This is a genomic window from Bacillus sp. HNG, from assembly GCF_003400205.1.
Taxonomy (GTDB): domain Bacteria; phylum Bacillota; class Bacilli; order Bacillales; family Bacillaceae_L; genus Ferdinandcohnia.
The window spans coordinates 519,042-576,712 of sequence record NZ_QUQV01000002.1 but is presented as its reverse complement, the minus strand read 5'-3'; the positions used below and the strand labels follow the sequence as shown (position 1 = coordinate 576,712).

Here is a 57,671-nt window from a genome sequence, read left to right as displayed (position 1 = left end):
AAACAATTGAAACAAAGCAAGTCATCAACACACGTGAAATTTCCATCATCGATCCACGTGATAATAGTGTCGTTGAAGTACTGAACAAAGATGAGTTCCAAACTGAAGAAGATTTAAAAGCGAAAGCAGTACAACTCGCTAGTGATCTAGCTGCCACGATTGACCGCCCTATGAAACCAGTTAAACTTAGTGCTGGTGGGGAATTGCAGGGTGGGCAAAGCCAAATGATTTTAAAAGAAGCCGAGCTTGTCACTAGAATACTAGATAATTCTATTTTTAATAAACAAGTCGTTCTTCCGATTGAAGAAACCAATCCAAATGTTACACAGGACCAGGTACAAGGCATTAATGAAGTTGTCCTTGGAAGCTTTACAACGTATTTCGATCCATCTGTAACTGGAAGAAACTTCAATATTAAAAAGTCAGCAGACGAAGTGAACGATGTTGTGTTAGGACCTGGCGATCGTTTTTCTTTTAACTATGTGGTCGGAAATGGATCAAAGGAAAATGGATATGCGCTTGCCACTGTCATTATCAATAAGGAATTTGTCCCGGGGTATGGGGGAGGTATATGCCAAACATCAAGTACTCTTTATAATGCCGTTGCAAAATCGGGTCTTGAAATCATTGAACTTCACCACCACTCAAAACCTGTAGGCTATGTTCCACTTGGGCATGACGCAACCGTTGCTTATCCATATTTAGACTTTAAGTTTGCCAATAATCGTCCATATCCAGTTGTTTTGAAAACAACTGTAAACGCTAGTTCAATAACTGTTGAAGTTCGCTCTGCAGCAAATTATGTATCCAACTAAAAAGTAGTGAAGGAGGTCAGCGTTGCTGGCCTTTTTTCTGTTATAATATTGATAGTTTCATATTGAAAGGGGTTGCAGGTTTTGAGAATACTAGTTGTAGGAGCAGGGGCAATTGGCGGTTATTTCGGAGGGAGACTACTTGAAAAAGGGGAAGACGTAACCTTCTTAGTTCGTGAAAAAAGACAAAAACAATTACAAGATCATGGACTACAAATTGAGAGCATCCATGGAAATGTGACACTTCAACCGAAGACAATCCAGTCAGGTGATGAAGCGAGCTCATTCGATGTGATCATTCTATCAACAAAACAATATCACCTTGAAGGTGCATTACATAGTATCGAACCATATGTGGGAGAAAACACGATGATTCTACCACTATTAAATGGCTACAGCCATGTGGATGTTTTGAAGTCTACGTTTAATTCAGAAAATGTAATAGGTGGATTATGTTTTATCGAGTCAACATTGGATTCTGAAGGAAAAATCGTTCAAACAAGCCCGAACCATCGCGCGTTATTTGGAGAATTTTCTGGGGAACGAACTGAGCGTATTTCAAAATTAGCGGATGTTATGTCTGGAACAAAAACAAATATTGAATTAAGTGACAATATCATTCGGGAAATCTGGCATAAATACATGTTTATCACTGGATTTTCAGGTGTTACAACTTTAATGAGATCACCGATCGGTCCGATCCGTGAAGAGCAAAATGGTCAAAAACTGATTTTAAACCTATTTAACGAAATTGGTTCTGTGATGCGAGCAATCGGTGCACCAATCGATGCTGATATAGAGGAAAAACATGTAAAAACAACGAATCAAATGACATTCGAAATGAAGTCGTCGATGCAGCGAGATATGGAAAAAGGTTTGGATATTGAGGGGGATCAATTACAAGGCTATTTATATAAAATTGCCCAGGAAAAAGGCATTGAAACGCCTTTATTAGAGGTTATTTATTCTAACCTAAAGGTATATCAAGCACAAAGAGGATAAAGTGAGACGAAGGCAGTGTATGGATGCACTGCCTTTTTATATGGTCATTAACCGGGTGTTTATGGTCGTTATTTGGAGTCTATGGTCATTAGCGAAATTCTGGAAAAAGAACAACTCCACTAGAGGTGAAAAAAAATATTACCCAACCACTTTCACAACAGGTTCAACAATAACTTCAACATTCCCTTTTAGTGTTTGTGAGATGAAACAAGCTTTTTCTGCACGATGAGCAAGTTGAATCAATTTTACTTGTAGTTCATCATCGGCTTGTTTTACAGAAATAAGTAGTTTATGAACAATTTTTTCAAAGACTAAGCGCTTTCCATCCTTGCCAACTATTCCTTCTGTTTCAACCTCAAGATGAGTGTATTCGATATCACGATTTGACAGGATAGCAGCAAGGGTAAGCATATAGCAATTTGTAGCGGCGGCAATTAGTAATTCCTCAGGATTTGCGCCAATTCCAGGTCCATCAAGCTGTTTTGGCGCAGAGACGGCAGTTTGAAAGCCATCTGTCGTAATCGTGCCTTCGCCATTTCGATCTCCGTTCCAAATACCTTTTACTATAAAAGAACTCATTATGTTCATTCCCCTCATCTTTTTTCTAGCAACCTACCTTTATTATATGCACAAAAAATGGAAACACGAAAGGGATTTATCTGAAAATAAAGAATACCTACCTTATATCTGTCATCTAATTTCCAGAATATAATAGACGTAAAAGGAGGATATAGCGATGACGTATACAGATTTTACCTTTTTAACTGATGATGGTGTCACGATTTACTGTAAAAAGTGGGAAAGCACCGAAGAAACTCCAAAAGGAATCGTTCAAATTGCACATGGGATGGCAGAGCACATTGAACGCTATGATTTATTTGCAAATACACTTGCTAAAGAAGGTTATATTGTATATGGAAATGATCATCGCGGACATGGAAAAACCGGTACAAAGGCAGAACTAATTGGTTTTTTTGCAGACGAAAATGGGTTTGATCGTGTGGTCGAGGACATGATTCAGCTAACTGAAATCATTAAAAAGAATCATCCCAACATCCCCACTTTTCTATTCGGACATAGCATGGGTTCCTTTTTATCACGGAGATACATACAAACACATGGTGACGAAATAGCAGGTGTTATTCTTTCAGGAACAGGAGGAGACCCAGGTCTTATTGGTAAAGTTGGACTTGGAATAGCCAAGTTTGAGATGAAGAGAAAAGGAATGAAAACCAAGAGTCTGCTTATGAACAAGCTTACGTTCGGAAGCTACAACATGCATTTTCGTCCGAATCGAACAGAATTTGATTGGCTTTCAAGGGATGAGAAAGAAGTAGATAAGTATATCGCTGATCCTCTTTGTGGTGGAATTTTCACGGCAGGCTTCTTCTATGATCTTGTTAGTGGTGTAGCAAAAGTAAATAGCCATAGCGCAAGTCAACATATACCGAAAGGATTACCGATGTACTTTATAGCTGGAGATAAGGACCCTGTGGGAAACTATTCAAAAGGAGTTCTCCAAGCTGCAGATATGTATAAAAACTTAGAAATGAAGGATGTAACGGTCCAACTATATGAGAATAGCCGACATGAAATCTTAAATGAAATTAACAAAGAGGAAGTTTACAAAGATGTGATCAATTGGTTAAATATGCACATCTAAAAAAAGGTGCCCCAAAGGACTGCCTCTGGAACACCTAAATGAGGAGATATTATGGGATACGTGGTGGATACGCTTAAAACCCCTAGACTAGTAGCTCATAAAAGAAGCTCCTACAATAACTAATAGGATAAATAGAACTACGATTAACACAAAGCTGTTGTTATATCCTCCGCCATAGCTCATATACAGCACCTCCTTTTCTCAGAGTCACTATATATTATGAGGGAGCTGCAAATGTGAAATGGACAGACATGGAGAATATGAAAAAGAGGTTTCAACCTATATAAATAGGGAAGAACCTCTTTTTATAGTCATAAATTTCCTAAACGATAGATTGCGTGTGCGTAAATAGCGGTTGCTTTTAACAAGTCTTCGATTTCGATGTATTCGTTCTTTTGGTGAGCGGTCATTGGTTTACCTGGGAATACAGCCCCAAAGGCAACTCCATTTTTCATAAAACGTGCATATGTAGCGCCACCAGTTGTTAAAAGGGTAGGCTCTTCACCTGTTTCAGCTTCATACACCTCTTGAAGGACTTTGATCAATGGTGAATCCTTAGGAACATGATGGGGTTCCTTTGAAGCAAGAGCTGTGATTTTAAACTCATAAGATTCTACCGTTTTTGTTAATTTTTCGATTGTGTCTTCATAATTCGTCTCTACCGGACATCGAATATTTAAGTGTATTTCAGCAATTTCGTCTTTCTCGAATTTAAAAATACCTGCATTCACAGTCAGTGGACCGGTAACCTCATCTGAAAAATCAATTCCTAAACCTTCACCTTTGAATTGGTAATAGAGCGTTTCGTTTATGAATTGTATGTATGTATTGGCGCTTTCTTCAAATGAATACTGCTGTAGGAATGAAGCTAAAAGCAGTGCAGCATTAACCCCTTTATGAGGTTCCATCCCATGAGCTGAAGTTCCAACTAACTTAAGCATTGTTTGGTCTCCATCCTGTGAATAGGAATATACGACCGCTTTTTCCTTACAATACTTCAAAAAGTTCGGAACGAGTGTATCGTCATGTCCGATCATTTTGGCTTCTGCTACATCTGGCACCATATTCCCTTTTTCACCAGCAATAAAGGAGAGGAGAGATAAATCTCCCTTTTCACTACTTGATACATTTTGAAGTCCTAGCTTAACATTGATTTGTCCTTTTTCAGCATGGATAATAGGAAAGTCAGCATCAGGTGCAAAGCCAGCTAATGGCGCTTTTTCAACTTCAACATATTTTTTCATGCAGCTCATTCCGCTTTCTTCATCGGTTCCAAAGATCAAGCGAATATTATGTTTTAAAGGAAGTCCAAGTTCTTTTACGATTTTCAGTCCATAATATGCAGCAATCGTTGGACCTTTATCATCGATGGCACCTCTTGCATATAATTTTCCATCCCGAATCGTAGGCTCAAATGGTGGGGATACCCAATCGCCAGTTGCAGGGACAACATCTAAGTGACAAAGAATTCCGATGTAATCTTCAGCTTGAGCAGGACTATATTCGGAAAAACCCACCATTCCCACAATATTGGTTGTTTTGAATCCAGCAAACTCTGTAATGGAAAGCATGGTTTCTAGCGCCTCACCAATTTTATCACCCATTGGTCGATTTTTAGTTGCGCTTTCAAAATCCTTTACACTTTTAATCCGTAAAATCGTTTCTAAATCCCTAAGCAGATCGTCTTTTCTCTTCAATACTTCATCATAAAAGTTCATCTTGTCACCTCAAACAGATTTTCATTAGTTTAATTATATACTAAAAAACACCATCCTTTACATAGTAGGGATGGTGTTGTTATCCAACTTCTTTTTCCTTAAGACGAAGTTTAAGAGTATGAAGTACAAAATGTATAAGCATATATAGGCAGTAGATCAATAGAAAGAGCAAACCAATAAAGTCTAAATGAAACAGTTTAAATACGAGACTCAATCCGGTCGCGATATATAGACCTGCGAGGAAATAGCGTACCTGTTTATCTTCATATACATTTGTAACCATTGCGCCAAGCTGACCACCAATAAGTGCACCTATAATAAGGCTTACGATTACCCCGTAATCAAGCTCGACAGTCGACGCATAGGTTGTAAAACCTGCGACAACAATCATGAATACACTAAGCAGGCTTGTACCAACTGCATATTTTGGTTGGAACGCGAGCACGCTCATTAATAATGGAACGATAATAAAGCCACCGCCTACCCCTAATGCTGTCGAAATAAAGCCAGCGAATAGTCCAATTAACACAATTTTTCCATAAGCATATTTTGTTTTCCTAGTTGATTGTTCCTTGCTAGGAGATTTACTAACAAGTATGGATATTGAAAAATATAAGGTGAGTGCTAAATACATCAATGGAATAACAGTATTTTCTAATTGGTACTTTCCAAGAAATAGAACAAATGGGTGCGCGAACTGAGTGGCGATAACTCCACTAATTCCAATAATAATGGAGGTCTCCCATTTAATATGTTTAAGTCGAAAATGTGCTACGACACCGGAAAGGGAGGTAGCAACGGTATATAATAAGCTTGTAGCGATTGCGATCACTGGAGAAAATCCCATAAGGATTAGCGTGGGTGTAAGAATAAAGCCACCGCCAATTCCAAAAAAGCCGGACATTACTCCAATACAAAGACCTAATATGACGTAAATAAGTAAGTCCTGCAATGGCAAACTCCTTTCCTTATTCACTTCTACTTTTTAAGTATATAGGAAGAATGCATTTTCCGCATGTGTACAGACCCAGTATTTGTAAAATTAGACTACTATCTTTTCGAAGATAGGTGGGCTATCTAAAAATGGTGCCTCACACATGATTTTTTCATTGGTAAACGGATGTTCTAAACGTATCCGAGCTGCATGTAGTGCCTGCCTTTGAACAATTAGTTGTCCACCATATAATGAATCTCCCACAAGCGGGTGACCAAAATGGCTCATATGTACACGAATTTGATGAGTACGACCTGTTAATAGCTCAAGCTCTACTAAGGTCATTTTTTTATTTGGCAATGTTTGAAGGACTTTAAATGTCGTAATCGCCTTTTGTCCTGTTGGAGACACTCTTCTACGTGTAGGGTGATGACGGTCCCGACCAATGGCAGCCTCGATTGTTCCCATTTTTTGTTTGATTATTCCATGTACCAAAGCGAGATAGGTTCGTTTTATTTCACGTTTTTCAAGTCGACGGTCTAAAATGGCTGAAGCAAGTTTATGCTTAGCAAAAATAACGGCCCCGGTTGTATCATGATCTAGGCGGTGAATATGGCGTACCTTTGTTTGAACACCGTTCATTTGAAAATGATAGGCAACCGCATTAGCAAGTGTACCGAGCTGTCCCTCCTCGTTGGGATGTGTATCCATACCAGGAGGTTTGTTGACAATTAAAAGATGATCATCCTCGAATAAAATATGGAGGTCTGGAACATATTCTGGTTGAACGCCGAAATCTTCATCTCTAAAAAGATGAACCTGTAGTTTGTCGTTATGTGTAAGAGTTGTGCTCCAGGGCTTGGCTTCACCTTTAAGCTTCACGCCCTGTTCCATACGTAGTTGATGAAGCATTTGTTTTGGCACCGACCAAATATTTTTTAACACATCCTCGATTGTCTTGCCTGCCCAGTCTTTCGGAACCTGGATTTCAAACCATTCTCCTACTCTTTTTGTTAACATATGATAACCTCTTTTACTAGAAATATTGTATGGAGTATCTCGATGAAAAGGACTTTGAATGAAAATCGTACGTGAAATCCTCTTCATTGCGCGAATGAAGGGGAAATTGGTTGGGAAATTCAAGTGTATACCTCTTCATAGCGTGAATGAAAGGTACTCTGAATGAAAATCGTGCGTGAAATCCTCTTCGTACCGATTATGAAGATCACTTTGAGCAAGAACAGAGCACGAAATCCCCTTCATAAATGTTCATGTTAAAAAGTATATCCAATCCGCGAAATGAATGAAAGAGAAAGTGGATATGGAGGAAAGACTTACCGTACCAAAAACAAAGAATCCTATGGTATTCTAATCTTATTACTATGGAGATATAAGGGTGGGTTTTACATTGAAAATTGTAGTAGCATCAACTCAGGAGCAGGAACATCACATTACGGAGCTAATCGATTACATTTATTCTTCCATCTTTCCAATCTATTTCGAAGATGAGTATATTGGAAAGTTTGAAAAATGGAATGTGTTAGAGCCGAAAGAGGAAGACGTCTACTATAACCGAACATTGGATAAGGCTTTTAGAGTCATATCAAGCCTTCAAGCAATTATCGCAGTACTGGAAACGATTCAAGAAGAGGGCTACCAGGAATACTATGGGGAACTATTTGCAAAGAATGTGCGAATATTAAATGAGTACGGTTATTTATTTCCGTTTACAATTGAAGAATTTCAAAGTGTGAACAATCCGCAAGGTATAAGTAAATATTCAAAGCCAGCAAATAAATATTTGGCTTAATACATAAGGCATTATCAGCCTTAACGTACAAAAAATCCCTGCTCAATTTAATGAGCAGGGATTTCCTTTTATTTTGAACTTGCCGATGCACTTTCGAACCACGTTTTATAGTCATTATGATCCTCATGGTATCCGACTAGACGTGAAACTTCCTCACCATTTTCAAAGTGAATTAAGGTTGGGGTATACTCGATTCCGTATTTATTCCAGCCTTCTTCAAATTCTAGGAGGTTGAATTTCTTTAAATCAAGTCCCATTTCATCAACCATTGGCATAATTACCGGAGTGGTGTTTTGACAGTGTACACATGTTGGACTGTAAAAATAAACAGTCATCGTTTCGCCATTTTCTAATTTTGTCTCTAACTCGTCAGGCAGAATTTGGTTTTGGTAGTTTGGATCATCGAGCTGTTTAACTGTCGCAGGATCAAGTTTTTCTTTTCCGTAAGGATTTCCTTCGGATTTTTGCTTGTTTTGAGTAGTTGTTATAAATGCAAGTCCACCAAATAGAACTACGATAACAGCTGTAAAAATGATAATTTTTTTCAAATCTATTTCCCTTCTTTCAACGTTTTTAATGTGATAAAGCTAGTAATTGCAATGATTGTAAAACCTATTAAAGCTAAAAAAGGAATTGTTACAAAACCAAACCAGTTTATATACTGGCCTGTACAAGGTACAACTCCACAAGCAAGTGAGTTTTCACCAACAGCAGGAACCTTTTGAACTAGGTAATGGTAGATCGAGATGGAGCCACCAATAAGAGAAAGAATAAATGTATAGAGTGCGATGGAGTAGTTCTTTTTACCAATAGCAATTCCCAAAATGATAACAAGAGGGTACATAAAAATTCGCTGGTACCAGCATAATTCACATGGGACGAATTTTTGGATTTCCGAAAAATAGAGACTACCAAGCGTGGATATTAATGCGGCGGCAAAGGCAATAAATAAATACGTCTCCAGCATCTTTTCGTTCATTTTAGAGTTCATCGAATCCCTCATTCCACATAAGTATACTCAAAATTATAGTATTACAGCTAGTGATTGTAAAATGTAAAATCTTGAAGTTAAGATGTTATTGTGAACAATATGTGACAAAGTTGACTAAGGAGAAAATGGACTTTACTCTATCTTTCCTTATAATAGAAGATGGATTATAAGGACAGGAGATGATTTTTTTGATAAAAGCAGTTATTTTTGATTTCGATGGACTGATATATGATACAGAAACAAATGAATACAATGTGTTAAATGAAATCTTTCAAGAGCATGGTTCAGAGCTTCCAATGTCCGTATGGGGGAAGGTTATTGGAACTCAAGCTGGATTCAATGCCCTTACATATTTAGAAGAACAAATTGGGAAGAAGATTGACCATGAGGAATTAACCAAGCTAAGGCGGGACCGGTTTGATGAACGAATGAAGAACGAAGGCCCCTTGCCGGGTGTCGAGGAGTATCTATCAGCTGCTAAGAAAGCAGGCTTAAAAATCGGTCTAGCGTCAAGTTCTGATTATGAGTGGGTTTCCACTCATTTAAAAAATCTTTGCTTGTTTGATTACTTTGAGTGTATTCGAACCTCTGATGACGTTGAAAAGGTAAAGCCAGACCCAACTTTATATTTAGAAGCAGCTAAATGCTTGGGTGTAAAACCAGAGGAGTGTCTAGTCTTCGAAGACTCCGCAAATGGAGCATTAGCAGCGAAACGTGCCGGAATGTACTGTGTGATTGTACCGAACGAAGTTACGAAGGATTTGGACTTCTGTGAAGTTGATCATCGATTGGAGTCGATGGCTGCGGTTCAATTACATGAACTTATCGAAAAAATAATAAAGTAAAAATAAAAAAACCACGATTATATCAACAACTGATAACGATCGTGGTTTTTCTATTAGTGTTAGATGAATGTCTCAATCCATTCAAACGCTTCCTCTTCATCCGGGCCGTCAACGCGAACCGTTATGACCTGCCCTTCTCGGATAGCAGCTCCCATTAGCCCTAACAGACTTTTAGCATTATAGGATCTATTTTTCAAAAGAAATTCTACATCACTTGTGAATCTGCTTAAATTCTGTACCAATTCTCCGGCTGGCTTCGCATGTAGTCCTTCCTTAATGGTTACGGTAACTTCTTTTTCAATCAAAGCAACTCCACTCCTTACAAGAGTAATTTTGAAACGACCATTACTACATTTATTCTGGGAAACTATTTTTAGACCTAAAAAATCCTGCTTACCGAGGTAGCCAAATGTATGTAAGCGTGTTAATTTTATCTTAGGAAAAGTTTTAGGGAGGCGAATCAGTTGGAACAATACATACTTTCATTAGACCAAGGTACCACAAGTTCACGGGCCATTTTGTTTAATCAAAAAGGAGAAATCGTGCATGTGGCACAAAAAGAGTTTACACAGATTTTCCCAAAGCCAGGCTGGGTGGAGCATAATGCGAATGAAATTTGGGGATCGATTTTAGCAGTTGTGGCCTCTGTTCTATCAGAAGCAAATGTAAAACCAGAGCAAATAGCTGGAATTGGGATAACAAACCAACGTGAAACCACGGTAGTTTGGGATAAAGAAACAGGTCAGCCTGTTTACAATGCGATCGTTTGGCAATCCCGTCAAACAGCTGATATTTGTGAAGAGCTAAAAACAAAAGGATTAAGTGATACATTTCAAAATAAGACAGGTCTATTAATTGATGCGTATTTTTCAGGTACAAAAGTAAAATGGATATTAGATAACGTAGAAGGTGCACGAGAAAACGCTGAAGCAGGCAAGTTGTTATTTGGAACGATCGACACATGGTTAATTTGGAAGCTCTCCGGCGGAAAAGCTCATGTTACGGACTATTCAAATGCTTCCAGGACATTGATGTACAACATTTATGAATTAAGATGGGACGATGAGCTATTGGAGCACTTAAATGTTCCAAAGTCGATGCTACCTGAAGTTCGTCCATCATCGGAAGTGTATGCGTCGACAGCGCCTTTCCATTTCTTTGGTCAAGAGGTACCGATTGCAGGCGCAGCGGGAGACCAGCAGGCAGCTCTTTTCGGGCAAGCGTGCTATGAAAAAGGCATGGTAAAAAACACATATGGTACAGGCTGCTTTATGCTGATGAATACGGGTGAAAAAGCAGTTCCTTCTAAACATGGATTATTGACAACAATCGCATGGGGAATTAACGGTAAAGTTGAATACGCTTTAGAAGGAAGTATATTTGTCGCAGGTTCAGCGATTCAGTGGCTTCGTGATGGACTCCGAATGTTTAAAGATGCAAAAGAAAGTGAACGCTATGCCCAGAAGGTCGAATCAACCGATGGGGTCTATGTCGTTCCCGCATTTGTAGGACTTGGGGCACCTTACTGGGATAGTGATGTTCGCGGAGCTGTTTTTGGTCTCACCCGTGGGACCTCAAAGGAACATTTTATTCGTGCCACCTTGGAATCATTGGCATACCAAACAAAGGATGTCTTGACAGCAATGGAAGCCGATTCCGGCATTTCTTTGAAGAAACTACGTGTCGATGGTGGGGCCGTAAAAAACAACTTCCTTATGGAATTTCAATGTGGCATTCTAGGAGTGCCTGTGGAGCGACCCGTCATTAATGAAACAACTGCATTGGGTGCTGCTTATTTAGCTGGCCTAGCAGTCGGCTATTGGAAGGATCAATCTGAAATTTCAAGTCAATGGGCAATTGACCAAACCTTCGAACCAAAAATGGGTGAAAATAAGCGTGAAGAATTATATGGCGGCTGGAAAAAAGCAGTACATGCAGCTATGGTATTTAAATAAAGATATGCTATAATAAAGATAAGTTAATCATTCGGTAGGAGATTGGGAGAGACCGCAGAAGCATTGTCACGATTGTGCAATGTCTTTTGTGGTCTCTTTTTTTCTACCTCTTTTAAGGAGTGGAGATTATGACGAAGTTCTCAGGGTTAGATAGAAGTTCTATTTTAGCGGGGATGGAACAAGAGGTTCAGGATTTATTCATTATTGGTGGAGGAATCACGGGTGCTGGAATTGCACTTGATGCTTCAACTCGCGGACTTAAAACGGCTCTAGTTGAAATGCAGGACTTTGCAGCCGGGACATCCAGCCGTTCTACAAAGCTTGTACATGGCGGTCTTCGCTATTTAAAACAATTTGAAGTCGGTTTAGTAGCCGAGGTAGGAAAAGAAAGAGCGATTGTATATGAGAATGGTCCACATGTAACAACACCTGAGTGGATGCTCCTGCCACTCCATAAGGGAGGTACATTTGGAAAATTTTCAACATCCATCGGGCTTCGTGTTTACGATTTTTTAGCAGGAGTAAAGAGGTCAGAAAGAAGATCGATGTTAAATGCAGAGGAAACACTAGTTAAGGAACCACTCATTAAGAAGGAAGGACTGAAAGGCGGCGGATACTATGTTGAGTATCGTACAGATGATGCACGCCTGACAATCGAGGTCATGAAAAAGGCCATTGAAGAAGGGGCAAAAGCGGTCAATTATGCCAAGGTAGAATCCTTTATATATGAAAATGAAAAAGTAAAAGGTGTACACGTAGTTGACCAATTGACTGGTAAAGAATATAAAATTTTTGCAAAGAAAATTGTAAATGCAACAGGGCCATGGGTTGATAAAATGCGTGAAGCGGATAATTCAAAAAAAGGCAAAGTATTAAGGCTCACCAAAGGTGTCCATATAGTAATCGACCAATCCAAGTTCCCATTAAAACAAGCCGTTTACTATGACACTCCAGACGGCCGGATGGTATTTGCGATCCCGCGTGACGGAAAGACATACGTTGGAACTACAGATACATTTTATGACAAAGATACGGCTCATCCCACAGTAACCGCTGAGGACCGTACCTATTTGATTAATACTATTAACTACATGTTTCCAACTGTAAAAGTAAAGGATTCTGATATCGAATCAAGTTGGGCTGGAGTACGTCCACTGATTTATGAAGAAGGAAAGGATCCTTCTGAAATCTCGCGTAAGGATGAAATCTGGGTTTCTGATTCTGGTTTAATTACGATCGCAGGTGGAAAATTAACCGGCTACCGAAAAATGGCTGAAACCGTGGTAGATAAAGTAGGCAAGCTTTTAGCGGAAGAAGGTTTTACGGCTGATTTAAAACTTTGTCAAACAAAGGATATTGCGATATCTGGTGGAAATGTTGGCGGCTCAAAAAAATATCCAGGGTTTGTCTCTGAGAAAGTAGAGCTGTTAGTAAAAGAGTTCCAGTTCACTCACGAGGAAGCCGAAAAACTAACACGATTATATGGTTCAAACATTGATATTATGAAAGAGATCATGGCCGAATCTAAGGAAAAAGCAAATGAAACAGGTCTTCCACTTTCAATCCTTGCATCCCTTGAATATGGACTGCAGTATGAAATGGTTACTAAACCAATTGATTTCCTCATTCGTCGAACCGGTGCCATGTTCTTCAATATCGAGTGGGTGAACCACTGGAAAAAACAGATTGTGGCATACATGGCGGAACGTTTTAACTGGACTGAAAATGAAAAAGAAGGATACGAAGCTGAGGTCGAGTCCTATATTAAAGACGCAACCGAGCCAAGTGGCGAAGATATGTAACAGACGGAGAAATCCGTCTGTTTTTTTCTGGGATGTGCTAGTGAATCGGATTCTTAAATGAGTGAAAATCAATTGGTGGTAGACCGCAACTTATTGTAAATATCTCGTTAAAAGCTAGTCTTTTTCTTCATTTTTAATCGAAATTGTACATTCTATGGTAAAATAAATTGGAAATGAACAGGATTTTATATAGAATAGGTAGAAGATAAAATCAACATTAAGTTTACAACTGAAAACGGGAGGTTCATTGTATATGAGCTGGATGGAAAAATATAACCAATGGCTGAACATGCCGGGGTTAGATCAAGAAATCAAGAATGCATTACTTGAAAAGAAGGACAATCAAAAAGAACTTGAAGATTGCTTTTATAAAAATCTCGAGTTTGGAACTGGTGGAATGCGTGGAGAAATCGGACCAGGAACAAACCGTATGAACATATATACAGTAAGGAAAGCTTCTGCAGGGCTAGCTGCTTTTATCGAATCTTACGGAGAAGAAGCAAAGCGTCGTGGGGTTGCAATTGCATTTGACTCTCGTCATAAATCACCTGAATTTGCAATGGAGGCAGCGAAAACTCTAGCTTCACAAGGAATTCAAACGTATGTCTTTGATGAACTTAGACCAACACCGGAACTTTCATATGCTGTTCGTCATCTAAATGCATTTTCAGGAATCGTAGTGACAGCGAGCCATAATCCACCGGAATATAATGGCTATAAGGTCTACGGTTCAGATGGTGGACAACTACCACCTGAAGCAGCAGATATGGTGATTGAAAAAGTAAATGCCATTAAAAATGAGCTTGAGTTAAAGGTCGGCAGTGAGGAAGAATTAAAGGCTTCTGGACTGATTCAAATCATTGGTACAGAAATCGATAATGCCTATACTGAAAAACTAAAAACAATTTCGCTTCACCCTGAGCTTTCACAAGTAGGCGTAAAAGTTGTGTTTACACCACTTCATGGAACGGCTAACAAACCAGTTCGAAACGGTCTAAAAGCATTTGGCTACGAGAACGTAACAGTTGTGAAAGAACAAGAACTTCCAGATCCAAATTTCTCGACAGTTAAATCACCTAATCCTGAAGAACATGCAGCATTCGAACTTGCGATTAAAGAAGGGAAAAAAATTGATGCTGACATTTTGATCGGAACGGACCCAGATGCGGATCGTTTAGGTGTTGCTGTGAAAGATGACAAAGGTGAATATGTCGTTTTAACGGGGAACCAAACAGGCGCCATTTTACTTCACTACGTTTTGTCTGAAAAGAAAAAGCAAGGAATCCTTCCTGAAAATGGAGTTGTTCTTAAAACAATCGTAACGTCTGAAATTGGACGTGAAATCGCTAAATCATTTGGTCTAAATACAATTGATACTCTTACAGGCTTTAAATTTATCGGTGAAAAAATCAAGGAATATGAAAAAACAGGGGAATACAAATTCCAATTTGGCTATGAAGAAAGCTATGGCTACTTAATTGGGGACTTTGTTCGTGATAAGGACGCTGTCCAAGCTGCTTTATTAGCGATTGAAGTTTGTGCGTATTATAAAAACAAAGGCATGACGATGTATGAAGGCTTAATGGAAATTTTTGAGAAATACGGCTATTATCGTGAAGGCCTTGAATCCTTAACATTGAAAGGAAAAGAAGGTGCCGAACAAATCAATAGTCTCCTTGCTAGTTTCCGTAATCAGCCACCAACCGTTGTTGCTGGTCGTACGGTCATTCGCATTGAGGACTATAAGGAAAGTGTACGCACAAATGTGGAAGAAGGTCAAAAAGAGGAAATTAAGCTTCCTAAATCAAATGTGTTAAAATACTTCCTCGAAGATGGTTCTTGGTTCTGCTTACGCCCATCTGGTACTGAGCCAAAAGTGAAATTTTACTTTGGTGTTAAAGGAAATTCATTAACAGATAGCCAAAATGTGTTAAAAGACATTTCTTCTGATGTCATGGAACAAGTTCATAACACTTTAAAATAAAAACAAGGCCCCATGGGTCTTGTTTTTTTGTAATAAGTGGGGAAAAATACATCCCCACTTACATATGTGCAGCTAATTCTTCCATGCTTTCTGAAGATGCATGGTCGATATAGCGGAGTAAAGAATATAACTGTCGTTCGATGATCGAATAGTCTTTTTCAAAATTATAAGCATGTAAAAAGTGTTCGATTTTTTTTGAAAGGAAATCATCCTTTGTACGAACCATTAAGATAAGAAGGTTGTCCCACTGAGAACGATGCGTGTAGTAAAGTGCTTTGTCGTAGTCTACGGTATTCACTGCTTTTCCCTCCTCTTTAGGAGTTGATTATAGTTTGTGGAGAAAACAAGATTTTTCTCGGTGTAAATCTTGGACAAGCAGCCAAAACAATTATGAATACATAAATGAGAAACCTTTTTATCATGGATAAAAATAAAATGATTAATTTCTTCTAGAAAAGCGCAAAATACAACTGATTTTTACATAGGAGGTAATGTCAGTGATAAAAAAAGTATGGATACCTATTTTTTGTAGTATGTTCCTTTTTGTAGGTGGCGGTTTCGTAAGTGCGCAACAGAAACCACCTCAAAAACCACCACAACAAGAACAACCAATGCCAACAGACTATGAAAAATGGGGTAAGATTGCAGTTGAATTGGCAAAATTAAATTATCCGGACAGTAGAATTAGTGATTATCAATATAAAGGACGAGAAGAAATCACGGATAGGCAATCAAAGGATACGTTTGAATTAAGAATCCAAACAAAAGATCGTACGTTTACTGCGAAAGTCATGATCTTGTTTAATCCGCAAACAGAATCCCTTTTATCCTTAAGTATTGAGGAAGTGAAATAGGAGAAATGGCCACGGGTTTCGTGGCCATTTTACGTTAAAAACATATGACATTGAAATCCCCCATTCATCATTTTGACAGATTCCTCATAAATTGTGATAAGGACGAAAAGGGGGAGATCAACTGTGAGAGATTCGGACCGTCAGGCGCTCGAGTATGCAATTGATGAAATTACAGAGATTGCAGAAGGATTTGGGCTTGATTTTTATCCAATGAGATACGAAATTTGTCCTGCTGATATCATTTACACATTTGGGGCTTACGGAATGCCAACGCGTTTTTCCCATTGGAGTTTTGGAAAGCAATTTTATCGAATGAAGCTACAGTATGATTTAGGTTTAAGTAAAATTTACGAGCTCGTCATCAATTCTGACCCTTGTTATGCGTTTTTACTTGACTCTAATTCCCTCATCCAAAACAAATTAATAGTCGCTCACGTACTAGCTCACTGTGATTTCTTTAAAAATAATTTTCGTTTTAGCAATACAAAACGAGATATGGTCGAAAGCATGGCTGCAACAGCTGAGCGGGTAAAACATTATGAGCATCTATACGGTAAACTTGAGGTGGAGAACTTTTTAGATGCTGTATTGGCGATCCAAGAGCATATCGACCCATCTCTTATGAGACCAAAGCTTGCATGGAGTCTCGAGGATAAGGAAGAGGAAGAAGTAAAACGAAAGTCGTCTCCTTATGATGATTTATGGAACTTGGATAAAAAACCAACAGATGAGAAGCAGATTACTCGAAAGAAAAAGAAATTCCCACCCCACCCTGAAAAGGATCTTCTTTTATTCATTGAACAGTACAGCCGAGAGCTTGAGGATTGGCAACGCGATATCTTAACGATGATGCGTGAGGAAATGCTTTATTTCTGGCCACAACTCGAAACGAAGATCATGAACGAAGGCTGGGCTTCGTATTGGCACCAACGGATTATTCGAGAAATGGATTTAAAGTCCGATGAAGCGATTGAGTTTGCTAAGCTTAATGCAGGTGTTGTGCAGCCATCAAAAACTAGTATTAATCCATATTATTTAGGTTTGAAAATATTTGAGGATATTGAAGAACGCTATGATAATCCAACAAAAGAGATGTTGGAGCGCGGTGTCAAACCAGGATCAGGGCGTGATAAAATCTTCGAAGTCCGCGAAGTTGAGTCCGATATTTCATTCATACGAAATTATTTAACGAAGGATTTAGTGTTTCGTGAAGATATGTATCTGTTCCAAAAACAAGGTCGTGATTATAAAATTATTGATAAGCAGTGGGAGCAGGTTCGCGATCAGCTTGTAAATATGAGGGTAAATGGTGGATTCCCGTATATTACTGTCAATGATGGCGATTATTTAAAAAGTGGGGAGCTCTACCTAAAACACTGGTATGAAGACATTGAGTTGGACTTAAAATATCTAGAAAAAGTACTGCCTTACATTCACCAGCTTTGGGGCAGACCCGTCCACATGGAAACCGTTTTGGAGAATAAAACAGTGGTGTTTACGTATGATGGAAAATCGGTTCATAGGAAATATATCTAAATCAAAAAAGCTACCTTTAGGTGGCTTTTTTGTATGTGAAAATTTTGCAAAAGTGACCTTCTTCACAGATTTAAAGGAAAAATTAAACTACAATAGAATGAAAATCAGGAGGGAATAAAATTGGATAGAAAAAATTCACCTTTAGTGTACTCATGCTCAGGTTGTTCATCGGCTGCACAAACCGCAAATACAATTGCGATAAAAATGGACCGCGACAATGTTGCTGAAATGTCATGCATTGCAGGTGTTGGTGGTGATGTCAAACCCCTTGTTAAAACGGCAAAATCCGGGCGTGATATCATAGCCATTGACGGTTGTCCACTCGCATGCTGTAAGCATATTTTAGCAAGACATGATATTGATGCAAAACATCATTTTGTACTGACAGATTTTGATGTCCCAAAAAGACAACACGTAGATCCAGACCCTCAGCTTACTTTACGTACATATAATCAGATTTTAGAACTAACACTATAATTTATAGCCAATAAGGCAGTTAGACTTTTCACGGAAAAGGACTAACTGCCTTTTGTTTTGGGCAGGAATCTAAAAACTTCCATAAAGGTTTTACGTTAATCATCATGCTATGGTGAAAATAAAAGAAACAAAGAGAATTGAGAAGATAATATAACTTGTTCGCGTTTACACCAATGTTTCACAGAACGGCACCAATCAGTTATACTATGATTTGTTCACAACGGACCCGACTTTCATGAGAGTTGAAAGTCAACAAAAACATAGAAAGAGGTGCTGATTTGAATAAATCAACATTTAAAACTGAATGGTTTGGAAATATACGAGGAGATATTCTTGCAGGGATCGTCGTTGCGCTTGCACTTATCCCAGAGGCAATTGCCTTTTCACTGATTGCAGGAGTTGACCCTATGATTGGGTTATATGCGTCGTTCTGTATTGCAGTAACAATTGCGTTCGTTGGGGGAAGACCTGGTATGATTTCTGCTGCAACCGGCGCAACTGCGTTGTTAATGGTAACATTGGTTGCCGATTACGGTCTCCAATATTTACTGGCTGCAACGATTTTAACGGGGATTATCCAAATAATCATGGGTGTGCTAAAGCTGGGAAGACTCATGAAGTTTGTTCCACGTTCCGTTATGACAGGTTTCGTGAATTCACTTGCGATCCTTATTTTTGCTGCTCAATTGCCGCATTTTGCAGGTGAATCATGGCAAATGTATGCCATGGTAGCAGGAGCATTAGCGATTATTTATATCTTCCCGCGCTTTACAAAAGCTGTTCCATCACCTTTGGTTGCGATTGTAGTTATGACGATTGTTGCAGTCATGACAAATAGTGGAGTACGTACGATTGGGGATATGGGTGAACTCCCATCAACATTACCAATTTTTCTATTGCCTGATATTCCACTGAATTTTGAAACATTAAAAATCATTTTTCCATATTCTCTATCCATCGCCATTGTTGGATTAGTTGAATCTTTATTAACGGCTTCCATTGTTGACGATATGACTGATACGGAAAGCGATAAAAATAAAGAAGCACGTGGGCAAGGGATTGCGAATATTGTCTCTGGTTTCTTTGGAGGAATGGCTGGCTGCGCGATGATTGGACAATCCGTAATCAACGTAAAATCAGGTGGCCGTGGAAGACTTTCTGCGTTTGTTGCCGGTACGTTCTTGATGGTCTTAATCTTAGTATTAAAGGACTTCTTAGTCCAAATTCCAATGGCTGCTCTTGTAGGGGTTATGTTCATGGTTTGTATTGGAACATTTGATTGGTCTTCATTACGGACCATTCACAAAGTTCCTGTTACGGATACAATCGTAATGATTGTAACAGTTATAACAGTGTTACAAACTCACGACCTTTCAAAGGGTGTTTTAGCTGGAGTCATTTTAAGTGCTATTTTCTTTGCTTCTAAAATTTCAAAAGTAAGAGTTACAAGTCTATCTGCAAAGGATTCACATAAAAAGGTGTACCATGTTTCAGGACAATTGTTCTTTGCATCCGTTACGGATTTTGTAAATAGCTTTGATTATAAAGAAGATGTGAAAGAAATTGAATTAGACCTATCAAATGCCCATCTTTGGGATGATTCAGCGGTAGGCGCAATTGATAAGATCGTTATTAAATACCACCAAAATGGTGTAAAAGTAAACATTAAAGGCTTAAATACAGAAAGTAATAAATTAGTTGAGAAACTAGCTGTTTATAAGACGCCAGGCGCTCTTGATAAAGTGGTCAATCAATAAGGTTGAGGACACGTAAAACTAGGTTTTATTAAAAGTTACTGCGGGATAAATGATAAAGGTTGCTTTTTACATAAAGCAACCTTTGTTTATGTATTTACGCCAAAGCGTCTTCTTTACCTAAGGTTAGGATAATCTTTCTTATGAGTAATCCAAGCACAATCCCCGGTATAACACAAATCATTGGAAAAAAGACTGGCCCAAATGTGATTCCGAAAAAGACTGCTTTCGGTGCTACCATTAAACCGACTGTCACACAATAGGCACAGAAGGCAAAGGGTAAGAAGGAATAGGGTGCTTTTCCACCACCAGCTTCCTTAAAAGCATCCCACATGGCGAAGAAGTAAAGACAGGGGTAAAACATGAGCCACCCATAATCAATAGATCCTAGTGCTTGTTGGGTTTCACCTAAGAAGCTAAGCATGATAGCTTCATTAAAATTTGCACAGGAATTGACCAAGAACTCTAAGAAAATAAAGGTAAGTCCTTTCACATATTGTTTATTTAATAATTGTCCGAACCCCGGTAATGCGATACTCCAAAAAATACGTTCTACTGCCTTCACATTCGTTTTATCCACCACACTTCAGTTTCTATATACATATTTTCTTATAATTCCCAGTTAATTATTCATCGAATTTTCCTCAAGAAAAAGCACCTGTAAAATGCAGGTGCTTTTTTGCTCTTTACATATGTTCATTTGGAGGTGCTGGCATACCATGAATATTGGTTCTATCAAAGGAATTGTTTTCAGGTGATTGCTCTTGAAATGATGGTTCTGCCTGTTGATTAACTGGTGCATTCACTTCAGGTTGAACCTGTGTTGGTTCGAATTCTTGTGAATAGGTGTCAACGTTTTGATTGGAATAGTTTTGCTGGTCAATCGGCTGATCCTGGTAATCTTGATACTCATTTTGTTCTATATTTGCTGGGTACGAGTCATTTAGTTGTCCATTTTGATATTGTTGTGGTTGGTTGACGCTCATTTGTTGCTGAGGGTATCCTTGTGATTGCTGAACATGACCTGGATAATGATTTTGTTGTGGTATATTTTGTTGGCTTGAAGATGGCTCATTTTGATTTTGTAGTTGTTCCGCAACTTGTGTAAGGGCTTCTGTTGGTGAATCAGGAATCTTATCGAAAAATCCTCTCCCTTTATCAGGGTTAGAAATAATCCCTAGTGCGGCAAGAAATCCGATAATAGCTGTCACATACGTTTCCCACGTCGTTAAATCGATTTGCATACCTAAATCTTTTAACACCATATATAAAATTGATGCAAGAGAGACCCATAATCCGTAATTTTTCCATTTCATAAGCTGATAACTCCTTTTAGTAGTCTCCTTACATCTTATTCGGATTTTTTTAAAAATGTGCACACTAAGGATAAGGTTGTACTAAAAAGACGCCCTATAAATGGGGCGCCACAGTTGCAGCATCGTTTTGTAATCTCTCTAGGATTCTTCGTTTGCGGTATAACATATTACCAGTCTCGGTTAAATCCTGGATCATTGACCGATTAGAGATAGCTCCGAAAATAATCCCTGCGATGGGTATCATTTGAAGAAGTTTCTTCCAACCAAATTGATCGCGATACGTATACACAACTTCACGCCATCCTTGTAGTTGCGACATCATTTCATTTGAAGAACTTCTGCCGTGATAAAAAGTGGAAAGTTCCTTTAAGATTGCCTGCTTTCCAACAACATCTGCAGAAGAAAATTGTAAACATTTTATAATAAAGATCCGTTCATTTTTTTCGTTAGGATCATATCCGTGAATAATGGCTATTTCTTGAAGTGTTTTTAATGACATCCCAAGCAAGGCGGGGATATCGACTGCAAGTGTAAAAATACCTCCGATTCCTGTCGTTGCTCCTTGAAGTGTTGCCACCTTTGTCCATTTTTCGGCATGCTCTTGACTCGCTTCGATTATGGCTTGAAGCGGAAGTTTCTCAATATCTAAGATACTTTCAACCTGAGAATTGGCTTTCTTTTCAACAAGATTTAAAATCGCTTTTTCTTGAATGAGATATTTACCACCGGTTTGAATATAGCTGCCAATTTCGTCGAGGAGTAGACCTATTTTTTCGTGTATAAACTTTGGGGTTAGTTTATCAAGTATTTTAAAAGGAATTCGACCGATTCGTTCCCAAAACCATAATCCACTTTGGCTTTTTTCCCAAGCTTCTATCTTCGTTAATTCATCTTCAAGTAGTTGTTTGGATTCCATTTACATACCTCTTTCTTATTTAATCCCTATTGTCTATTACGTATTTATGTAAAAATAGTTTCAAATTATCAAGGAACACATTTAAAATGATATAATATTGTAACCATAAACTAAGGGCTGTGATTGGATGAATGTGCTTATTGTCATGATCGGTGGATTTCTTGGGGCGATTTGCCGTTATTTACTTGGTGAATTGGTACCTGTTCCAAATGGTTTTCCGATGGGTACCTTAACCGTCAATTTAATTGGTTGTTTCTTTTTAGGATGGTTATTAACGTTTGTTGCTACTCGTAAAAATGTAAATCCGAAAATATCCCTGTTGTTCGGGACAGGCTTTATTGGATCATTCACCACCTTTTCTACTTTTTCAGTTGAAGTGGTTCACTTATTGGAGAAAGGAAATATCGCGATAGCCTTATTATATGTTATATTAAGCCTGTTTGTAGGACTATTCCTTTCATTTGTTGGCTATCAATTGGCTAAATTACGAAAAATGGGTGAGGAATCTTGATAATACTAGTAGGCATCGGAGGGGCAGTGGGGGCTGCAAGTAGATATTTGGCGGGAATATGGATTGGAAAAAAGACCGGAAACGCGTTCCCATATCCTACCTTATACATAAATATCATGGGATCATTTTTATTAGGAATACTAACAGGGATGAACCAAATCCAAATCCTTCCTAAGTGGTGTTGGTTATTGTTGGGAGTAGGTTTTTGTGGGGCTTTTACGACGTTTTCGACATTTGGATATGAGGCCATTCAATTATTTCTAAGTAAACAATTAAAGAAAGCTTACCTATACATAGTAGCATCAACGATTATATGTACCATTTCTGCCTTTATAGGTATTCTACTATTAACGTAAGAAAGCCAGGTTTCACTCACGAAACCTGGCTATTTTATATGCTTTTATTTTTTTAATACGTCATGGTCAACATAACGTTCGCCATTCATTTCACTGATAATATTAATTGCTACCTTTGCACCGTCACCAGCTGTAATAATGGTATGAACACTTACACCTGCACAAGTACCCGCAGCCCAAATGCCATCGATATTTGTTTTACCGGATGCATCCACATCAAGAACGGTTTTAATACGAGGCTCAGTACCTTCTTTAGTCGCAACGCCAGCTGCTGCAGCAACATCAGTTAAAGCGCCTGTCGCAAAAATAACGTATTTTCCTTCGTGCTCACCATTTTCAGTAACGACCTTAAAACCGTTTTCAGTTTTTTCGACAGAAGTAACGGCTTGTTGAACAACTTCAGCACCAAATTTTGCTGCTTGTTTTTGTCCAGTTTCCACTAAATCTGGACCTTCAATTTCCATCACGCCATAATGGTTTTCAACCCATGCACGTTTAGTCATGCCTTTATCACTATCTAAAAGTAATGTTTTCTTTCCAGCTTTTGCAGTAAATAAAGCTGCACTCGCACCAGCAGGGCCAGCTCCGACAATCACAACATCAAACATTGTACAATCACTCCTTTATGTAAAATAGTATTCAATGATAATTATACCCTTTAGCTGCATGCCAATCTAATTTTTTGCTTAAAAAAGGGATAAAAAGGAATCCCTTTTTATCCTACATTGTTTCTGATGTTTGGTTATAAGTTTGTTTTGTTTGTACAACTGCCTTTGTGTTTCGATCATGAAGAAAATAATAAAGCACAATACCTAATAGCACATAGAAGCCGCTAAAGAAATAAAACGTCCCAAGCCCAATTTTCGCACTTAGAAGGCCGACAACGGATGATCCTAAACCGATACCTGTGTCATAAATGGATAAGAAAGTAGCTGTCGCTGTACCTCTTCGTCTTGGAGCCGCAGCTTGAACTGCAATTGTTTGGAAGCTTGGAAATAACGTTCCCCAGCCTAAGCCGATTAAGGCAGCTGCTACTAAAAACGTAAAGGAAGTTGATGAAGTTCCAAGGAATAGCATTCCAATTGCAAATACCACAATCGAAGGATAGACTATTTTATTTGCGCCATATTGGTCAAACCATTTTCCAGTGAATGGTCTAGAGAGGATAAGTACAACCGCATACACCATGAAAAAGAAACTTGAAACTTCTAACAATCCAATTTCCTGTGCATATACAGAAACGAAAGATAATAGGGAGGAATACACAATCCCTAATAATCCACCGACAATTGAGATTTTTATGGCAGGAACCTCAAAAAGATCTCCGAAAGATAATTTTGTTTTCACTGCTTTTTCTTGTGTTGCTTTTTCTTGCACTCTTGCAGGTACTTTAACAAAATAACCTGTCACTAATGCAAGGATGGCACAAATCGCACCAACGATAAATACGCTATCCATTCCTGATTGGTTCATAAGTGTTAACCCTAAAAATGGACCAATGACCATAGCTAGGTTGTTTGACATGATAAAGTATCCCATACCTTCACCTTTACGTGTATCCGGGATAATGTCTGCGATGATTCCACCAGCAGCTGTTGTTGCCATTCCAAATCCAATTCCATGAAACAAACGTAAGAGTAAAACGGAATAAATGGATGGAGTGAAAAAGTAAAAAAGTGATGAAATCATGAAAATAAGTAAGGAAAGAGAAAGGACTTTCTTTCTTCCGATGGTATTAAGCCATTGTCCCGCAAATGGACGGATGATGATGGCGGAGAATAAAAAGACTGTAATCATGAGGCCGGCCTCTAACTCATTTCCACCTAGATCATTTAATGTGTAAACCGGTAATGTAACCAATAAATAATAAAACGTCAAAAAAACAAAGAAATTACTTAAAGAAAGATTAAGAAAATCTTTCGTCCAAAGCTTTTGTTTCCCCATACTGTCTCCTCCTGTTGTTATTTGGTAATCTGATGGAACCATTGGTTTAAAAGCTCCTGAAGCTGGTCCTGTAATTCTTTTGGGAAGTTTTTAACTAACCTTTCATTCATTTCAATCATGGCTTGCTCCCAATCTGGAAACTCAGTTAATGCCTTTTCAGTTAGTTCAATTTGTTTTGTGCGTTTGTCTATTCCTTGGATTTGCCTTACATATCCAAGCTTAACAAGCTTTTGAATGTTTCTTGTCATTGGTGGTGCTTCAACAGTTAAATAATCACATAGCTCAGATTGTGTTGAGGTCCCTATTGTTTTTAAAACAAATAAAACGGACCATTGTGCGCTAAATAGTCCGAAAGGTTCCAACGTTTCATTCACATGTTTTGTAAGCTGACGTGACAACTGATGCACTGCGTGAAACAGCTCATGACCTGTCTGCATAAAATCACCTCAATGCATATACTTTCACAAATTAGTTACCTAGGTAACTATATCACCTTTTTCATTAAAAAAGCAAGTGGATAGCTTAAAACAATTTTATTGAATAGGATATTTCCCATATAAAAATCAAAAACTAACCGTAACGAATTGAAGTAGGGGGACTATTACGTGATATCTAAAGAAATTGTTTCCATTTTACAAGAGAAAATACAGCTTATTGAAAGAGAAGATAAAGCCATATATTTAGTTGGACCCATCAAGCTTCCTGTAAATTTAGATGGGGAGACTGTCCTTTTCAACTGGTATTGTTGGCTGCTATGTGATGAAGTGACACTTGATGCAAATCGAATCATTGAAAAGCTTTCGTCTACCAACCTTGCTGAGAGGCAGCAATCCAGTGTTTTAATATATGGAGATTTCGAAAATGCAGATGAGGCTTTAATTCGGATGCATAGTATATGCCACACAGGTGATATTTTTGGTAGTAAACGCTGTGATTGTGGATATCAATTAAAACAATCGATGAGAATCATAGTTGATCACGGGGCAGGGGCTTTGTTTTACCTAGCAAATCATGAGGGGCGTGGGATTGGGTTATTTAGTAAGGCGATGGCCTATATTCTTCAGGAGAATGGCTTGGATACAGTTGAAGCCAATATTCAACTAGGGTTCAAGGACGATGCCAGAAATTATGATGATGCCATTCGCGTGCTGAAAACATTAAGGAGCAAACCCGTTTCATTAATAACCAATAATCCGAAAAAAATGAACGCCTTAAAAGATGCCGGAATGAATGTTTCTGAGCGAATGCCAATCTGGGGAGATGTCTCTGATTTTAATCGAAAATATTTGAGGACGAAAATAGAAAAAGCCGGACACCTAGTTGAAATGGCTCAAGATGAACAACCATTCTAAAGTAAAATGAGCTAACCTAAAATAGGCTAGCTCATTTTTAATCATACGGAAAATTTTCCCCTTCCGTATTTCGGAATGGAGGGAGAAATTGAATGACAATGACTACAGGTAACAAATATCCGATCAGTGCCTCAACAATGGCAACAGCCCGTGAAATTCCAAATGGGGTGACATCGCCATATCCAACCGATAAAAGGGTTATGGCACTAAAATACAAGGATCGAGTTACGACATCAAGTGATTGCTCCTGATGAGAATCAGATGCGTAATGGTCATGCACCGCACCAAGATCAAGTAAGTCCAACAAAATATATAGAATGGCGAATGTTAATAACGTATTAAGATACACAACGATAAAAATCAACGCTCGATACAAGGTCTTCCGCCGATGAATAAACGACTTCATCCTACTCACATCCTTAAAGAAAGCCTTTCTACATGTATATTAAAAAAACAGAAGAATAGACTAGCCTCCAGGATACGTCTTCTATCAAAAAATAAAACCCGACAAAATAAGCCTAGTCGGGTTTTAGGTGTTTCTATTCATGGTCAGTTTTGGTGTCTTCAAGATTGCGATTAATAGCCTGTAAAAATGCTTCTTTATCATCAACCGTTACATAAAGTTTCGTCATTTCTTTTTTTAATCCAAAAGGGAGGTTTGCTAAAGCTGGTTCTGTTAATTCAATTTCGAATTGTGGATCCTCTTCAAAAAAGTTTGGCAATGTAATGGAAAAGCTTTGTTTTTCTCGAGTTCTTTCCTTTTTACCCGTAATGGTTGGTTGTATCGATTTAATGGTTTTTAAATCAACGATTATTTCACGTCTAATTCCAACCTGGGCAAAAAGTTTGTGATCGTTGATGACAATTGGTGAAAGGCGCACAGCCTGATAGTCGGCAATAATCCAAAGTAACGCATATAAATCTAACGCGGTAAATATCCAAGCAGCAGTTGGACTCCAGAAATGTGCAATTAAAAAGTGAACCCCAATCACCTCTATTACCATCGCATGGACGAGCATGATAAACAGACCAAAGTAACCTGAATTGGTGTGGATTGTAAATGAATGAAGATGTTTTCTATCTTCCCATTTTTTCTTCCAGGAAAAGAAGCCATAATAGAAGATTGAAAAATCATATACGAGAATATCGATTAATTTTCTCGTTCCAAACGTTTTGTTCATCGCCATACGCATTGCAGGAGGATAATAATAATTGATTTCTTTTTGCGTTTTATAATTTTTATATAATGTAGGAATTTTACGTAATAAAATTGCTGCAAGAAAAAGCTCAATGGCAATAAAGAGACCTTCAAGTGCAAATATTCCGTATTTCACATATTCAAAGATGACTAAATCATGATGGGGAACAATGAAGAATGCAAACCAAAAACCAGCAATTACAACCGGGAGAAGTGTAATGATAGAGAGACGGTTTCGAACGACAAACAAATAAAAAAAGAGCGGTAATAAAATTGTTAAATCAAATAGGGATGCGAGTATCAATGTATCCGTAACAGGCTCAAAAGGCTGAATGACCATTACTGTATAGTTTGAACCAAGAACTAAAAGAGCAAGGATTAGAAAAATATAAATGGACCTGTTCTTTTTTTGTGAATACGCCATATAAAGTCCCCCTTAATCCTGTAAATCGTCATTCGAATTTGTAATAATCGTATGAAGTTTTTTTACGATTGCTTTGAATTGTATCATTTCTTCTTCTGTAAGCTTTGAGTAATATTTCTCCATAATTTTCTGATCAATCTTTTCGCTTTCCTCATATAATTCAATTCCCTTAGAACCGAGAGAAATGAGAATTTCACGACGATTGTTTGGGTTAATCTCCCTTTTAATGTAATGTTCATTTTCTAATTTGTTAAGCAATTGACTGACCGCACTTGCTGATATATTCATAAGCTGTGCTAATTCATTTACTGTAATGGTTCCAGTTTGATGAACATGATGAAGAACGATGGATTGTTTGGTGGTGATGTCATAATGAAAAATCGATTCAAATTCCTTAAGTAAGAGGGAATTAACCTCATCCAGTAGGTTAAACGTTTCCTTCATATATGCTTTAATATCCATGATTAATCATCCTTTAAAGTTAATATATATAAATAGTTAAGTAATCTTAAATATATTATAAACTTAATCATTTATTTTGACAATAAAAAAAGGCAGCTTTTGCCACCTTTTAAAAAAACAAGTTAATAATTTGATAAATAAGGGCCGCCAAAGCTGCTGAAATGGGTAGTGTAATAATCCATGTAAGGACAATTTTTCGAGCTACTCCCCATTTCACTCCTTTTACACGTTGGGCCGAACCAACACCCATAATCGCAGATGAAATAACGTGGGTCGTACTAACTGGTAAATGAATATACGTTGCGCCAAAAATAATCAAGGCAGAAGATAAATCTGCTGCAGCACCATTGATTGGGCGGATTTTCATAATTTTTCCGCCAACGGTTTTAATGATTTTCCAGCCACCAATCGATGTACCAATCCCCATTGCTGTCGCTGCTGCAATTCTTACCCATAATGGAATATCAGTTGAGGTCGTAAAGCCTCCAGCAATCAATGCCATCGTTATAATACCCATTGCCTTTTGGGCATCATTCGTTCCATGGGTAAAGGATTGAAGGGCGGCTGTAAAAATTTGAAAGGTTCGAAAACCTTTATTGGTTTTATAAAGATTCGAATTTCGAAAAAGGACTTTAAATAGGCTCATCATTAAAAAACCAACCGCTAATGCAATAAACGGTGAAAGAATGAGTGCTTCTAGTATTTTTATAAAACCACTGTAGTTTAAAATTCCAAAACCAGCAGCAGAAATGGCTGCACCTGCAATCGAACCAATTAACGCATGTGATGAGCTACTTGGAATTCCGTAATACCAAGTAATTAAATTCCATGCAATTGCTGAGAGAAGTGCTGCAAGAATGACAATTGATCCATTCTCAATGGCAAATGGATCGACAATATCTTTCGTGATGGTTTTGGCTACACCTGTAAAGGTAATAGCACCAAGGAAGTTCATTGATGCTGCCAATGCAATGGCTATTTTTGGCGGAAGTGCCTTCGTTGATACACTTGTAGCAATGGCATTAGCTGTATCATGGAATCCATTAATAAAATCAAATGCTAATGCAAAGAAAACAATTAATATTGTAAAAAAAAGTAAGCTCTCCATGTTAATAAGATTCTCCTTTATGCATTTCTCATAATGATGGTTTCTAGCGTATCCGCAACATCCTCACAGAAGTCAGAAATGCCTTCAAGAATCTCATAAATCTCCTTAACCTGGATAATCTTAATTGGATCTTTTTCCGTTTGGAAAAGCTGTTTGATTGAAACTCGTAAGATTTCATCACATTGTGATTCATAATCATTAATTTTAATGGCATGTTTACGCATATCTAATAGTTTCTTATTCGAAAGAAGTTCGATTGCATGATAAATTTCAATTGTGCTTTTATGAATGAAATCAGCGTAAGAAGTCATATATTCGTCCGTATCCGTTAATGAATACATTTCAAAACGTGCAGCACATTGCTCCATTCCATCTAACACATCATCCATTTTCATTGCTAACTGAAGAATGTCCTCACGCTCAATCGGAGTGATGAATGATTTATTGAGTTCCGTAATTAATCCGTGAATGACATCATCGCCTTTTCTTTCATAATTTTTCATTTCAATGGAAAACTCTTTAAGATCACTTACATTTTTAATTTTAAATTGTACAAAATAGTCCGCGGCTTCCTTAACATTAGCCGAGATTGATGTAAGTGCATCAAAAAATACATCTTTTTTCTTGTTTCCGAACATGAGATTGTTCCTCCAATAATGAATTGATAAGCACACAAAGAATATTTTTATCTAATTTTGTCGAATTTACAATAACAAATTTACAAACTTTACAAAAATGTAATAAAAAGTTTACTAGGTGTTTCTCTGAAAAATACAACTGTATTTATGTGGTGCAAAAATAAACTCGATTATCTTATTATCTATAGAAAATTAAGGAAATATACTTGAAATTAATCTTGAATAGTGTAAAATTACACTAAATAGAAAAGTGTAAAATTACACGTTATGGATTGGCTGGTGAAGATGTATGGCACAAGCATTTAATATGGAAAGATTTTTTACAAAGGATTTACTTATAGAACAGAAAGAAGAAATGATATCGCTATCAAAGCGAGTGTGTAAAGTCAAGGAAGAATATCTTCTTTCAAGATTTGTGATATATGAGCAAGTTATTTGTTTAAGACGTAGGCAGAATCTCTTCGGATTTCAACTTATTCAAACCTTCGAACAGAATGATGAAAAGTTTATATACTTTGGGCCTTTATTTTCGAGAATGAGTTGTTTTCGTGACCTTTTTTTGACTTATCTCCAAGTGATCATGGAAGAGAATCAAGGACGGAAGATCCATCTGCTTGCTGAAATCGAGAATCCGGAGGTGTTGTTCCTTTTTAAAGCCTTATTTGAGGATTATGCTTATCCAAAATTTCACGATGTTCAGGCTCCGGAAGAGATCAAAGATAATGTTCGAATTTATCACAAAAAGCTTTCTCATATTCATAACCTTGATGTTGATAGAATGATTACTTACTCAAAGGAATCACTGTATCAATATCGGCCTACTCATTCCACACTAGAGAAATGGCTCCATTCAAGAAAAATTGATTTTTCGCATGGAATGAATATTGTTTTATATTCTTACGTACCGGCAGAACAAAATCCACGCGATGAGTTTAAACTTCAACTAAAACAGGGAATAAAAAGGATGGCCAATTGGAAGGAAGGAAAAAAAGAAATGCTAAATTTTTTTGAAGGAGGGATTGTAAACGGTGTCTAAACTCTATTTTTCGCAAATTAGAGAGGATAGTTTAGTAGAAAGGGAGATTTCAAAAATAGCAAAACCGAAGAAAATACTAGTGATAGGCTCGGGAGGATGCACGGCATTTTCCATCCTAAATGACTCGGTTGATCAAGTGCTTTGTGTCGATATAAATCCAGCACAGTGTGCGTTAATTGAGCTCAAAAAAGCTGCCATAAACAATTTTCCGTTGAAGGAGTTTCTCGCTTTTATTGGAGAAACCCCTTGCCAAGACCGAATTCAAATGTTTGAAGCAATAGCCAATGATTTACCTGATTATGCAAGGGAATATTGGCAGCAGCATTCTCAAGATATTGAAAAAGGAATGAATTATATTGGTGTAAATGAACGCTTTTATAGATTCATAGGGGAGAATGTTTGTCGGAATATCTATGACGAATCTGTTTGGAGAGAACTGTTTACTTCAAAAAATCTTGAGGAACAGCAAGCGTTTTATGAAAAATATTTGACTACATCTGAATGGAAGACTGCAGCGAAAATACTATTAAGTAAAACAACCCATCTACAATTCTTTCCGAGCTATATGTTTGCCAATGCAAGTGAAAATGATTTTGCCGAATTCTTTTTGAGTCAGTTTGAAAAAGAAGTGAAAACGAAGCCCATTTATAATAATTACTTTTTATCTCAGATTTTGTTTTCTTCCTATCTGTATGAGGAAGACGAGGGAGTTCCATTTTATTTATCTAAGGAAGGGTATGAAGTTGCAAAAAGAAATACCGATAAACTTGCCATACATCCTGTAAGTATTCAAGAGCTTTTACGTAAGGAACGTTCTATTGATGCATTTTATTTGTCCAATGTATTTGATTGGGCGGATGTAAAGGGAAAAGAATTGTTATGCAATGGAATTTTACCGGCCAAATCAGCTAAAGCTATCGTTTTGTTCCGAAATATGCTCAGTACGAGTCAATTGCCGGAAGACTTTATGAAGCAATTTAGTTGTGATGAGGAACTATCGGAGCGTTGTGAAGGGTTAGAGCGTTCAATGCTATATCAAAAAATAACTGTGGGGCAATTTGTATGACCTATGAATTTAGGGAGTTAGATGATTCTTATCACCAGCAATTACTCCAATTATCGAAAGAGACAAATACGGGAAGTGATCTCTTCTACGTTGACCGGTCACCCCATTTTTTTGGCTTATCAGAGGAATTTGGAGTGACAAGGCATTTTGGATTGTTTCGGGAAAAAGAGTTAATTGGTTGTGTCGCGGTGAGTGAGCAAAAGCGGGTACTCAATCAAAGGTGTGAAAAAGTGTATTACGTAAATGATCTAAGGATTCATCCTGACTATCATCGTACCTTTGCTTTTTATCGCTTAGCAGAACATTTATTGACCTTTTATCGAAATGAAGGAACCGTGAAATGGATGTTTTCCACCGTACTTGATAGCAACACAAACAAAATTTCAATGACAAAAGGAAGCGGCCTCCTTCCTGGTGGAGTTGAAATAGCTGGAACCCTTCATATTGGCGTACCGATGTTTCTGAAATATCGCAATAGCAGATTTCATATCAGCGAAATTGACGGGGAAGAAGCATGGGGTGTTTATAAAAAACTGGCAAGGACACAAGCTTTTGCACCTTGTGGAAAACAAATGTTTTTAAGAGAAAATGGAGTGTTTTTAGTGATAAAGGACGATAACAACGAGGAGTGCCTAGCCATTTGCAAGCTTGTGAACCAATCCAATGCACGGAAGCTTAGGCTGTCTAGTAAACTTCCTTTTTCGTTCAGAATCGTAAATTTATTTTGTAGGATCGCAAATTGTCCACCATTCCCAAATCAAGATGAGGCATTTCGGCATGGTTATATGGCGTTTTTCGCTGCGAAGGAAAAACCACAAGACTATCAACGGGAGTTTATTTCCTATATTCAAAACAAGTTTAAGCAAGAGTACAGCTATTTGTTTTTTGGAGTATCGATTGATGAAGCTCAGTATTTTAGAACCAATCCATTTTATATAAAACTGACATCAACGACGTTTGTGTATGGAGATATCCCAGCAAACCTTTCAATGGATTTTCATGAATTAACACTTATTTAGGGGGATTTGATCATGGAGAAATTTGTAGAGTTAAAGAAAGTGACAGATCGTATGTTTCAAGAAAAGAAAATTGAAGAGCATCCGTTGTTTGTGGCTATCAATAACGATGAGTTCTCTAACGAACAACGAAAAGAAATTGCGCTTCAAATTTACCACGTTGTTCTTTATTTTCCGCGTTTTTTATCCGCTATTTTAACAAATATGTCAGATTACCGGATGAGGATGCCGCTGGTTGAAAACTTGTTTGAAGAGCATGGAAAAATGAATGAAAAATATGTTCATAGCCAGACGTATAAAGAGTTTTTAAAAGGGATTGGTGTGTCAGAGGAAGAAATAAAAGAAAGTGAACCATGCATTCCAGTCATTGCCTATAATCGTGGATTGACCGATTTATGTTTACATTACCACTATTTAGAAGGTCTAGCGGCATTAGGTGTGATTGAAGAAATTGTTGCTCGAGTGTCTCCATTGGTTGGTCAATTTGCAAAAAGTAATTATGGAAGTGAAAACAAATCGCTTATACATTTTACTGACCATGAGGTGCTTGATGTTCAGCATGCCAACGAAATTTATGAAGTCGTTGCTCTAAGCTACGAAGGAGACCAAAAGAAAATGATTGAACGTGGTTTACAATTTGGTATGTACTATCATTCAAGAATGTACACCGACATCCTAGAATACGTTCGCTAATCCGCTGTAGTTTAATACATGCACTCTAGCCATTGCCACCCTATAATTATCCGACGATCCAAACTTCCACAGTTTACTGATTAAAAATGGTCTCACATGACCATAAGAATGAGCATATTTTAGGTTAGTATCCTGTGGAGGTGTCGGAATATATGGCAATGTCTGGTAAAGAGTATATTGATAGAATTAATCAACTTCAGTCTGATATATGGATTGAGGGGGAGAAGGTGAGGGGGAATATTTCTGAACATCCTGCTTTCCGTGGAGTCGTAGAGAGTCAAGCAAAGCTTTATGACCTGCAATGCGATCCATCAATCCAAGACATTATGACTTTTACCTCTCCTAAAACAGGTAGCCAAATTGGTACTTCCTATTTAGAACCAAAGACGAAAGAAGATTTAGAAAAAAGACGTCTGATGATTCAAACATGGGCAAAAAGCACACTTGGAATGATGGGGCGTTCCCCTGATTATATGAATACCTCTTTAATGGCGATTAGTGCTGCTGCGGATTTATTTTCTGCTAATAATCCGGAGTTTGTGAAAAATCTCCGCAAGTTTTATGAGGAAGCGTGTGAAAAGGATTATTCATTTACCCACACTTTTATCAATCCACAAACAAACCGTTCTCTTTTCCATACGGATGACGAAGATAATATAATAGCAGCAAAGGTTATTGATGAAAAAGAAGATGGGATTGTTATTCATGGTGCAAGATTGCTAGCTACTCAAGGTGGTATTACAGATGAATTAATCGTCTTTCCATCAGGTGGTCATTTATTTAATGAAGACTATGCTTTTGCTTTTTCGATTCCGAGTAACACGAAGGGACTAACTTTTCTTTGCAGAGAATCATTTGCATATCGAGAGTCGACCTTTGATCACCCCCTTAGTTCAAGGTTTGAAGAAATGGATACGATCATCGTTTTCAATCATGTTCATGTTCCTCGGGAACGGATCTTTATGAATGGATGTATTGATTGTGCCAATAAAATGTATGCGGAAACTAGCTTTTTTCCATTGGTCCTACATCAGGTTATTTCTAGACAGGTTGTAAAAACGGAAAGTTTGCTAGGGGTTGCTCAAGCTTTGGTTGATACAATTGACATTGGTGGATATCAGCATGTTCAAGAAAAAATCAGTGAAATTATAATAGGGCTAGAGACGATGAAAGCATTATTGTTAACATCGGAAATTCAAGCAAAAATGGATAAATGGGGTACAATGGCCCCTGCAATTAATCCTCTATACAGTGCAATTAATTTATACCCTCGTCTATACCCACGTTTTACTGAGATTTTACAGCTACTAGGTGCAAGTGGCCTCGTTTCCATTCCAACAGAAAAAGACTTTGTAAGTGAGAGAAGAGCTGACCTTGATCAATATTTACAGGCTGCTAACGCGAATGCATATGATAGAGTAAAGCTTTTTAGACTTGCATGGGATCTTTGTATCAGTGCATTCGGTTCTAGACAAACCTTATACGAGCGATTTTTCTTCGGTGACCCAATTCGTCTTGCAAGTAATCTATACCGCACCTATGACAGAACCGAATTAACAAACCGAATCAATGAATTCTTAAAAAACTAATTGTACAAAGTGTTTTTTGCTGTTCCCCATTGGTGAATAAAAATCCATTTGTATGCTCATAAAATTTTTTCTTGTTCGTATTAATATATGTAGCGCTATTTTTAATATATTTTTCGTGTCTAGCGCAAGCAGCCTAGCCCCTCGAGGTCATAAGCCAATCCGTCAAGAAGGATAAAATGCATCCTTCTCCGCCGGATTTTCTTATGCTTGTCGGACTTGCACAGGACAAGGAAGGCTTCGACAGCATAAGCATCGCACGAAGAAAATGCACCGCATTTTCGAGGAAGTGCTGACATCGACGTTTGCCACAGGACGTGGCAGTAGTTAGTCGATGTTCCGCTTTCAAGGCGCTTGCGCATTTCTTTTTTTGGAGGGCATTTGAATGGGAAAAAATTTCATCAAGACATTGTCTGAGGTGGGAAGAGTAAAAATCACCTTACTTATAGGGCTACTTTTTATTCTTTTCGTTGCTATTGGACTCAACATGTATATCAATTCTCGGGATGTTAGTGCTTTAAATAATCCGTTACCGGAACCGACCATTATTTATGACAAAAATGGTGAGATTGCAAGCAAGGTACCTGGACCTAAAATTGAAGGTGTCAGATATGAAACCATCCCGCCACATGTGATTCATGCTGTTATCGCCACAGAAGACCGTAGATTTTATAAACATCCTGGTGTCGATTATGTCGGGATATTTCGTGCACTTTTCCGGAATTTAAAAGCGGGTGAGATCGTTGAAGGTGGAAGTACGATTACCCAGCAATTAACAAAGAATGTATTTCTAACGCATGAACAAACATTGAAGCGAAAAATAGAAGAATTCTTCCTTGCCCAAAAAATTGAACGTACTTTTTCAAAAGAAAAAATCATTGAAATGTATTTAAATCAAATTTACTTCGGTGAAGGGGCATGGGGAATTAAAAATGCCGCAAGAACCTATTTTGGCAAAGAGGTTAAGGACTTAACGGTGAGTGAAGGAGCGATTCTTGCCGGTTTGATCAAATCGCCTTCTAAGATGAATCCCTTAATTGATCAAGAAAAATCATTAGACAGAAGGGATCTTGTCCTTTCGTTAATGGAGGAGCAGGGATACCTTACCTCCAATCAAGTCAACGAAGCGAAAGCGCAAGAAATGGTGTTTAAGGGACGCCAACTTGATCCATATGAAGGAAAGTATCCATATTATATAGACCATATTATCGAGGAAGCGATTGAAAAATATGGACTCACCCAAAATGAAGTTATGTCAGGGGGCTTAGAAATTTATACCGAGGTTGATCCTCACATGCAGGCATCCATAGAAAATGTCTATAAAAATGACAGCTTATTTCCTGCGAGCCCTGAAGACCAATTGCTTCAAAGTGGTGCTATATTAGTAGATCCAAAGACTGGTGGTATCAGCGCATTAGTGGGTGGGCGCGGTGAGCATGTATTCCGTGGGTTTAACCATGCTACTCAATTAAGAAGACAGCCAGGTTCCACGATTAAACCACTTGCTGTATATACGCCAGCACTCGAGCATGGCTACAGCATATATGATGTATTACCGGATAAACCGATGAGTTTTAACGGCTATCAACCATCGAATGTTTCCGGAAAATTCAAAGGTAGTGTGACCATGTATGATGCGGTAAGGGATTCAGATAATGTTCCAGCAGTATGGCTCTTAAACAAAATTGGATTAAAAACAGGTATTGATTCTGTAAAGGAATTTGGACTTCCGATCACCGAAAATGATCAAAATTTAAGTTTGGCACTTGGTGGACTTGATAAAGGGGTTGCTCCAATTCATATGGCTGAGGCCTTTACAACTTTTCCAAATGAAGGGAAAAAGACGAAAGCACATGCCATTTCCAAAATTGTCGATGCCAATGGTGAAATCATTGCCGAGTGGAAGGAAGAGCCTGTACAAATTACGACCCCTGAAGTTGCCAAGCGAATGACATTTATGTTGAAGGGTGTAGTGGAAAGCGGGTCTGGTCGTCATGCTACCATTGAAGGAAGAGAAGTGGCAGGAAAGACTGGTTCTACCCAGTTACCTATTGAAGGCGTTAATGGCGTAAAGGACATTTGGATGGTCGGATACACGCCAGAGCTCGTTGGTGCAGTCTGGCTTGGATATGACAAGACCGATAAGAATCATTATTTAACGAATTCAAGTGCTACGGCAGCCACGATATTTAGAGAAATCATCCAGCAGTCATTAAGTAATGTACCACCAAGTTCTTTCAATCTACCAGCCTACCAGCCTCCAGTAAAAAAGAAGGAGAGCGAGTGGAAGGAAAACAACGGGCAGGAAAAGAAAAACGATCAGTGGAAAGAGGATAAAAAGAAGAAAAAGGAAGAAGAGAAGAAGCGTAAAGAAGAAGAGAAGAAACGGAAAAAGGATGAAAAAAAGAAAGACAAAGATAAAGATTAGAGATCAAGCAAGTTCCCTACTAATAAAGGGGGCTTGCTTTTTTATGTCATACAAATACTTCTCAAATCCTATAAAAAAACATTTATTTAGGACCTTTTGTAGAGTATTGTAAGAATAGGGATAATTTGTATGTCTTTATTCCTATTATTCTATGAAAGAGTTGGTGCAAATGAAAAAAGGATTATTATTTGGACTAGCTTATGGCTTGTTTATCCTTTTAGCAGTTGGAATTGGTCTATATTATTCCATTTTTGATGTACCAAGTAATAAAATCGTCAGCGATGTAAGGCAAACGGAGGCTACTCAAAGTTTTGAGGAAGCCCTTAAAGCGGACAAGGAGAGAGTTGAAAAGAAAACAGAAGCCCAAAAAGACAATAGATGGAAGCCATCTCCAACCTTTGTTTTGGTTGCCATCTCTATTGGGGCAATTGCTGATATTGTGATTGTGATTCTTTGGGCACGTCATGAAAATAAAAAAAGGAAATTCGAAGGGAACGAAACTCAACTTCGTAAAAAACGAATCACGGATTACGCTATCTTTTGGTGGATCATAGGGTTAGGAATTGTCCAAAAAAAGAACGAAAAATTGGTGATCTACTGGAGATATATGGTTGCCTATATTGTACTTGGATTCTTACTAAAAGTTTGGATTACAAAAGAGCTCATGTAACCATATCATATCGACAAACTTTTACAAATGTTTGAAAAAATTCATAAAAAAATGAAACCTTTTATAAACGTAATTCGTAAATGAGAATGTAAAGAAAATTACAAAGGTATTCATAAATTTTGGAGGTGAAGCTATGGAACTATTTGGATATGATATTCAAACCATCTATCTAATTGGCTTAGTCATAAGTGGAATTGGTACCCTCACTTTTATCCTGTTTGGTGACTTTCTAGAGGGGATCTTTCCAGACAGTTTTTTGAGCCCAACACTCATTTTTTCATTCCTCACATTTTTAAGCGCATCAGGTTACATTTTTGAAAAATTGCTATCCTTTCATAGTTTCTTAATTCTTGTTATTTCACTCGTATTAGCACTTATTTTAGTCACATTATTGAATGTTTTCGTGTTGATTCCATTGTCTTCTGCAGAAGAATCGATGGTCTACAGAGAAGAGGATTTGAAAGGACGAATTGGCAAGGTCATCACTTCAATTCCAGTAGATGGCTTTGGAGAAGTAGTGATAGAAGGAATCAGTGGAACTATCGCTAAATCGGCTAAAAGCTTTAATAATGAACCAATCCCATATGATGAAAAGGTTCTTATTATAGATATAAAGGAAGGCGTTGTATACGTCTTACCTTACCAAAATATGAAGATAAAAGGGGGAAATGAACTATGACAACAGGAATTTGGATTGTAATCGGAGTTGTCGCATTTTTACTACTTGCACTTATTGGGGTATTTGTTTCAAAGTACAAAACAGCGGGTCCTGACGAAGCCCTAATTGTAACTGGTAGCTATTTAGGTGGAAAAAATGTTCATGTGGATGAGGCAGGAAACCGCATTAAAATTGTTCGTGGTGGCGGTACATTCGTACTTCCAGTCTTCCAACAGGCTGAACCATTAAGTCTCTTATCGAGTAAACTAGATGTTCAAACACCTGAAGTATATACAGAGCAAGGTGTACCTGTTATGGCAGATGGTACGGCAATTATTAAAATCGGCGGTTCTATTTCAGAAATTGCTACAGCTGCAGAACAATTTTTAGGAAAACGTAAAGAAGACCGAGAAAATGAAGCAAGAGAAGTATTAGAGGGTCATCTTCGTTCAATCCTTGGTTCAATGACTGTTGAAGAAATTTATAAGAATCGTGATAAGTTCTCACAAGAAGTGCAACGCGTGGCATCACAGGATTTAGCAAAAATGGGTCTAATGATTGTGTCATTTACAATCAAGGATGTCCGAGATAAGAATGGGTACCTCGATTCTTTAGGTAAACCAAGAATTGCTCAAGTAAAGCGCGATGCTGATATTGCAACGGCAGAGGCTGAAAAAGAAACAAGAATTAAACGTGCTGAGGCCGAGAAAGAAGCGCAGAAGTCTGAGCTAGAGCGTGCTACAGAGGTTGCGGAAGCAGAAAAAATCAATCAGTTGAAAATTGCTGAATTCCGTAGAGAACAAGACATTGCGAAAGCGCGTGCTGACCAAGCCTACCACCTAGAAGAAGCGAGAGCCAAACAAGAAGTTACCGAGCAGCAAATGCAAATTCAGATCATTGAAAGACAGAAGCAAATTGAGCTCGAAGAAAAAGAAATTTTACGTCGTGAAAAGCAATATGATTCAGAGGTTAAGAAGAAGGCGGATGCTGACCGTTATGCGGTTGTTCAAGCGGCAGAGGCAGAAAAAGCAAAGCAATTGGCAGAAGCGGATGCAAATAAATATCGAATCGAAGCAATGGCAAAAGCGGAAGCTGAGAAAATCCGCATCGATGGTCTAGCAAAAGCAGAAGCCCAGCGTGCACAAGGTGAATCTGAGGCTGATATTATTCGCCTAAAAGGTCTTGCTGAAGCGGAAGCAAAACAAAAAATCGCGGAAGCTTTCGAACAATATGGAAAAGCGGCCATCCTCGATATGGTTATTAAAATGCTTCCACAATATGCGAAAGAAGTGGCTGCACCATTATCCAATATTGATAAAATTACGGTCGTGGATACTGGCAGTAATGGAGAAAATAGCGGCGCCAATAAGGTAACCGGCTATGCAACAAATTTAATGTCGACCCTGCAGGAATCATTGAAGGCATCCTCTGGTATCGATGTAAAGGAAATCATTGAAAACCTGTCAGGAAAAGGGAATGTCAGAAACAGCATTGACAATTTAACTGATGAATTAGCTCAATCAAGAAAAACTGCATCAACAGAAAACGAATAATAGATTAAGGAGAAGCCAAACCTAGCTAGGGTTCTGGCTTCTTTTATTGGTTAAACTAGAAAAAAATAAAAGTTTTTTTGATGAAGTGAACTTTTTAATAACCTCATTCGTATTATTAGCGATAAATAAAGATAACCAAATATTCTTGGGGGAGAATTCATTGCATGGATGAAAAGGAACTAATTCGCAGTGCAAAGCGTGGTGATACACTCGCGTTCGCTATGCTTTTTAAGGAGCATTATCCTTTTTTAGTAAAATATTTAATAAAAGTTACAATGAAGCCTGATATTGCCGAAGACCTGGCACAGGAAGCAATGATGAAAAGTATGGAAAAAATCAAATTGTATAATGGCAAAGCAAAATTCTCCTCATGGCTCATCACAATTGCGACGAACTTATACATTGACGATCTTCGAAAAAAGAAACGAGAGCATAACTATCAGCTGCAGGAACAAGCATTACGCAAAATGAAGTGGCAATTTGATAATCAGTCAGAAGATTGGAATGATGTTCTTACTGCACTAGGTAGGCTTTCTGATGAAATTCGGATTCCAATTGTTCTCAAACATTACTATGGGTATTCATATGAGGAAATAGCAGATATGCTTCATATCGCCATCGGAACTGTTAAATCAAGAATACATAACGGAATTCAAACAGTAAGAAGGGAGTTGAGACCCAATGAAGAAAAACAAGCTAGTCCTACTAAAGAACGAACCACAACATGAAGAAGATGTAGAAACGATTCAAGAAATCAATGAAGCATTCACTAAAATAGATCAACAATATTCGGTTTTCACTCCTGATCTTCAAGTGTTTGAACAAATAGTTGCCGCCGAACAACAGAAACAAAAGAAAAAATTCAGACGAGATTTAATCGCTTTTATTTTAATCGCATTATTCATGATGACGGCGTTAATCACAGCATTTTTCCAATTGCCACTTGCTTATATTCTTATTCAAGGTATCGCAACTATTAGCTTCCCGGTTTATAGCTTTTATCGATATCGAAAACGGGTGATGCGTACATGAAAACGTATGACATCAAATTCTGGATATTAATCGTCATCATCCTACTCATTCAAAGCTTTTGGTTATTTTTAGACGCAAGAAAGCGGGGGCATAATTATTGGTTTTGGGGAATATGGGGATTGATCCAAACACCCTTGCCAATTGTATTTTATCTAATTTTTGCTAGAAAAATTTATCGACGTAAAGCAGGTAGGGAATGATGGGGACTATTGCGAAATATATTGTATTGTTGATAGCCGTTATTGGACAAATCGTAGGAATTGTATTTTTGTTTATTGATATTTCAAAGGCACTGACGTTTTATGCATTTTATATGGTTGCCATTGTTTTATTATTTGCTTTATTAGTATGGGAACGAAAACGTGAGAAAGAGGAGGATGACGAGAATGATTATCGTGACTACTGATTTTGTACCTGGTAAAGAAGTAAAAGAACTAAAGGGATTTGTAAGAGGAGGTACGGTTCAGTCAAAGCATATCGGTAAAGATATTATGGCAGGGTTGAAAACAATTGTTGGTGGAGAAATTTCTGATTACACGGAAATGCTGGAAGAAGCACGACAAAAAGCAATTGGGCGACTGGTAGATGATGCGAAGGCAAAAGGAGCAAATGCAGTTATCGGGCTGCGCCTACAAACTTCATCTGTCATGCAAAATGCATCTGAAATTATTGCATACGGAACGGCCGTATATGTAGAATAATCACTTTTTAGCTAGGATAGTCTCTCTATTCTGGCTTTTTCTTTTATCTAAAGGTCTTTCCTATGGTACTATAGCAACAGAACTACATTGGAAGGAAGGAATTTGAGTTGAACGAACGCTACTCTCGGCAAGAGTTATTTACTCCAATTGGAACCAGTGGGCAAAGGAAAATTAGAAATAAACATGTTCTCATAGTAGGTGCTGGTGCGCTTGGTACAGGAAGTGCTGAGGGGCTTGTCCGTGCAGGGATCGGAAAGCTAACAATTGTCGATCGCGATTATGTGGAGTGGACGAACTTACAAAGGCAGCAATTATATAGCGAAGATGATGCAGCCAATCGTTTGCCAAAAGCGATTGCAGCAAAAGAACGCTTAGAAAAAATAAATTCAGATGTTGATATCCAAGTACATGTTATGGATGTATCGGTTCAGGAGATTGAACAAATCATTGATGGAGTAGATTTAATCATCGATGCAACCGACAATTTTGACATAAGAATGCTTTTAAATGATGCATCACAAAAATATAACATCCCATGGATTTATGGGGCATGTGTTGGGAGTTATGGAATTAGTTATGTCATCATGCCAGGAAAGACACCTTGTCTACATTGTCTCCTAGAAACCATACCGATGGGAGGACTGACATGTGATACGGTAGGAATCATAAGTCCAGCCGTTCAAATGGTGGTTGCCTATCAGGTGACGGAAGCACTTAAAATATTGGTTGAAGATTTCGATGCGTTGCGAAATAAATTAGTTTCATTTGATTTATGGAAAAATCAACATACAGCGATAAAAGTTGATCGTGTAAAAAAAGAAGGTTGTCTTTCTTGTGGAACAAATCCATCCTATCCTTTTTTATCCTATGAGAATCAGACAAAATCAGCCGTTTTATGTGGAAGGGACTCCGTTCAAATACGACCAAGCAAACGAATGGAAAGAGACTTAGATTCTCTTGCAGAACGTTTAACAGCTCAAGGTGGTAAAGTAGAAACAAATCCATTCTTATTATCATTTACACAAGGCTCGAACAGAATAGTTGTTTTCAGGGATGGTCGTGTTCTCATTCATGGAACAAAAGACCTTTCAGAAGCAAAGAGTCTGTATCATCGGTATTTAGGATGAACCCAAGTTTCTCCGAACAACGATTCACAAAATGTTCATCTCTTTGACAAAAAACTGCCTTAAAAACGAACCTAATTTTTCCACATTTGATGATACTCTTAAACCATATAAAAGATAATGGGGGAGTAACTATGGACGAATTATCAATTACATTTAATATTGCGGCAGCGTTAGTTTTAATATTCTTTATTGGGACCATAATCATCGAATCATAAAAAAATCCACGAAGTTTTCGTGGATTTTTTTGATGTTTATCTGCAGGCGCCGGGCTCGGGGGCACAAGCCGATAGACGGACACATTTCGCTTTTCTTGTTAATCTGGCGTATTTACCATGATTCCTGCAACTTGTTGTAAACGAGCATAAAAGGCTTCGGCTGCATCACCAGCAAGACCTGTTTCTTCGAATGCTTCTTTCATACAACGCAACCAAGCTCTAGCACGTGTGGGTGTAACCTCAAAAGGCATATGACGATAGCGCATTGCCGGAGGTCCAAATTCATTGCTATATAATGTCGGGCCACCAGTAAATTGTGTTAAAAACATATATTGTTTTCTTTTAATTTCTTCTATATCTCCTTCGAATAAAGGAGCTAAATCAGGATCGGCATATACCTTTGGATAAAAGGTGTTCACTAAATCTTGAATGGCATCTGCACCACCGATTTCTTCATATAAGGTATTGAGTTTAAAGTCCATATTATCACCGCCGCTTAATTTTTCTTATAAGTACTATATCAATACTAAAAATAGCATGGTGTGATTTAAATCACATTCATAGATAATCATTCCCATATAAGAGAATGTTTGCTATTATAAAAATAATCGATATTCTCGTATTAAGATTTTGACTTTATCTCTTTTCATCATAAACAAAAATAAAGTCAATTACAATTTAGGAGTGTGAAATTTACGTGGACGATTTGCCACTGAGTACCATCATTTTGTTAGTCGTTTTAATCATGTTATCAGCGTTTTTTTCTGCAAGTGAAACAGCCTATTCAAGTGTTAATCGAATACGGCTAAAGAATTATGTGGATGAAAAGCGACGTGGAAGTAAGAAGGCATTTTATATTACGGAGCATTTTGATAACGCCCTTTCGACTATTCTTGTTGGGAACAATATTGTAAATATTGCTGCAGCATCAATTGCATCGAAGCTAGCTTCAGATCTTCTTGGAGGAAATACCGGGCTTGTTATTAGTACGTTTGTAATGACGCTACTCATATTAATTTTCGGAGAGGTCCTTCCAAAATCATTTGCAAAAGAAAATGCAGAAAATTTCTCATTACGGGTCTCTGGCGTATTATTTTTATTAATGAAGATACTCACACCAGTTACCTATCTATTTGGATTATTAAAAGCATTAGCAGCCAAGCTTATTAAAAGTAATAATGATACTCCATCCTTTACCGAAGAAGAAATCAAAGTAATGGTTGATTTGAGTGAAGAAGAAGGAGTTATTGATAATAAAGAAAAAGAATTAGTACACCGTTCCCTTGATTTCAACGATATTTTAGTGGGGGAAATATTAACACCGCGCATTGATATGGTTGCTGTTGAGGTGAATGATCCGATAGAAAAGATACGAGATATGTTCTTAGAGGAACGTTATTCACGTGTACCAGTGTACGAAGACAATACCGACAATATCATTGGTATTCTATCAGAACGTGAATTTTTAAGTCTTCTCGTTCAACAAAAGAAAATAAATGTTCGTTCAATAATCCGCAAACCATTTTTTGTAGTTGAATCGATGAAAATCTCAACCTTGCTGCCAGAGCTTCAAAAGAGCAAAACACATTTGGCAATCGTTGTTGATGAATTTGGCGGAACTTCAGGTTTGATTACTTTAGAAGATATCATCGAAGAGATCGTCGGTGAGATTTGGGATGAACATGATGAAAAGATTAAATATATTACACAATTAGATGAAAATACATATGAAATAAATGCGGATATGCCTCTTGACGATTTTGCAGAAATCATTGGAATTGAAGAACCGGAAAGCTCCCATCATTCTGTTGGGGGTTGGATATTTGAATCATTTGAGAAAATTCCAGTTACCGGGGACACCTTTGATTACTTGCATCTCACCTTAACAGTCACAGAAGTGGAAAACCGCCGCATCCGAAAAGTAAATGTAGAAGTAAACCAACAAATATTAGAAATTGAAAAATAAGGATCCAACGTGATCCAGGGGACGGTTCTCATGGTTTTCGAAAAAATGGAAAACTGTGAGAACCGTCCCCCTTTACATTTACTGAATGATGCTAGCCAAAGCTGCCGGGATGGGCACTTTTTCATCCGCTCCATATTTCTTTTCGAAAGAATGGTATTCAAAGAGTGTCCCTTCAGGTGAACACACAGACAAGTCTAGAATGTAATCACCATGATCTCCCTTGGTTTCGAGATAAAAGACAATATCCGAAACTTTAAGGTGGTAAAAATGATACTGAAACCCAAGGAATTCTTTTGTATCGAAACTCGTATCTGGGTGGGCTGAAATATATTGGGCAAGGTCATCTATCGTTGCCATTGGTCTTTGCAAAACAGTATTAATTTTTTCTTTTACAAGTTGGGATGTATTTGATAATGTATCTTTAGCTTTCGTTGTTATATCCCGAATAAATTGCTGTACTTCACTCAATTCGGATCTCTCCTAAAAGGGAATTCATATCTTATGAATAGTAATCCTGGTAACCTTCATTTGAAGATTCTCCATTTTTCGTTTTCGTCTTATTATTGAAAGGGGCTGCAATTTCGCCTTCCATGTAAGAATCACTTACTTGTTCATGGGTTGTAGCAAGTCCTGAGGATAATTGATCGTCCTTTTCGTAATCTCCAGGCTGGTAATGTCTTGCAGCTAAGTCCTCTGTACTGTTTTTAAGTTTATCCTTCAAAGCAAACGCCTCCTATAATCATATCTTCTTGTTTAGTATCCCAATAATATTCTGTAAAAAATCAAGTCAAAAGTTGGGAAGAATATAATCATGAGAAAAATAAGAGACACCCGTTAAGGGTGCCTCTCTAGCCAAAAATATTTAATTGTTATTAAGCTCTTCCACCCATAGATTGTTGAGCAAAAGATACTAAACGCTTTGTAATTTCTCCACCAACTGATCCGTTTGCGCGAGATGTAGTGTCAGCACCTAAGTTAACACCAAATTCTTGAGCAATTTCATACTTCATTTGGTCGATAGCTTGTTCTGCACCTGGTACTAATAATTGGTTACTGTTGTTGTTGTTTGCCATTTTTCCTTCATCTCCTTAAACTGATTTTTTTTGGTGGGTTACTCCGGAATTGCACCAGATATAAGGGTTTCCTTAGCCTCTAGGCTAACCCGTGTGTGTTTAAGTTTTATGTGTTGCTTGGTGAGTTGTGTGTTGCTGTGTTTGTACTAAGTATTATGTGACGAAATGAAGTTTATATTCGAAATTAACTTTGCCAATTAATTCCTACGGAAAAGAAAGCATAACTGCATTGTTTCATCGAAAAACTAGTGATAACTAAATATGAAAATGAGTAGGAGAAGAGATTATGCCGATTTGTCCATTATGTAATGGCTTTAACAAAGCTAGCTTCTCATGTGCACAATGTGGGAATTCTTTAGAGGATTCAGGACGTATTATTGATTACTTTGATGACTACAGTGCATATATGCAAATAGATGACATGAAAAAAATAGATGGCATCCAAACAACCTTACAAAACAATGAATGTGCCCATCTATTCTATTGTACAAACTGCCATAACCAAGAAATAAAATTAATTAAAGAATGAGGATGGAGCAAAGGAGCCAAGGAGTAAAGGAGCCACGGGAACCGTCCCTCTGGTTCCATTAAAATAAATAAGTGAGGATTTCCGTTTAAATTTGAAATGGGGATCTTATAGACCTATATTAGCGGAAGTTTTCCGGTTATCCGAATGAAAAAGCCTTCTTTTTCATTTTTTAGAGTCAATAAGCGGAATCTCTCCGTTTGTTTAGGCTATTTTCAGTGCTTTTTACGAATTAGGCGGAATTTTTCCATCTATTAATCGGTCTCATCGGTCTGGGTGCTTAGCCTATTCCGACAACCGATAAGGTAGGTGCTCGGAACAAATTGCAATTGACAGAAGTTTTGATCCACTTTTTCATTGTTCAACCCTTGTTGTCTGAGTGTCAATTGTATGTCAATAACGAAGAAATAGGTTTAAAACCTTAGCAAATAAGAAAAATGACGTGTGTCAAATCACACGTCATTTTTTAATGTCATTTAGTGATAAAGCACCCGAAATCGAGATCCTTTACAAGATGCAGGCGACTTTTTTCTTTTTGATTAGCGAATTCTCTTTTCAGTTTCTGCGTCAAAGAAATGGCATTTGTTCATGTCAAATGCAAGTTCTACTGTTTCACCTGGTTTTGCTTGAGTACGTGAATCAACACGCGCAACAAAGTCATTACCAGCAAGCTGTGAATAAAGCATTGTTTCAGCACCAGTTAATTCAGACACTTCAATAAGTGCATTGATTTTAGAACCTTGAGCAGATTCAATGAACACAGGCTCGTCATGAATATCCTCTGGACGAATACCAAGGATGACATCTTTGTTTACATAGCCTTGTTCACGAAGAACCTTCATTTTTCCTTCTGGTACAGCAACTTTTACATCACCAATAGTGAAGGTACCATCCTGTAAAGTACCAGGGAAGAAGTTCATCGCTGGAGAACCGATGAAACCAGCAACGAATACGTTTTCTGGATTGTCATAAACATCTTTAGGCGCACCAACCTGTTGGATAATGCCATCTTTCATAACAACAAGACGTGTAGCCATTGTCATCGCTTCTGTTTGGTCATGTGTTACATAAATAGTTGTTGTTTGAAGGCGTTGGTGAAGCTTAGAAATTTCAGCACGCATTTGTACACGAAGCTTTGCATCAAGGTTTGATAATGGTTCGTCCATTAAGAATACCTTTGCGTCACGAACGATTGCACGGCCTAGTGCAACACGCTGACGCTGACCACCTGATAATGCTTTAGGCTTACGAGTTAAATATTCTTCTAGACCAAGAATTTTTGCAGCTTCTTTCACACGGCGATCAATTTCATCTTTCGGGAATTTACGAAGCTTTAATCCGAATGCCATGTTATCATATACACTCATATGTGGGTATAGCGCATAGTTTTGGAATACCATCGCGATGTCACGATCTTTTGGAGCAACATCATTTACACGTTTATCATCAATGTAGAAATCCCCTTGAGAAATCTCTTCTAATCCAGCAATCATACGTAGTGTAGTTGACTTACCGCAACCAGATGGACCTACAAATACGATGAATTCTTTATCTTTAATATGAAGGTTAAAATCTTCTACTGCAGTTACTTTATTGTCGTATACTTTGTAAATATGATCTAAAACTAATTCAGCCATTTTTTCTCCTCCTAGTGTAAACGTTTTCCATAGCTAAAGTTTACTTTAAAGAGAAAAATGCGTAAATGTGTAAATTGCACAAAACATTGAAAGGGTTTTCGTGCATGTCTACCAATTCTAAAAATGTTCAAGATCTAAAATGGCTAGATAAGTTGTTACAGCACCGTGGAAATGTTTAATATCAATCCCTGTCTTTTCAATGAATTTTTCGATTCGGTACTGCAAACTATTCCGGTGCATATATAATCGCTTCGCTGCATTTGAAACATTCAAATCACTTTCGAAGAAAACTTTTATCGTTTCAAGTAATTCATGATCATCTTGTAGTTCTTCCGGAATCACATTTTTCAGTTGGTTCCGAAAATCTTCATCCATTCCTTCAAGTAATAAAAATGGCAGAATATCATGTAATCGATAAACCTTCTGTTTATGTAAAAATTGTATACCCTTTTGAAACCATTCTTTTTCGGTATGAAAAAGAGAGCCAAGATTGTCAGAAAGGGGATGGGTTTGTCCAATAAATAAACGCATGTCTGTGTAAAAATCACTTGTTAACGTCACGGTGATTTCATCATAAAAGACATCCTCAATGATTTCCTCGTTTCTTGTTTCAACGAGAACGCCGCTTGAATCATTTTCCCATAGAAAGATCGTATCTCTTGGTAACAGTGCCTGAATGGCCTCCTGGAATTCAAGATGGTCAGTAATCGGTTGGTCGGCATAAAACTGAATAAACCGACACTGCGAAAAAGAAAATTGTTCAGGTGATACGGTCCCTTGTTGTAAAAACAAAAGGTTATACCAAAATGCCTGTGTATCGTTCATATCATTAACATGAGTGCCATATGGTGTGAAAAGGGAAGATAAAAGGGAAGTCTCTTTTGTAGAAAGACGGTCCTTTTTAATTCCAAAAAAAGTTCCTGTGTCTGTTAAAAACCATGAATATAAATCTGTCTTATATGGTGATTCTGCTGTTATAAAAGCATCCTTATAATGCTTCATTAAATTTTCAATCATGTAAAATACTCCTTCAATTCAATCAAAAAAGTCTCCTTCTATTATAACAGAAGGAGACTGTGTGGCTAACTTGTTATTCAATTACATTCGGTGGTTCTTCTTTCTCAAATTCGCGCGCTTCCTCTATGTTTGTTTTATCATGATAACGGTAGACGCTCCCTCCAGCCATTCCTTCATTTATGAAGCGGTCCACATCCATGAATACTTCATCTTTCCCTTCATATTGAAGGTCTTCACGTTCTTTTCCTTTTTTATCCATAAAAAAACCTCCTTTTTGTGCTTAGTATGTGAAGGAGGTGAAAAAAGATTCGTTATTCGTAAACATGGAAGAGCATTAATTCATGAATTTGTTTTGTAATGTCATTAATGACTTTCAAATCCGGGTGGCTGCCTTGCCAATCAATGCTTCCATCCTTATTATAAATGCCATGATATTTTGTTCCTTGAAAGTAAAAAGAAAAGCTCCAACCGGGAATTTTGCTACTTTTATATAAAGGTTTCCAGTGAAAATGTGAGATCATCTTAAGCTCCCCTTATGTCTTATTTGACGTCCAGCTTAAGCGCCTAGCGAGTTTTCACCTCGAATAGGATTCAGTGAGTATCTTGCGAAAAGCTCTCGGAACAAGCACAGCTTGTTCCTGCGAAGAATATTCAAGAAGCCTTCCTTAGTGCTTTGAGCAGCTCGAGGTCACAAGCCAATCCATCAAGAAGGTCAAAGAGCGACCTTCATGCAGGCTCGGCTTGTGCTTGCCGGACTTGCACAGGACAAGGAAAGCTTCGACAGCATAATCATCGCACGAAGAAAATGCATTGCATTTTCGAGGAAGTGCTGACATCGACGTTTGCCACAGGACGTGGCGGTTTTTAGTCGATGTACCTCATTTAGACGCTTAAGCTTTTGATGCTTTCATTATAAGCAGTTTGGTTAAATTTTCAAGACCTTTTTGTCGAATAGCCCCCTCATCAAACACCATTGGCTTTGAATTGATTTCATAAATAAAAATTGCCCCATCCTTCGAACGACCGAGGTCAATGGAGAACTCTCCAATAAACTCTCCTGTTTCATCCGTAAGCGTTCTTCCAATTTCAAATACAAGCTTTTGTAAAATAACCTCATCAAATCGCGGTCGAACAATGTGATAGGGGATTATTGTTCCACCATTTGGGACATGTGTTGTCACTCCATTTTCACCAGCAACTCTTACCCCGATGCCACTAATAAAATGTCCGTTATCACGATAATGACATAAAACTCTCAAGTCATAACGTTTCCCATCATACGTGTCTGCCTGAATTGCTTCCTGTAATAAATAGTTGTTTGTTTCAAAGACATCCTGATACTCCTCCCAAAATGAGGTGAGGGTTGGGTAGCTTTGTTTTCCCTGGGGTGTTTCTACAATCATTCTATTTTGAGATGTTTTCAGTCTGTAAAGATCAATTCCTTTATGGCCGGTTGAACTCTTTATATAGAGGATTTGATGTTTGGCTACCATTTTTTTGAGGTCGCTTATATTTTTGAGAAGGGTGGTCTCGGGAAGAAACCGTTGAACAAAATCATTCTTCATTAAAATCTGATGTATCTCCCATTTAGAAAAAAAGTGTGGATTAAAAAAAGGGATATCTTCCTTTTTAAAGAAAGAAACAATGTCAATAAAATCCTTCGTTTCCTCCATGTGACGATAAGGAATACGATTATACACAGCATTCGGAAGAGGAGTTTGTAATTTGATCCATTTTTGTAATGGTTGGTAGAAGGTAAAAGCTTCCACTAAATGTCCCTTTATTGACTTTGGCGTAATGACGATTCCTAATGCACCATGATCCTGTAAGGAGGTTAAAATTCTTTTTAGTACCTTAAGATTACCAATAAAAGTGTTGTCTTTTGAGCTGCCAGTTAGAATGCCAATGAGAGGGCCAACCATATTTCCAGCTTTATTAACAAGAAAAGGGAGCGATTGCTCTGGGCAGCTCCCTACATAAGAAATCATGGTGTTTGTCTTTCCAAAGAGAAGTCCATTTGTTTCTTCACATTGATACCATTTCTTTTTTTCAATATGATAATAAATGGTACTCATTTGTAAACTTCCTCTGGCTTCTTAATCGTTGTTTCTGTTAAATAGACGGCATATTGCAGTGGAAGCCTGCTTGAGAGTTTATCATATTTTCTTAGCTTTGGATGTGAAAAAATCGAACGACCTGGCTTGGAATTTGCCTCGAACAGCCACACACTGCCATTTTTATCGACTCCTAAATCAAATCCAAGTTCCCCAATATGTCCTTTTTGTCTAGAATCAATGGCTTCGCTTAGGGATAGTGCTGCCTGTTTTAAAGAATCCGTTACTTTCTTGCATTCTTCTACATCTGGAAAAATTTCAGTGAGTGTACGAACGACACCACCGTTGTTTAGATGTGTTGTCACACTGCCGCGTCCAGCAATTTTACCTGCCATCACACTGACCTGCCAATTGCCTTTTTCATCCTTATTTGTATGGATCCTAAAATCAATTGTTTTATGATCGCTTCGGAGCAAATGAATTCCTTGTTGGACGATATAGTGCTCCAATTGTTTGTGGCGGAAGTGCGTATTGATAAAAGACTCAACCGAAGAAAAACGCTGAAGACGATTTTTTCCATCTTGATCACGATATCGACAATAATAATTTCCTGTTTCTCGGTCAATTAAAACTTGATAAATACCTAAACCAAGACTGCCTTTTGCTGGTTTAATATAAACATGCTGATATTTCGATAGCATACGCTCGATTAAAGTGAAGGTAGGGCTTTTATGGGTTTCAGGTAAATAGGTTGAAACTCGATAATCTCCCTCTAACAACTGGTGAATTTCCCATTTATCGAAAAAGCCAGGATTAAACCAGGGAATTAAGTACTCATGTTGCATTCGTTGTTTAATTTCACGTAAGGCTTTATGTTTTTCGGTTCGGCGGTTTGGAAGGCGGTCATAGACCACATTAGGAAATGGAACCTCAACTGTTTCCCAGCCATTATGGTTATGAAATAGACCATGAATGGTTCCTTTTTCCCAATCAATATGCTTTGCACCAAAAATAAATACATAAGCCCCAACTGCTTTTTCTTGAGCCAAAAGTTTTGCAAAGAATAAGGTTCTCTCTCCAATTGGTCGAATCATGGACTCGCTAAAACCTGCTGTGAAAATTCCAACAAGAGGCCCAATGTAGAGATGGTCGTCATGAATAAAAACCTGTGTCGTACTACTGTATGGAATCTTTAAGGCTACAAATATATCTTCAGACAATTTGATTTCCTGCTTATCTACTTGGATAACCTCACAATCACAGGAGGACGTTCCAAACAAAATATGCTTAATGGGTGTTTTTAATTGAATGGAAGTAGGAATATACACTTTTCCTTGTTCTTCCTGCGCTATTTTAAGTGGTAGCGGTGTTCGCATTTTTTTCAGCTCCTTTTTAAGTCGTTTGTTTTGAATGAAGATGGAGGCAATACTGTAATAGTGTATTGTATAGGGCATCTTCTTTTTCTGGACTGGTTTCTAAAATAACCTTTCTACCTGGCTTTGAATTGGTGTCTAATATCCAGATGGCGCCCTCACTTGTAAGACCTAAATCAACGCCAATTTCAAATAGAGGTTCAAATTGCTCTTCTAACAATTCTGGTAGCCTATTAATAATTGTATGAATATTATCCGAAAGTAATTGCTTTTGATGAAAAGACATATTTTCCGTCCAACTTTCATAAGAGCGAGTTTCTCCGCCACCCCCTAAATTTGAAATGAGGTGATCCGGCATTCCAAGGCGAATCCCTCGACCTTGTTCAATCCATTTTCCTTGGCCGTCTTTTTGAAGTAAAATTCGAATATCAAAAGGACGATTCTCTTCATTGTGTAGTGGCAAATATGGTTGTAATAAGTACGGTTGATTGCTAATTATGGAGTCTAGCCACTTCTTTAAATCTCTTCTTGTTGTAAATTGGTTCTTTTTTAGAAGTTTTTCATCTTTATAGAGAACCTCTACATAATTACGATGAAGAAAAAGTCCAATAATTCCTTTTCCCATTGACCCTCTCTCTGGTTTTAGGATAAGTTGATGCTTTTTCGTTAAAGCTCGTAGGATGGTAGAAGAGGAGAGAGCTTGCTCAGTAGAAGGGACATAGGGTGATAAATCCTTATCTTGACGTAGGGTGTTGTAAATTTCCCATTTGTTTGGTAAACCATGTCCTAGAAAAACATTTGCTGGACGCAACTTTAACCAGTTCATAATTGGCTGACTTTTTTTAGAGACTTCATCACTTGAATAAAAACAACGGTCATACAAAAACATTGGTATTTCAAACGTGCTTTGTTCCCACTTTGTAGTCTTGTGATTATATGTTTCTCCACGAACTAATTCAGAGGTAGGTTCAATCGATGTAGGAGTAAAGCGGTACAGCTGTATCCCAAATTCAGGAGCTCGTTTTGCGAGTTCCGTGGCAAGCCCGAGTTCCTGGTTCGGATAAAGCGTAACAAACCCCAGTGAAATCATAAGACCCTCTCCTTTCTTACATATCGTTTATGAATCGATGTTGGACGAGATAAACACAATGCTGTAAAATCGCTTTTGCACTTGGGCGAATTTTGGTTGATAATTGATCCTGTTCTTGGTTTTTTGATGGCTTTGTGTTGACCTCAATAATCGTTGGTTTCCCATTTTCATCAAGCGCAAGGTCAATTCCTAACTCTGCAAATATTCCGTCGTCCCTCCCATCAATAATGGCGGCAACCTCTAACGCTAACTCTTTCATTAACTTTTTAATATGAGGAATTTGTTTTTCTTCAAAATTTTCAATAAGAACGTGATGGACCTTTTGAATTTCTCCGCCTCTTGCAAGGTTGGAAACGAATTGGTCCTTTGACGATACTCGTGCAATTACGGAAGTTAGCTGCCATTTGTCACTTGATTGCTTTTGGCATAACACACGAAAATCCAGTGGTTGTTCCTTATATAATAGAAGTGAAATACATTCCTGAACAATAAATGTTTGTTGTTTTAATCGTGAAAATAAGGATTGAAACAGGGATAGAAAGCTATAATGCACAGTCTCAATGTCACCTGAGAAGGTTGTATAATCTAATAAATATTTACCTTCGTCTGTTTTATGAATTCGAAAAATGTTTCTACCTTGACTGCCATGAACCGGTTTTACGAAAACACATTTATATTTCTCAAGCATTTCAAAGAGAACATCTCTACCTGTTAATAGTTCGGTATCAGGCATATATGAATGGAGATGCTCATATTCCTTCAATATTTCATGCACTTCCCATTTATTTAAAAAGTGATCATTAAAATATGGAACATTGTTCATCTGCAATTCATTAGTAAAGTCGATAAAACTTCTGGATTGTTCCCGTTTACGGGAGTGAATCCGATTGTGGACTACCTGAGGGTACGGAACAATTGACTTTTTCCACGTTCCATCTAAATAGATATACCCACTATGCTTATAAAAGGTATTTAACGAGAATACATAAAAAAATGCCCCGATTTCGTTTGCATAAAGCGATATTTCCTCGCAAAACTCCTCAATTGAACCAAGTGATATTTGATTGTTTTTTTCGGTTACCTCTGTTAAAAGTCCTACGACTGGACCGATTTCAAGTCTTTCATTTGATTTTTTTAAAAGAGTAATTGAAAAATTTTCTTGAGGGAGCTGCAATTCTTGCAATATAAAGTCACTACATTGGATTACAGGATCGCTTTCATTTAAAGATACGATTTCGACGATGACACTATTCCTGCTGCACGATAATTCAACTTTCTGTTGGTTTTGTAGTCCAAACTCTTTAAAAATCTTGTCACTCATTTGTATTTGCAATGGGGATACCTGATTGTTAGAAACAGGCATCACCTCAATAAGAATTTTTTCCGTCATCTTGAAAACCCCATTTGCGTAACTTGACGTTCAAACACTATAATTGATAAGGTGGTACTTCAATCGAGAAAACGGTTCAGCCATAAAAATAGGCGAATGTCTGATAACGTATCGTATGAGAAAACAAGTAAAACTGTTACTTAATAAAGTTCAATTTTAGAAGGTGATTGTATGAATGTATTTTTAATGATCGTATTTATGATGGTGATTGGAGCCATCATTGGGGGTGTCACGAATTCTCTGGCAATTAAAATGCTGTTTCGGCCCTATAAGGCCATCTACATCGGTGGAAAGCGACTTCCATTTACTCCTGGATTAATCCCAAAACGAAGGGATGAGCTAGCTAGACAGATGGGAAGAACTGTAGTAGAGCATCTTTTAACACCTGAAAGCCTAAAGAATAAACTACGGGATGAAAGCTTCGTTCGTACAATCGAAGGCTGGGCGGAGGAAGAGGTTGCCAAACTACTTGACACAGATAAAACCTTCAACGAGTTTGCTGAACATCTAGGCATACATAATCTTGATGAAGTAGCAGAGCAAAAACTAATTAACGTGATTGAAAAGAAATATGTGAGTCTTTTAGATGAAATGGGTACGAGGGAAATCGGTCATATCATTCCTGAAGAACTTCTTTCAAAAATAGAGTTAAAGTTTCCCGAAGTAGTGGAATATATCACGGAAAAAGGCGTTGAGTATTTTGAGAGTGACGAAGGGAAACATCGCCTAAAAAGAATGATTGATGATTTCCTATCCACCCGAGGCATGCTTGGGAATATGGTGCAAATGTTTTTAGGAAACACAAGCTTAATTGATAAAATTCAACCAGAAATCATAAAGTTTCTAAGAAGCCCAGGAACAAATGAGCTTTTACATTCATTAATTGAAAAAGAGTGGAATAAGGTCAAGGCCTGGGAGGTTAATAGAGTGATCGAACAGGTGGGTTCAGAAAAAATTCTTACCTTCTTAAAGGAACAGACTTTACATGTCTTCCCTGTTAAGAAATATCTTGCAACCCCTGCAAATGTGGTATTACTACCATATAAAGACCGAATCCTCGAGACTTTCGTTCCTAAGGGAATTGAAATGGTGGGCGAATTTGTGGCAAACCGTATTGATAAAATGATGAAAAGCCTCAAGCTAGAGGAAATTGTTAAAGACCAAGTTGGAACGTTTTCTGTGGAGCGTTTGGAGGAAATGGTGTTAGGTATATCAAAACGAGAATTCAAAATGATTACGTATTTAGGAGCACTGCTTGGTGGGATCATCGGCATTTTTCAAGGAATTATAGCCCAGTTTTTTTAACAATAAGTATTGGCAAAATCTGATGTTAAGAATATGTTAAAGAATACCCAGATTTTACAGATAGAGATGAATTACATGGGAATGTTTGTTATAGTGG

General features: G+C 37.8%; 65 protein-coding genes (1 of these 65 only partly in view). 33 read left to right on the top strand and 32 right to left on the bottom strand.

The window, feature by feature from the left end; genetic code table 11:
* Positions 1-815, top strand: the 3' portion of a protein-coding gene (locus DZB84_RS06150; protein ID WP_189655163.1) for a VanW family protein. Its footprint begins 112 nt before the window's first position; 815 of the gene's 927 nt are visible here — the last part of the coding sequence; its start codon lies beyond the left edge, outside the window; the stop codon is at positions 813-815.
* Positions 816-896: 81 nt separating this feature from the next.
* Positions 897-1,814: a ketopantoate reductase family protein gene (locus DZB84_RS06145; RefSeq protein ID WP_116351374.1), complete on the top strand. Its 918-nt coding sequence runs from the start codon at positions 897-899 to the stop codon at positions 1,812-1,814.
* Between the two features lie 138 nt (positions 1,815-1,952).
* On the opposite strand, the gene DZB84_RS06140 is transcribed toward DZB84_RS06145, so the two are convergent.
* The gene (locus tag DZB84_RS06140) at positions 1,953-2,393 is read right to left on the bottom strand and encodes an OsmC family protein (protein ID WP_189655162.1); all 441 of its coding nucleotides are present in this window, start codon (positions 2,391-2,393) and stop codon (positions 1,953-1,955) included.
* A 157-nt stretch (positions 2,394-2,550) separates the two neighbouring features.
* On the opposite strand from DZB84_RS06140, the gene DZB84_RS06135 reads away from it, so the two are divergent.
* Positions 2,551-3,477 carry an alpha/beta hydrolase gene (locus tag DZB84_RS06135; protein WP_116351372.1) on the top strand — a complete coding sequence of 309 codons (927 nt, stop codon included), beginning with the start codon at positions 2,551-2,553 and terminating at the stop codon, positions 3,475-3,477.
* Positions 3,478-3,564: 87 nt separating this feature from the next.
* Here the strand turns inward: DZB84_RS06135 and DZB84_RS06130 are convergent, their stop codons facing one another.
* The 4 genes from DZB84_RS06130 to DZB84_RS06115 all read right to left on the bottom strand — a co-directional run bounded on the left by DZB84_RS06130 (position 3,565) and on the right by DZB84_RS06115 (position 7,149).
* Positions 3,565-3,660: a YjcZ family sporulation protein gene (locus tag DZB84_RS06130; protein WP_116351371.1), complete on the bottom strand. Its 96-nt coding sequence runs from the start codon at positions 3,658-3,660 to the stop codon at positions 3,565-3,567.
* 128 nt (positions 3,661-3,788) lie between these two features.
* A complete protein-coding gene (pepV, locus tag DZB84_RS06125) occupies positions 3,789-5,195 on the bottom strand; it encodes a dipeptidase PepV (protein WP_116351370.1) in 1,407 nt (468 codons plus the stop codon).
* Positions 5,196-5,274: 79 nt separating this feature from the next.
* Positions 5,275-6,147 (bottom strand): sulfite exporter TauE/SafE family protein, encoded by an 873-nt coding sequence (locus DZB84_RS06120; RefSeq protein ID WP_116351369.1) that lies wholly within the window; start codon positions 6,145-6,147, stop codon positions 5,275-5,277.
* 90 nt (positions 6,148-6,237) lie between these two features.
* A complete protein-coding gene (locus tag DZB84_RS06115; RefSeq protein WP_116351368.1) occupies positions 6,238-7,149 on the bottom strand; it encodes an RluA family pseudouridine synthase in 912 nt (303 codons plus the stop codon).
* Positions 7,150-7,537: 388 nt separating this feature from the next.
* Here DZB84_RS06115 and DZB84_RS06110 point away from each other — a divergent pair, with 388 nt between their 5' ends.
* Positions 7,538-7,939 (top strand): DUF5365 family protein, encoded by a 402-nt coding sequence (locus tag DZB84_RS06110; RefSeq protein ID WP_116351487.1) that lies wholly within the window; start codon positions 7,538-7,540, stop codon positions 7,937-7,939.
* Positions 7,940-8,007: 68 nt separating this feature from the next.
* Here the strand turns inward: DZB84_RS06110 and DZB84_RS06105 are convergent, their stop codons facing one another.
* Together DZB84_RS06105 and DZB84_RS06100 are read right to left on the bottom strand one after the other, a co-directional pair.
* On the bottom strand, positions 8,008-8,487 hold the full coding sequence (locus DZB84_RS06105) for a thioredoxin family protein (protein WP_116351367.1): 480 nt from the start codon (positions 8,485-8,487) through the stop codon (positions 8,008-8,010).
* 2 nt (positions 8,488-8,489) lie between these two features.
* Entirely contained in the window at positions 8,490-8,930 is a 441-nt protein-coding gene (locus tag DZB84_RS06100; protein ID WP_116351366.1) for a disulfide oxidoreductase, read from the bottom strand.
* Between the two features lie 188 nt (positions 8,931-9,118).
* On the opposite strand from DZB84_RS06100, the gene DZB84_RS06095 reads away from it, so the two are divergent.
* On the top strand, positions 9,119-9,775 hold the full coding sequence (locus tag DZB84_RS06095) for an HAD family hydrolase (RefSeq protein ID WP_116351365.1): 657 nt from the start codon (positions 9,119-9,121) through the stop codon (positions 9,773-9,775).
* A gap of 59 nt (positions 9,776-9,834) precedes the next feature.
* Here DZB84_RS06095 and DZB84_RS06090 read toward each other — a convergent pair whose 3' ends face one another.
* The gene (locus tag DZB84_RS06090) at positions 9,835-10,080 is read right to left on the bottom strand and encodes an HPr family phosphocarrier protein (RefSeq protein WP_116351364.1); all 246 of its coding nucleotides are present in this window, start codon (positions 10,078-10,080) and stop codon (positions 9,835-9,837) included.
* Between the two features lie 159 nt (positions 10,081-10,239).
* Between DZB84_RS06090 and glpK the strand changes: the two genes are divergently transcribed.
* The 3 genes from glpK (at position 10,240) to DZB84_RS06075 (ending at position 15,516) form a co-directional block, all read left to right on the top strand.
* Entirely contained in the window at positions 10,240-11,730 is a 1,491-nt protein-coding gene (glpK, locus tag DZB84_RS06085) for a glycerol kinase GlpK (RefSeq protein WP_116351363.1), read from the top strand.
* Between the two features lie 128 nt (positions 11,731-11,858).
* On the top strand, positions 11,859-13,532 hold the full coding sequence (locus DZB84_RS06080; protein WP_116351362.1) for a glycerol-3-phosphate dehydrogenase/oxidase: 1,674 nt from the start codon (positions 11,859-11,861) through the stop codon (positions 13,530-13,532).
* A 253-nt stretch (positions 13,533-13,785) separates the two neighbouring features.
* Positions 13,786-15,516 (top strand): phospho-sugar mutase, encoded by a 1,731-nt coding sequence (locus DZB84_RS06075; protein WP_116351361.1) that lies wholly within the window; start codon positions 13,786-13,788, stop codon positions 15,514-15,516.
* A gap of 58 nt (positions 15,517-15,574) precedes the next feature.
* Here DZB84_RS06075 and DZB84_RS06070 read toward each other — a convergent pair whose 3' ends face one another.
* A complete protein-coding gene (locus tag DZB84_RS06070) occupies positions 15,575-15,814 on the bottom strand; it encodes a YhdB family protein (RefSeq protein ID WP_116351360.1) in 240 nt (79 codons plus the stop codon).
* Positions 15,815-16,013: 199 nt separating this feature from the next.
* Between DZB84_RS06070 and DZB84_RS06065 the strand changes: the two genes are divergently transcribed.
* The 4 genes from DZB84_RS06065 (at position 16,014) to DZB84_RS06050 (ending at position 20,140) form a co-directional block, all read left to right on the top strand.
* On the top strand, positions 16,014-16,370 hold the full coding sequence (locus tag DZB84_RS06065) for a DUF3889 domain-containing protein (RefSeq protein ID WP_189655161.1): 357 nt from the start codon (positions 16,014-16,016) through the stop codon (positions 16,368-16,370).
* A 123-nt stretch (positions 16,371-16,493) separates the two neighbouring features.
* Entirely contained in the window at positions 16,494-17,906 is a 1,413-nt protein-coding gene (locus DZB84_RS06060; RefSeq protein ID WP_116351358.1) for a SpoVR family protein, read from the top strand.
* Positions 17,907-18,026: 120 nt separating this feature from the next.
* Complete coding sequence (locus DZB84_RS06055) at positions 18,027-18,383, top strand: putative zinc-binding protein (protein WP_116351357.1); 357 nt, start codon at positions 18,027-18,029, stop codon at positions 18,381-18,383.
* 278 nt (positions 18,384-18,661) lie between these two features.
* Positions 18,662-20,140 carry a SulP family inorganic anion transporter gene (locus tag DZB84_RS06050; protein WP_116351356.1) on the top strand — a complete coding sequence of 493 codons (1,479 nt, stop codon included), beginning with the start codon at positions 18,662-18,664 and terminating at the stop codon, positions 20,138-20,140.
* A 94-nt stretch (positions 20,141-20,234) separates the two neighbouring features.
* Here the strand turns inward: DZB84_RS06050 and DZB84_RS06045 are convergent, their stop codons facing one another.
* The 3 genes from DZB84_RS06045 to DZB84_RS06035 form a co-directional block, all read right to left on the bottom strand.
* Positions 20,235-20,702 (bottom strand): hypothetical protein, encoded by a 468-nt coding sequence (locus tag DZB84_RS06045; RefSeq protein WP_116351355.1) that lies wholly within the window; start codon positions 20,700-20,702, stop codon positions 20,235-20,237.
* A gap of 121 nt (positions 20,703-20,823) precedes the next feature.
* Complete coding sequence (locus tag DZB84_RS24835) at positions 20,824-21,453, bottom strand: hypothetical protein (RefSeq protein ID WP_189655160.1); 630 nt, start codon at positions 21,451-21,453, stop codon at positions 20,824-20,826.
* A 94-nt stretch (positions 21,454-21,547) separates the two neighbouring features.
* Positions 21,548-22,369 carry an EcsC family protein gene (locus DZB84_RS06035; protein WP_116351354.1) on the bottom strand — a complete coding sequence of 274 codons (822 nt, stop codon included), beginning with the start codon at positions 22,367-22,369 and terminating at the stop codon, positions 21,548-21,550.
* A 127-nt stretch (positions 22,370-22,496) separates the two neighbouring features.
* On the opposite strand from DZB84_RS06035, the gene crcB (DZB84_RS06030) reads away from it, so the two are divergent.
* Both crcB (DZB84_RS06030) and crcB (DZB84_RS06025) read left to right on the top strand, forming a co-directional pair.
* Positions 22,497-22,880 (top strand): fluoride efflux transporter CrcB, encoded by a 384-nt coding sequence (crcB, locus tag DZB84_RS06030; protein WP_116351353.1) that lies wholly within the window; start codon positions 22,497-22,499, stop codon positions 22,878-22,880.
* On the top strand, positions 22,877-23,236 hold the full coding sequence (crcB, locus tag DZB84_RS06025; RefSeq protein WP_116351352.1) for a fluoride efflux transporter CrcB: 360 nt from the start codon (positions 22,877-22,879) through the stop codon (positions 23,234-23,236). The genes crcB (DZB84_RS06030) and crcB (DZB84_RS06025) overlap by 4 nt, the downstream gene beginning before the upstream one ends.
* 44 nt (positions 23,237-23,280) lie before the next feature.
* On the opposite strand, the gene DZB84_RS06020 is transcribed toward crcB (DZB84_RS06025), so the two are convergent.
* The 3 genes from DZB84_RS06020 to DZB84_RS06010 all read right to left on the bottom strand — a co-directional run bounded on the left by DZB84_RS06020 (position 23,281) and on the right by DZB84_RS06010 (position 25,617).
* Positions 23,281-23,844, bottom strand: coding sequence for an FAD-dependent oxidoreductase (locus tag DZB84_RS06020; protein ID WP_116351351.1), 564 nt, complete (start codon positions 23,842-23,844; stop codon positions 23,281-23,283).
* A 112-nt stretch (positions 23,845-23,956) separates the two neighbouring features.
* Entirely contained in the window at positions 23,957-25,180 is a 1,224-nt protein-coding gene (locus tag DZB84_RS06015; RefSeq protein WP_116351350.1) for an MFS transporter, read from the bottom strand.
* 17 nt (positions 25,181-25,197) lie between these two features.
* Positions 25,198-25,617, bottom strand: coding sequence for a MarR family winged helix-turn-helix transcriptional regulator (locus DZB84_RS06010; protein WP_116351349.1), 420 nt, complete (start codon positions 25,615-25,617; stop codon positions 25,198-25,200).
* A gap of 168 nt (positions 25,618-25,785) precedes the next feature.
* On the opposite strand from DZB84_RS06010, the gene DZB84_RS06005 reads away from it, so the two are divergent.
* On the top strand, positions 25,786-26,532 hold the full coding sequence (locus DZB84_RS06005) for a GTP cyclohydrolase II (protein ID WP_116351348.1): 747 nt from the start codon (positions 25,786-25,788) through the stop codon (positions 26,530-26,532).
* A 37-nt stretch (positions 26,533-26,569) separates the two neighbouring features.
* Here DZB84_RS06005 and DZB84_RS06000 read toward each other — a convergent pair whose 3' ends face one another.
* From DZB84_RS06000 to DZB84_RS05980, 5 genes are all read right to left on the bottom strand, one after another.
* Complete coding sequence (locus DZB84_RS06000) at positions 26,570-26,938, bottom strand: potassium channel family protein (protein ID WP_116351347.1); 369 nt, start codon at positions 26,936-26,938, stop codon at positions 26,570-26,572.
* A gap of 133 nt (positions 26,939-27,071) precedes the next feature.
* A complete protein-coding gene (locus tag DZB84_RS05995; RefSeq protein ID WP_116351346.1) occupies positions 27,072-28,154 on the bottom strand; it encodes a hypothetical protein in 1,083 nt (360 codons plus the stop codon).
* A gap of 12 nt (positions 28,155-28,166) precedes the next feature.
* Entirely contained in the window at positions 28,167-28,616 is a 450-nt protein-coding gene (locus tag DZB84_RS05990) for a MarR family winged helix-turn-helix transcriptional regulator (protein WP_116351345.1), read from the bottom strand.
* Positions 28,617-28,725: 109 nt separating this feature from the next.
* Positions 28,726-29,724 (bottom strand): inorganic phosphate transporter, encoded by a 999-nt coding sequence (locus DZB84_RS05985; RefSeq protein ID WP_116351344.1) that lies wholly within the window; start codon positions 29,722-29,724, stop codon positions 28,726-28,728.
* A gap of 17 nt (positions 29,725-29,741) precedes the next feature.
* The gene (locus DZB84_RS05980; RefSeq protein WP_116351343.1) at positions 29,742-30,362 is read right to left on the bottom strand and encodes a DUF47 domain-containing protein; all 621 of its coding nucleotides are present in this window, start codon (positions 30,360-30,362) and stop codon (positions 29,742-29,744) included.
* Between the two features lie 289 nt (positions 30,363-30,651).
* Between DZB84_RS05980 and DZB84_RS05975 the strand changes: the two genes are divergently transcribed.
* The 15 genes from DZB84_RS05975 (at position 30,652) to DZB84_RS05905 (ending at position 43,928) form a co-directional block, all read left to right on the top strand.
* Complete coding sequence (locus tag DZB84_RS05975; protein WP_116351342.1) at positions 30,652-31,398, top strand: hypothetical protein; 747 nt, start codon at positions 30,652-30,654, stop codon at positions 31,396-31,398.
* Positions 31,391-32,464: a DUF3419 family protein gene (locus DZB84_RS05970; RefSeq protein WP_116351341.1), complete on the top strand. Its 1,074-nt coding sequence runs from the start codon at positions 31,391-31,393 to the stop codon at positions 32,462-32,464. The genes DZB84_RS05975 and DZB84_RS05970 overlap by 8 nt, the downstream gene beginning before the upstream one ends.
* A complete protein-coding gene (locus tag DZB84_RS05965; protein WP_116351340.1) occupies positions 32,461-33,483 on the top strand; it encodes a GNAT family N-acetyltransferase in 1,023 nt (340 codons plus the stop codon). Before DZB84_RS05970 ends, DZB84_RS05965 begins: the two co-directional genes overlap by 4 nt.
* A gap of 12 nt (positions 33,484-33,495) precedes the next feature.
* Complete coding sequence (locus DZB84_RS05960) at positions 33,496-34,173, top strand: iron-containing redox enzyme family protein (protein WP_116351339.1); 678 nt, start codon at positions 33,496-33,498, stop codon at positions 34,171-34,173.
* A 152-nt stretch (positions 34,174-34,325) separates the two neighbouring features.
* Entirely contained in the window at positions 34,326-35,762 is a 1,437-nt protein-coding gene (gene hpaB / locus DZB84_RS05955) for a 4-hydroxyphenylacetate 3-monooxygenase, oxygenase component (protein ID WP_116351338.1), read from the top strand.
* A 382-nt stretch (positions 35,763-36,144) separates the two neighbouring features.
* Positions 36,145-38,187 carry a transglycosylase domain-containing protein gene (locus tag DZB84_RS05950; protein ID WP_116351337.1) on the top strand — a complete coding sequence of 681 codons (2,043 nt, stop codon included), beginning with the start codon at positions 36,145-36,147 and terminating at the stop codon, positions 38,185-38,187.
* Positions 38,188-38,356: 169 nt separating this feature from the next.
* On the top strand, positions 38,357-38,857 hold the full coding sequence (locus DZB84_RS05945) for a hypothetical protein (protein ID WP_116351336.1): 501 nt from the start codon (positions 38,357-38,359) through the stop codon (positions 38,855-38,857).
* Positions 38,858-38,990: 133 nt separating this feature from the next.
* Positions 38,991-39,536: an NfeD family protein gene (locus DZB84_RS05940; protein WP_116351335.1), complete on the top strand. Its 546-nt coding sequence runs from the start codon at positions 38,991-38,993 to the stop codon at positions 39,534-39,536.
* Entirely contained in the window at positions 39,533-41,068 is a 1,536-nt protein-coding gene (gene floT / locus DZB84_RS05935; protein ID WP_116351334.1) for a flotillin lipid rafts scaffold protein FloT, read from the top strand. Before DZB84_RS05940 ends, floT begins: the two co-directional genes overlap by 4 nt.
* A 164-nt stretch (positions 41,069-41,232) precedes the next feature.
* The gene (gene sigY, locus DZB84_RS05930) at positions 41,233-41,796 is read left to right on the top strand and encodes an RNA polymerase sigma factor SigY (RefSeq protein ID WP_116351333.1); all 564 of its coding nucleotides are present in this window, start codon (positions 41,233-41,235) and stop codon (positions 41,794-41,796) included.
* Positions 41,750-42,100, top strand: coding sequence for a YxlC family protein (locus DZB84_RS05925; protein WP_116351332.1), 351 nt, complete (start codon positions 41,750-41,752; stop codon positions 42,098-42,100). Before sigY ends, DZB84_RS05925 begins: the two co-directional genes overlap by 47 nt.
* A complete protein-coding gene (locus DZB84_RS05920; RefSeq protein ID WP_116351331.1) occupies positions 42,097-42,300 on the top strand; it encodes a sigmaY antisigma factor component in 204 nt (67 codons plus the stop codon). The genes DZB84_RS05925 and DZB84_RS05920 overlap by 4 nt, the downstream gene beginning before the upstream one ends.
* Positions 42,297-42,506, top strand: a complete 210-nt coding sequence (locus tag DZB84_RS05915; protein ID WP_223254386.1) for a hypothetical protein — start codon at positions 42,297-42,299, stop codon at positions 42,504-42,506. The genes DZB84_RS05920 and DZB84_RS05915 overlap by 4 nt, the downstream gene beginning before the upstream one ends.
* Complete coding sequence (locus DZB84_RS05910) at positions 42,487-42,801, top strand: YbjQ family protein (RefSeq protein ID WP_116351329.1); 315 nt, start codon at positions 42,487-42,489, stop codon at positions 42,799-42,801. Before DZB84_RS05915 ends, DZB84_RS05910 begins: the two co-directional genes overlap by 20 nt.
* Before the next feature lie 107 nt (positions 42,802-42,908).
* Complete coding sequence (locus DZB84_RS05905) at positions 42,909-43,928, top strand: thiazole biosynthesis adenylyltransferase ThiF (RefSeq protein WP_116351328.1); 1,020 nt, start codon at positions 42,909-42,911, stop codon at positions 43,926-43,928.
* Between the two features lie 313 nt (positions 43,929-44,241).
* Here DZB84_RS05905 and DZB84_RS05900 read toward each other — a convergent pair whose 3' ends face one another.
* Positions 44,242-44,625, bottom strand: a complete 384-nt coding sequence (locus DZB84_RS05900; protein WP_116351327.1) for a globin domain-containing protein — start codon at positions 44,623-44,625, stop codon at positions 44,242-44,244.
* 215 nt (positions 44,626-44,840) lie between these two features.
* Between DZB84_RS05900 and DZB84_RS05895 the strand changes: the two genes are divergently transcribed.
* Positions 44,841-46,109, top strand: a complete 1,269-nt coding sequence (locus tag DZB84_RS05895) for a hemolysin family protein (RefSeq protein ID WP_116351326.1) — start codon at positions 44,841-44,843, stop codon at positions 46,107-46,109.
* 78 nt (positions 46,110-46,187) lie between these two features.
* On the opposite strand, the gene DZB84_RS05890 is transcribed toward DZB84_RS05895, so the two are convergent.
* The 3 genes from DZB84_RS05890 to DZB84_RS05880 form a co-directional block, all read right to left on the bottom strand.
* Positions 46,188-46,577, bottom strand: coding sequence for a hypothetical protein (locus tag DZB84_RS05890; RefSeq protein ID WP_116351325.1), 390 nt, complete (start codon positions 46,575-46,577; stop codon positions 46,188-46,190).
* A gap of 31 nt (positions 46,578-46,608) precedes the next feature.
* The gene (locus DZB84_RS05885) at positions 46,609-46,830 is read right to left on the bottom strand and encodes a YozQ family protein (protein ID WP_116351324.1); all 222 of its coding nucleotides are present in this window, start codon (positions 46,828-46,830) and stop codon (positions 46,609-46,611) included.
* Between the two features lie 151 nt (positions 46,831-46,981).
* On the bottom strand, positions 46,982-47,182 hold the full coding sequence (locus tag DZB84_RS05880) for an alpha/beta-type small acid-soluble spore protein (RefSeq protein ID WP_116351323.1): 201 nt from the start codon (positions 47,180-47,182) through the stop codon (positions 46,982-46,984).
* A 286-nt stretch (positions 47,183-47,468) separates the two neighbouring features.
* On the opposite strand from DZB84_RS05880, the gene DZB84_RS05875 reads away from it, so the two are divergent.
* On the top strand, positions 47,469-47,711 hold the full coding sequence (locus DZB84_RS05875; protein WP_116351322.1) for a hypothetical protein: 243 nt from the start codon (positions 47,469-47,471) through the stop codon (positions 47,709-47,711).
* A 536-nt stretch (positions 47,712-48,247) separates the two neighbouring features.
* On the opposite strand, the gene DZB84_RS05870 is transcribed toward DZB84_RS05875, so the two are convergent.
* From DZB84_RS05870 to DZB84_RS05835, 8 genes are all read right to left on the bottom strand, one after another.
* Positions 48,248-49,345, bottom strand: a complete 1,098-nt coding sequence (locus tag DZB84_RS05870) for an ABC transporter ATP-binding protein (protein WP_116351321.1) — start codon at positions 49,343-49,345, stop codon at positions 48,248-48,250.
* A gap of 117 nt (positions 49,346-49,462) precedes the next feature.
* Positions 49,463-50,362 (bottom strand): PucR family transcriptional regulator, encoded by a 900-nt coding sequence (locus DZB84_RS05865; protein WP_116351320.1) that lies wholly within the window; start codon positions 50,360-50,362, stop codon positions 49,463-49,465.
* 73 nt (positions 50,363-50,435) lie between these two features.
* On the bottom strand, positions 50,436-50,621 hold the full coding sequence (locus DZB84_RS05860; protein ID WP_116351319.1) for a hypothetical protein: 186 nt from the start codon (positions 50,619-50,621) through the stop codon (positions 50,436-50,438).
* Positions 50,622-50,673: 52 nt separating this feature from the next.
* Complete coding sequence (locus tag DZB84_RS05855; protein ID WP_116351318.1) at positions 50,674-50,883, bottom strand: YheE family protein; 210 nt, start codon at positions 50,881-50,883, stop codon at positions 50,674-50,676.
* Positions 50,884-51,252: 369 nt separating this feature from the next.
* Positions 51,253-52,437, bottom strand: a complete 1,185-nt coding sequence (locus DZB84_RS05850; protein WP_116351317.1) for a YheC/YheD family endospore coat-associated protein — start codon at positions 52,435-52,437, stop codon at positions 51,253-51,255.
* Positions 52,434-53,792 carry a YheC/YheD family endospore coat-associated protein gene (locus DZB84_RS05845; protein WP_116351316.1) on the bottom strand — a complete coding sequence of 453 codons (1,359 nt, stop codon included), beginning with the start codon at positions 53,790-53,792 and terminating at the stop codon, positions 52,434-52,436. Before DZB84_RS05845 ends, DZB84_RS05850 begins: the two co-directional genes overlap by 4 nt.
* A 16-nt stretch (positions 53,793-53,808) precedes the next feature.
* Positions 53,809-54,879: a YheC/YheD family endospore coat-associated protein gene (locus tag DZB84_RS05840; protein WP_116351315.1), complete on the bottom strand. Its 1,071-nt coding sequence runs from the start codon at positions 54,877-54,879 to the stop codon at positions 53,809-53,811.
* Positions 54,880-54,895: 16 nt separating this feature from the next.
* Positions 54,896-56,269 (bottom strand): YheC/YheD family endospore coat-associated protein, encoded by a 1,374-nt coding sequence (locus DZB84_RS05835; RefSeq protein ID WP_116351314.1) that lies wholly within the window; start codon positions 56,267-56,269, stop codon positions 54,896-54,898.
* 171 nt (positions 56,270-56,440) lie between these two features.
* Between DZB84_RS05835 and DZB84_RS05830 the strand changes: the two genes are divergently transcribed.
* A complete protein-coding gene (locus DZB84_RS05830) occupies positions 56,441-57,574 on the top strand; it encodes a DUF445 domain-containing protein (RefSeq protein ID WP_116351313.1) in 1,134 nt (377 codons plus the stop codon).
* Positions 57,575-57,671: the final 97 nt, after the last annotated feature.

Bases quoted from the DNA above. Each gene is read 5' to 3' on its own strand.
- DZB84_RS06140 (WP_189655162.1), bottom strand. From the start codon at position 2,393: ATGAGTTCTTTTATAGTAAAAGGTATTTGGAACGGAGATCGAAATGGC.
- DZB84_RS06135 (WP_116351372.1), top strand. From the start codon at position 2,551: ATGACGTATACAGATTTTACCTTTTTAACTGATGATGGTGTCACGATT.
- DZB84_RS06130 (WP_116351371.1), bottom strand. From the start codon at position 3,660: ATGAGCTATGGCGGAGGATATAACAACAGCTTTGTGTTAATCGTAGTT.
- pepV (WP_116351370.1), bottom strand. From the start codon at position 5,195: ATGAACTTTTATGATGAAGTATTGAAGAGAAAAGACGATCTGCTTAGG.
- DZB84_RS06115 (WP_116351368.1), bottom strand. From the start codon at position 7,149: ATGTTAACAAAAAGAGTAGGAGAATGGTTTGAAATCCAGGTTCCGAAA.
- DZB84_RS06100 (WP_116351366.1), bottom strand. From the start codon at position 8,930: ATGAACTCTAAAATGAACGAAAAGATGCTGGAGACGTATTTATTTATT.
- DZB84_RS06080 (WP_116351362.1), top strand. From the start codon at position 11,859: ATGACGAAGTTCTCAGGGTTAGATAGAAGTTCTATTTTAGCGGGGATG.
- DZB84_RS06075 (WP_116351361.1), top strand. From the start codon at position 13,786: ATGAGCTGGATGGAAAAATATAACCAATGGCTGAACATGCCGGGGTTA.
- DZB84_RS24835 (WP_189655160.1), bottom strand. From the start codon at position 21,453: ATGAAATGGAAAAATTACGGATTATGGGTCTCTCTTGCATCAATTTTA.
- DZB84_RS06035 (WP_116351354.1), bottom strand. From the start codon at position 22,369: ATGGAATCCAAACAACTACTTGAAGATGAATTAACGAAGATAGAAGCT.
- crcB (WP_116351353.1), top strand. From the start codon at position 22,497: ATGAATGTGCTTATTGTCATGATCGGTGGATTTCTTGGGGCGATTTGC.
- DZB84_RS06020 (WP_116351351.1), bottom strand. From the start codon at position 23,844: ATGTTTGATGTTGTGATTGTCGGAGCTGGCCCTGCTGGTGCGAGTGCA.
- DZB84_RS06015 (WP_116351350.1), bottom strand. From the start codon at position 25,180: ATGGGGAAACAAAAGCTTTGGACGAAAGATTTTCTTAATCTTTCTTTA.
- DZB84_RS06010 (WP_116351349.1), bottom strand. From the start codon at position 25,617: ATGCAGACAGGTCATGAGCTGTTTCACGCAGTGCATCAGTTGTCACGT.
- DZB84_RS06000 (WP_116351347.1), bottom strand. From the start codon at position 26,938: ATGAAGTCGTTTATTCATCGGCGGAAGACCTTGTATCGAGCGTTGATT.
- DZB84_RS05995 (WP_116351346.1), bottom strand. From the start codon at position 28,154: ATGGCGTATTCACAAAAAAAGAACAGGTCCATTTATATTTTTCTAATC.
- DZB84_RS05990 (WP_116351345.1), bottom strand. From the start codon at position 28,616: ATGGATATTAAAGCATATATGAAGGAAACGTTTAACCTACTGGATGAG.
- DZB84_RS05985 (WP_116351344.1), bottom strand. From the start codon at position 29,724: ATGGAGAGCTTACTTTTTTTTACAATATTAATTGTTTTCTTTGCATTA.
- DZB84_RS05980 (WP_116351343.1), bottom strand. From the start codon at position 30,362: ATGTTCGGAAACAAGAAAAAAGATGTATTTTTTGATGCACTTACATCA.
- DZB84_RS05975 (WP_116351342.1), top strand. From the start codon at position 30,652: ATGGCACAAGCATTTAATATGGAAAGATTTTTTACAAAGGATTTACTT.
- DZB84_RS05965 (WP_116351340.1), top strand. From the start codon at position 32,461: ATGACCTATGAATTTAGGGAGTTAGATGATTCTTATCACCAGCAATTA.
- DZB84_RS05960 (WP_116351339.1), top strand. From the start codon at position 33,496: ATGGAGAAATTTGTAGAGTTAAAGAAAGTGACAGATCGTATGTTTCAA.
- hpaB (WP_116351338.1), top strand. From the start codon at position 34,326: ATGGCAATGTCTGGTAAAGAGTATATTGATAGAATTAATCAACTTCAG.
- DZB84_RS05950 (WP_116351337.1), top strand. From the start codon at position 36,145: ATGGGAAAAAATTTCATCAAGACATTGTCTGAGGTGGGAAGAGTAAAA.
- DZB84_RS05945 (WP_116351336.1), top strand. From the start codon at position 38,357: ATGAAAAAAGGATTATTATTTGGACTAGCTTATGGCTTGTTTATCCTT.
- DZB84_RS05940 (WP_116351335.1), top strand. From the start codon at position 38,991: ATGGAACTATTTGGATATGATATTCAAACCATCTATCTAATTGGCTTA.
- floT (WP_116351334.1), top strand. From the start codon at position 39,533: ATGACAACAGGAATTTGGATTGTAATCGGAGTTGTCGCATTTTTACTA.
- sigY (WP_116351333.1), top strand. From the start codon at position 41,233: ATGGATGAAAAGGAACTAATTCGCAGTGCAAAGCGTGGTGATACACTC.
- DZB84_RS05925 (WP_116351332.1), top strand. From the start codon at position 41,750: ATGAAGAAAAACAAGCTAGTCCTACTAAAGAACGAACCACAACATGAA.
- DZB84_RS05920 (WP_116351331.1), top strand. From the start codon at position 42,097: ATGAAAACGTATGACATCAAATTCTGGATATTAATCGTCATCATCCTA.
- DZB84_RS05915 (WP_223254386.1), top strand. From the start codon at position 42,297: ATGATGGGGACTATTGCGAAATATATTGTATTGTTGATAGCCGTTATT.
- DZB84_RS05910 (WP_116351329.1), top strand. From the start codon at position 42,487: ATGATTATCGTGACTACTGATTTTGTACCTGGTAAAGAAGTAAAAGAA.
- DZB84_RS05900 (WP_116351327.1), bottom strand. From the start codon at position 44,625: ATGGACTTTAAACTCAATACCTTATATGAAGAAATCGGTGGTGCAGAT.
- DZB84_RS05880 (WP_116351323.1), bottom strand. From the start codon at position 47,182: ATGGCAAACAACAACAACAGTAACCAATTATTAGTACCAGGTGCAGAA.
- DZB84_RS05875 (WP_116351322.1), top strand. From the start codon at position 47,469: ATGCCGATTTGTCCATTATGTAATGGCTTTAACAAAGCTAGCTTCTCA.
- DZB84_RS05870 (WP_116351321.1), bottom strand. From the start codon at position 49,345: ATGGCTGAATTAGTTTTAGATCATATTTACAAAGTATACGACAATAAA.
- DZB84_RS05865 (WP_116351320.1), bottom strand. From the start codon at position 50,362: ATGATTGAAAATTTAATGAAGCATTATAAGGATGCTTTTATAACAGCA.
- DZB84_RS05860 (WP_116351319.1), bottom strand. From the start codon at position 50,621: ATGGATAAAAAAGGAAAAGAACGTGAAGACCTTCAATATGAAGGGAAA.
- DZB84_RS05855 (WP_116351318.1), bottom strand. From the start codon at position 50,883: ATGATCTCACATTTTCACTGGAAACCTTTATATAAAAGTAGCAAAATT.
- DZB84_RS05850 (WP_116351317.1), bottom strand. From the start codon at position 52,437: ATGAGTACCATTTATTATCATATTGAAAAAAAGAAATGGTATCAATGT.
- DZB84_RS05845 (WP_116351316.1), bottom strand. From the start codon at position 53,792: ATGCGAACACCGCTACCACTTAAAATAGCGCAGGAAGAACAAGGAAAA.
- DZB84_RS05840 (WP_116351315.1), bottom strand. From the start codon at position 54,879: ATGATTTCACTGGGGTTTGTTACGCTTTATCCGAACCAGGAACTCGGG.
- DZB84_RS05835 (WP_116351314.1), bottom strand. From the start codon at position 56,269: ATGACGGAAAAAATTCTTATTGAGGTGATGCCTGTTTCTAACAATCAG.
- DZB84_RS05830 (WP_116351313.1), top strand. From the start codon at position 56,441: ATGAATGTATTTTTAATGATCGTATTTATGATGGTGATTGGAGCCATC.